At 37.3% G+C, this 57671-nt stretch carries 41 protein-coding genes and 2 pseudogenes (1 of these 43 running past the window's edge); 37 read left to right on the top strand and 6 right to left on the bottom strand.

Annotated features, from left to right (window positions below; all coding sequences use genetic code 11):
* From A8L44_RS00205 to A8L44_RS00140, 14 genes are all read left to right on the top strand, one after another.
* On the top strand, positions 1-95 hold the 3' portion of the coding sequence (locus A8L44_RS00205) for an ABC transporter ATP-binding protein (RefSeq protein WP_066099802.1). Its footprint begins 703 nt before the window's first position; the window shows 95 of its 798 coding nt (coding positions 704-798); the start codon falls outside the window, past its left edge; it ends in the stop codon at positions 93-95.
* A gap of 94 nt (positions 96-189) precedes the next feature.
* The gene (locus A8L44_RS00200) at positions 190-717 is read left to right on the top strand and encodes a hypothetical protein (protein ID WP_066099799.1); all 528 of its coding nucleotides are present in this window, start codon (positions 190-192) and stop codon (positions 715-717) included.
* Positions 718-988: 271 nt separating this feature from the next.
* Positions 989-1414 carry a hypothetical protein gene (locus A8L44_RS00195; protein ID WP_066099796.1) on the top strand — a complete coding sequence of 142 codons (426 nt, stop codon included), beginning with the start codon at positions 989-991 and terminating at the stop codon, positions 1412-1414.
* Positions 1415-1935: 521 nt separating this feature from the next.
* Positions 1936-2964 (top strand): PTS transporter subunit IIC, encoded by a 1029-nt coding sequence (locus A8L44_RS00190; RefSeq protein ID WP_066099792.1) that lies wholly within the window; start codon positions 1936-1938, stop codon positions 2962-2964.
* A gap of 752 nt (positions 2965-3716) precedes the next feature.
* Positions 3717-6284, top strand: coding sequence for a type I pullulanase (gene pulA, locus A8L44_RS00185; protein ID WP_066099790.1), 2568 nt, complete (start codon positions 3717-3719; stop codon positions 6282-6284).
* A 410-nt stretch (positions 6285-6694) separates the two neighbouring features.
* Positions 6695-8038, top strand: a complete 1344-nt coding sequence (locus A8L44_RS00180; RefSeq protein ID WP_066099787.1) for a glycoside hydrolase family 28 protein — start codon at positions 6695-6697, stop codon at positions 8036-8038.
* Positions 8039-8328: 290 nt separating this feature from the next.
* Positions 8329-9666: an ABC transporter substrate-binding protein gene (locus A8L44_RS00175; RefSeq protein WP_066099784.1), complete on the top strand. Its 1338-nt coding sequence runs from the start codon at positions 8329-8331 to the stop codon at positions 9664-9666.
* A gap of 161 nt (positions 9667-9827) precedes the next feature.
* Positions 9828-10772, top strand: coding sequence for a carbohydrate ABC transporter permease (locus tag A8L44_RS00170; protein WP_066099779.1), 945 nt, complete (start codon positions 9828-9830; stop codon positions 10770-10772).
* A gap of 8 nt (positions 10773-10780) precedes the next feature.
* Entirely contained in the window at positions 10781-11617 is an 837-nt protein-coding gene (locus tag A8L44_RS00165; RefSeq protein WP_066099776.1) for a carbohydrate ABC transporter permease, read from the top strand.
* Positions 11618-11645: 28 nt separating this feature from the next.
* Positions 11646-12965: an ABC transporter substrate-binding protein gene (locus A8L44_RS00160; RefSeq protein WP_066099773.1), complete on the top strand. Its 1320-nt coding sequence runs from the start codon at positions 11646-11648 to the stop codon at positions 12963-12965.
* A 100-nt stretch (positions 12966-13065) separates the two neighbouring features.
* Entirely contained in the window at positions 13066-14160 is a 1095-nt protein-coding gene (locus A8L44_RS00155) for a glycoside hydrolase family 88/105 protein (protein WP_375138408.1), read from the top strand.
* 512 nt (positions 14161-14672) lie between these two features.
* Positions 14673-16478, top strand: a complete 1806-nt coding sequence (locus tag A8L44_RS00150) for a cache domain-containing sensor histidine kinase (protein ID WP_254654673.1) — start codon at positions 14673-14675, stop codon at positions 16476-16478.
* Positions 16465-18027: a response regulator transcription factor gene (locus A8L44_RS00145; RefSeq protein ID WP_077247917.1), complete on the top strand. Its 1563-nt coding sequence runs from the start codon at positions 16465-16467 to the stop codon at positions 18025-18027. Before A8L44_RS00150 ends, A8L44_RS00145 begins: the two co-directional genes overlap by 14 nt.
* Before the next feature lie 487 nt (positions 18028-18514).
* Positions 18515-19360 carry a sugar phosphate isomerase/epimerase family protein gene (locus A8L44_RS00140; protein ID WP_066099764.1) on the top strand — a complete coding sequence of 282 codons (846 nt, stop codon included), beginning with the start codon at positions 18515-18517 and terminating at the stop codon, positions 19358-19360.
* Between the two features lie 152 nt (positions 19361-19512).
* Here the strand turns inward: A8L44_RS00140 and safA are convergent, their stop codons facing one another.
* Positions 19513-20115 carry a SafA/ExsA family spore coat assembly protein gene (gene safA, locus A8L44_RS00135; protein ID WP_066099761.1) on the bottom strand — a complete coding sequence of 201 codons (603 nt, stop codon included), beginning with the start codon at positions 20113-20115 and terminating at the stop codon, positions 19513-19515.
* 372 nt (positions 20116-20487) lie between these two features.
* On the opposite strand from safA, the gene A8L44_RS00130 reads away from it, so the two are divergent.
* The 3 genes from A8L44_RS00130 to A8L44_RS00120 all read left to right on the top strand — a co-directional run bounded on the left by A8L44_RS00130 (position 20488) and on the right by A8L44_RS00120 (position 23778).
* Positions 20488-20769, top strand: a complete 282-nt coding sequence (locus A8L44_RS00130) for a hypothetical protein (protein ID WP_066099758.1) — start codon at positions 20488-20490, stop codon at positions 20767-20769.
* 127 nt (positions 20770-20896) lie between these two features.
* Positions 20897-21577 (top strand): HAD family hydrolase, encoded by a 681-nt coding sequence (locus A8L44_RS00125; RefSeq protein WP_066099755.1) that lies wholly within the window; start codon positions 20897-20899, stop codon positions 21575-21577.
* Positions 21578-21753: 176 nt separating this feature from the next.
* Positions 21754-23778 (top strand): penicillin-binding transpeptidase domain-containing protein, encoded by a 2025-nt coding sequence (locus A8L44_RS00120; protein ID WP_254654672.1) that lies wholly within the window; start codon positions 21754-21756, stop codon positions 23776-23778.
* A gap of 283 nt (positions 23779-24061) precedes the next feature.
* On the opposite strand, the gene A8L44_RS00115 is transcribed toward A8L44_RS00120, so the two are convergent.
* Positions 24062-24358, bottom strand: a complete 297-nt coding sequence (locus A8L44_RS00115) for a hypothetical protein (RefSeq protein ID WP_066099752.1) — start codon at positions 24356-24358, stop codon at positions 24062-24064.
* A 211-nt stretch (positions 24359-24569) separates the two neighbouring features.
* Complete coding sequence (locus A8L44_RS00110; RefSeq protein ID WP_066099749.1) at positions 24570-26672, bottom strand: 5'-nucleotidase C-terminal domain-containing protein; 2103 nt, start codon at positions 26670-26672, stop codon at positions 24570-24572.
* A gap of 302 nt (positions 26673-26974) precedes the next feature.
* On the opposite strand from A8L44_RS00110, the pseudogene A8L44_RS00105 reads away from it, so the two are divergent.
* From A8L44_RS00105 to A8L44_RS00100, 3 genes and pseudogenes are all read left to right on the top strand, one after another.
* Positions 26975-27730, top strand: a pseudogene (locus A8L44_RS00105) (NAD-dependent epimerase/dehydratase family protein).
* 78 nt (positions 27731-27808) lie between these two features.
* A complete protein-coding gene (locus A8L44_RS19290) occupies positions 27809-27931 on the top strand; it encodes a hypothetical protein (protein ID WP_258188141.1) in 123 nt (40 codons plus the stop codon).
* A 274-nt stretch (positions 27932-28205) separates the two neighbouring features.
* Complete coding sequence (locus A8L44_RS00100) at positions 28206-30473, top strand: AraC family transcriptional regulator (protein WP_066099746.1); 2268 nt, start codon at positions 28206-28208, stop codon at positions 30471-30473.
* Between the two features lie 48 nt (positions 30474-30521).
* Here the strand turns inward: A8L44_RS00100 and A8L44_RS00095 are convergent, their stop codons facing one another.
* Positions 30522-31391, bottom strand: a complete 870-nt coding sequence (locus tag A8L44_RS00095) for a carbohydrate ABC transporter permease (protein WP_066099743.1) — start codon at positions 31389-31391, stop codon at positions 30522-30524.
* Positions 31392-31671: 280 nt separating this feature from the next.
* Between A8L44_RS00095 and A8L44_RS00090 the strand changes: the two genes are divergently transcribed.
* From A8L44_RS00090 to A8L44_RS00035, 13 genes and pseudogenes are all read left to right on the top strand, one after another.
* On the top strand, positions 31672-32658 hold the full coding sequence (locus A8L44_RS00090) for an ABC transporter permease (RefSeq protein ID WP_077247914.1): 987 nt from the start codon (positions 31672-31674) through the stop codon (positions 32656-32658).
* A gap of 36 nt (positions 32659-32694) precedes the next feature.
* Positions 32695-33321: a YesL family protein gene (locus A8L44_RS00085; protein ID WP_066099741.1), complete on the top strand. Its 627-nt coding sequence runs from the start codon at positions 32695-32697 to the stop codon at positions 33319-33321.
* Positions 33322-33392: 71 nt separating this feature from the next.
* Complete coding sequence (locus tag A8L44_RS00080; protein ID WP_066099736.1) at positions 33393-34889, top strand: extracellular solute-binding protein; 1497 nt, start codon at positions 33393-33395, stop codon at positions 34887-34889.
* Between the two features lie 81 nt (positions 34890-34970).
* Complete coding sequence (locus tag A8L44_RS00075; RefSeq protein WP_066102191.1) at positions 34971-36536, top strand: glycoside hydrolase family 43 protein; 1566 nt, start codon at positions 34971-34973, stop codon at positions 36534-36536.
* Positions 36536-37657, top strand: coding sequence for a glycoside hydrolase family 88/105 protein (locus A8L44_RS00070; protein ID WP_066099733.1), 1122 nt, complete (start codon positions 36536-36538; stop codon positions 37655-37657). The genes A8L44_RS00075 and A8L44_RS00070 overlap by 1 nt, the downstream gene beginning before the upstream one ends.
* The gene (locus tag A8L44_RS00065; RefSeq protein WP_066099730.1) at positions 37658-39016 is read left to right on the top strand and encodes a glycoside hydrolase family 28 protein; all 1359 of its coding nucleotides are present in this window, start codon (positions 37658-37660) and stop codon (positions 39014-39016) included.
* 13 nt (positions 39017-39029) lie between these two features.
* Entirely contained in the window at positions 39030-39932 is a 903-nt protein-coding gene (locus tag A8L44_RS00060; RefSeq protein ID WP_066099727.1) for a dienelactone hydrolase family protein, read from the top strand.
* 13 nt (positions 39933-39945) lie between these two features.
* Positions 39946-40860 (top strand): annotated as a pseudogene (locus tag A8L44_RS18795) (pectinesterase family protein); the annotation flags it as partial.
* A 15-nt stretch (positions 40861-40875) separates the two neighbouring features.
* Positions 40876-41598, top strand: coding sequence for a rhamnogalacturonan acetylesterase (locus A8L44_RS19085; protein WP_302621335.1), 723 nt, complete (start codon positions 40876-40878; stop codon positions 41596-41598).
* A gap of 689 nt (positions 41599-42287) precedes the next feature.
* Complete coding sequence (uxaC, locus tag A8L44_RS00050) at positions 42288-43718, top strand: glucuronate isomerase (RefSeq protein WP_066099722.1); 1431 nt, start codon at positions 42288-42290, stop codon at positions 43716-43718.
* Between the two features lie 57 nt (positions 43719-43775).
* Complete coding sequence (locus A8L44_RS00045) at positions 43776-44789, top strand: LacI family DNA-binding transcriptional regulator (protein ID WP_066099720.1); 1014 nt, start codon at positions 43776-43778, stop codon at positions 44787-44789.
* 74 nt (positions 44790-44863) lie between these two features.
* The gene (locus A8L44_RS00040; RefSeq protein ID WP_066099717.1) at positions 44864-46333 is read left to right on the top strand and encodes a tagaturonate reductase; all 1470 of its coding nucleotides are present in this window, start codon (positions 44864-44866) and stop codon (positions 46331-46333) included.
* A 12-nt stretch (positions 46334-46345) separates the two neighbouring features.
* On the top strand, positions 46346-47833 hold the full coding sequence (locus tag A8L44_RS00035) for a UxaA family hydrolase (RefSeq protein ID WP_066099714.1): 1488 nt from the start codon (positions 46346-46348) through the stop codon (positions 47831-47833).
* Between the two features lie 209 nt (positions 47834-48042).
* Here the strand turns inward: A8L44_RS00035 and A8L44_RS00030 are convergent, their stop codons facing one another.
* The gene (locus tag A8L44_RS00030) at positions 48043-48825 is read right to left on the bottom strand and encodes an alpha/beta hydrolase (RefSeq protein WP_066099711.1); all 783 of its coding nucleotides are present in this window, start codon (positions 48823-48825) and stop codon (positions 48043-48045) included.
* Between the two features lie 568 nt (positions 48826-49393).
* Positions 49394-50845 carry a catalase KatA gene (katA, locus tag A8L44_RS00025; protein WP_139063775.1) on the bottom strand — a complete coding sequence of 484 codons (1452 nt, stop codon included), beginning with the start codon at positions 50843-50845 and terminating at the stop codon, positions 49394-49396.
* Positions 50846-51348: 503 nt separating this feature from the next.
* Here katA and A8L44_RS00020 point away from each other — a divergent pair.
* The 4 genes from A8L44_RS00020 (at position 51349) to mutL (ending at position 57265) form a co-directional block, all read left to right on the top strand.
* Positions 51349-51783, top strand: a complete 435-nt coding sequence (locus A8L44_RS00020) for a DUF4395 domain-containing protein (protein WP_066099705.1) — start codon at positions 51349-51351, stop codon at positions 51781-51783.
* 216 nt (positions 51784-51999) lie between these two features.
* Positions 52000-52599, top strand: a complete 600-nt coding sequence (gene cotE, locus A8L44_RS00015; RefSeq protein ID WP_066099703.1) for an outer spore coat protein CotE — start codon at positions 52000-52002, stop codon at positions 52597-52599.
* Positions 52600-52705: 106 nt separating this feature from the next.
* Complete coding sequence (gene mutS, locus A8L44_RS00010) at positions 52706-55318, top strand: DNA mismatch repair protein MutS (protein WP_066099700.1); 2613 nt, start codon at positions 52706-52708, stop codon at positions 55316-55318.
* Positions 55319-55333: 15 nt separating this feature from the next.
* Entirely contained in the window at positions 55334-57265 is a 1932-nt protein-coding gene (gene mutL / locus A8L44_RS00005; RefSeq protein ID WP_066099697.1) for a DNA mismatch repair endonuclease MutL, read from the top strand.
* Positions 57266-57671: the final 406 nt, after the last annotated feature.

Raw genomic sequence — 57671 nt, 5'->3', positions numbered from 1 at the left:
GTATTTTTAAAACTCATACGTATACATACAATGATTCCTATTTTGGAAAAAGGCAGATGATTCCTTATGCCATAGATATAAAAGGGGAGGCATGAAGAATTCATGTGCGATGGCCTTCTATGTGAAGGCGTCGCGGAGTTACCATTATTTCATACTAAAACCTAAGTTTTAAATAAGGAGGAATGAACCTTGAAAAAAGACTGGCGCTACTCCAGTTATCCATTCATGAGAGAAAAAAGCTGTTTAGTTGATTATGAGATTCGCACTGATAGTTTAACCACAAGGCTTGGAGCTGTTTTCCCGTTATTGACTGAGAAAGAGCAAGCAGTCATTGATGACCTTCGTAAGGTTCAAGCGCTATGCTATCATGTGAACGGTTCTGTGCGCGGAAAATTGGCGATAACTGAAGCAGATTTACAGTGGTTGAGTGATAGATATGATTTTTATGTTGAGAAAACAGGGGAAAAGGTAAAACAATTCGTATTACCGCAAGGAAGCAACGCTGCATGCGCACTTCATGTCGTACGCAGTGAGGCCAAGAAATCCTATCGTGCCCTGCATAAAGTTAGTGAAGAGCGAGAAGTGCTAGACATCTTATTTGATTTCCTAGGATTGCTCGCAAATGTTTGTTTTGTGATGGCTGTTTATGTAAATCAGGTGAACGGCATACAGGAAATTCCTTTTGTCAGTAAATCATATGCTGTGAAAAAGAAATGAATGTTTAAGCCTACATCTAAAATAATAGAGTTAGATAGATCTTGTTATCCATTTTTAATGAAGAGAGAATGTATGATTTGATAAAAAGAAAAGCACGATTCTTTCATAACCAAAGAAAGAATCGTGCTTTTTTATGGATGAAAAGAGGACACATTAGTAGGGAATGTAATTCTAGCCATGTTACGATTAAGTTATATTAAAAAGAAACAAGCAGAAGTAAAATTTGAGTTTAATTAAACCGGAAACTAAATACTTTAGGAGTGTTGCCACCGTGCTGGATAAATTTAAACAGAAATTTAACGAAATAAGTAAAAATGGAGTGACCGTTCCTATTAAGCCAGTAATGTTAGAACAACTAATAAAAAGACAGTCTGGCCAAAAAGATATAAAAGTAGAAATAACAACAGGCCACTTGAATATTCGCGGTACAACAGATAAAAATATTTCATATATGATAAGTCTGAAACCTATTCATATGGAAAAAAGAATGATTATTTTTGAAATTGAGAGTTTGAATCCTACTGATATGAATAAAGATGAAATTAAAATACTTAACAGTCCGCCATTTTCAGATTCTACAAATCAGACGGTTAAAATGGATTTTAATTCCTGGGATATCGTGAAAAAGATACCTGTTGGAAAAATTAAATCGTATGAGATGAATGATGGGACAATCAAGTTAACATTATCATTATAAGAAGAGCGAGGATTTCCGTAAAAGTACGGAAATCCTTTTTTTTTGGACCAAAAAGATTATACGCAGCAGCTATTATAAACAGAGATACTCAAAATCATTCATATACTTCGCACTGGTTATGAGGTAGAACAAGTTTTGTGTATTTGCCCGTTTTTATGTTACTTTACGACTAAAATAATTAATAAGTATTCGTAAATCAAAATGTGTAATTAGATTATATTTAAAAATAGAATTATTGGCTGTGGAAAGTGGAGAGTGAAAAAAGGAAAATGCCAGAAACCAACTATTACTGTAAGTTAAAAATATAATATGAATATGGAAATTCAGTTGATAAAAACGTTATGGAATTATTTTGAAGTTCAAATTATTAATTTATATTAAATTTTCAAAATATTTTGCTATTTTTATTTTAGGTGTGTTAATATATCTAAATACTAATATCTCCAATAAAGGAAGGATGCAGAAAAAAGAAAACATAACACCTTTATTTTTCAGAATATTTAATTAACTACTAAGGGGCGATGGGGATGAAGAGAAAAGAATATATTATTGATCGAATGTATAAGGCATCTACGGGAATCGCAAATGCCGTTTTAGTAACATTAGGAATCGGTCTATTATTCGAATCAATTGGGGGTTACTTTGATTGGCAAATATTCCTTACTATTGGAGGAGCGGCAAAGGTCTTGCTTGCGCCTGCTCTTGGTGCAGGGATTGCCTATCAGCTTGGAGGTAACTCATTAGTACAATTTAGTGCAATGGCATGTGCCTCTGTTGGTGGAGCCGCTATTCAAAAAACAGCAGAAGGTGCTTTTACGATTGTCACTGGACAACCTATATCAGCTGTATTGGCTGCACTCATCGCTACATATATAGGCAAGAGGATGGTTGGTAAAACAAAATTGGACATTATGGCAATTCCGATTACAGCTATTTTTATTGGTGGGATTTCCGGAGTTGGATTAGCAGCGGTGACAACACCATTACTAACAAGGATAAGTGCACAAATTACAGCTTCTGTAGAAGGCTCACCTTTAATTGGATCGATTGTCTTATCCTTAATATTTAGTCTTTTATTAATGACCCCAGCTTCATCAGCTGCGCTTGCGATTGCTCTGCAGTTGGACCCAGTATCAAGTGCAGCAGCCTTGATTGGCTGTACGGTACAATTTGTAGCCTTTACAGCAATGAGCTATAAAGATAATGATTTAGGTGGCTTTCTTGCACAATCAATCGTGACACCAAAGGTACAGTTTCCAAATTTGATAAAAAACCCAATCTACATTATACCTGCGTTTACGGCTGCCGCAATTGCTGCGCCAATAGCTACGATGGTCTTTGATTTTAAAGTACCGTATGAACTAGGCGGGATGGGGCTAAGCTCGTTGATTGCACCGATAAATATCTTAGCTAATCAAGGGATGGGCATATTCCTCAACTATGTAGGAATAGGGATGGTGCTTCCTGTTATGATTGCTCTTGCGATTCACCGCCTCCTAAAAATGGCTGGAAAGGTTAAAGCAGGTGATCTTCATCTTGAAGTTCAATAGTTGTCTGCTTTGTCTCTTTTGAAATATTGACTCAGATAGGGGTTTAGGTAAATCATACGAAGAAGAGAATCTATTTTGATAGAATGTGTTAAAAATGAACCTAAACAATGATGAATAGAGAAAGTTAGTTCTATTTTCATTTTATTGAACATATAAAAATTTTACGTGGTGGGTAGATGGTTTCTGTATGATGCAGAGACCATCTTTCTTCGTGTACAGAATGATGGCTTAGTTGCTTGTTGATTTAAAATATAAAGTACTTCAGTTTACTTAAGTACAAAGAATGTTTCAGGTGGGCCATGAGTTTAAGAATATGGCTAGAATATTTCACGATTATTCTTTGGGGGATAATATGTCTTCGTAATCAATAATCAGATTATTGTTGGGGTGAAAAATATCTCCATTATGTAAGAGAATTCTGCAATATAGTAGCAGATACATATAATTAATGACATTTGTATGTTGATGGGCAACTTTCCTTCTGTCAAAGAGGACTTATTCAAGAATTACGGATCTTTTTGGTAAGGGAAAATGATTCAACTGCCTGAAAATCTTCTTTCGTGTATTTTATATGAAGGTATAGGTATAAAGTCCATATTTCTGAATCATATTCTTCTAAAAATAGGAAAACGTAAACTGTTCTTCAGAAAGCTAGTTTACTAGAATGGAAGGGTGTAATTATGAAAACGATTACATATATGAATTTATGCAATCGTTTGCCTACTAAGAGAAGAATGAAGGAGGAGTGGAAGATGTCTGTGAGAAAGAAGAGAATTATCGCGTGGCTAGGCACATTTTGCTTGTTATTGACAATGCTCCCTCAGCTAAGTGCAAAAGCAGAAGATGGAAACACGGAGATTGTCATCCATTATCAGGAAAATGATGATGCAAAGGATTGGAATCTATGGGTATGGCCTGAAAATGGAGAAGGTCATGTCGAACAGTTTGAGGAAGAAGATGCATTTGGAAAGGTTGCGAGATTTACACTGGAGGGACTTCATGAGCGGGTTGGCTTTATTATTCGTACTGATTCATGGGAAAAAGATGGAGGCGACCGTTGGATTGAAGGAATAAAGGATGGAAAGGCGGAGGTGTGGATTATTTCAGGAGATGATGAAGTGTACTATTCAGAACCAAACAGTGAGCCGAGCATCAAAAAGGCAGCGATGGACAGCTTTACAGAAATCACTGTCACGACAAATAATCCACTTGATATAAACAGAATAGTGATTGAGCTTGAAAATGCACCCATTCAAGCAATTATTCCTGAGGAAGGGAATAACTCAGTAACAAATAAGTTTACGATAAAAACAAACAAGAAGCTTGATGTGCGTGGAAGCTATGCCGTGAGAATTGAGGGCTATGGAGAGCGGGCTGTTGAGATAGGAGGAGTGGTGCGGACAGAGGAGTTTGATCGCCAGTATTATTATGGTGGCAATGATCTTGGGAACACCTACTCACGTTTTTCGACCAACTTCCGTTTATGGGCTCCAACAGCTCAAGAGGCAAAGCTCGTTCTTTATGAAAATTGGAATGATCCTAAGGGCAAGGAAATTACGATGAAGTCGGATAAAAAGGGGACATGGACGGCTAAATTAAAAGGAAATCAGGATGGTCTCTTTTACACATATAAAGTGAATATAGGTGGGAAATGGACAGAGGCTGTTGATCCATATGTAAGGGCAGCGTCAGTCAATGGTCAAAAAGGAGCCGTGATAGAATTAGCGAAAACAAATCCGAAGGGCTGGGATAAACATAAGAGACCAAAGTTAGCGAATCCAGAGAGTTCAATTATTTATGAATTGCATGTACGCGACTTGTCCATCCAGTCAGAAAGCGGAATTAAGCAAAAGGGGAAATATTTAGGCGTTACGGAGAAAGGTACAAAGGGACCAAATGGGCTTCCAACCGGTCTTGATCATATACAATCATTGGGAGTAACTCATGTTCAATTTTTGCCAATCTATGATTATAAAACAGTAGATGAAACAAAGCTTGACGAGCCACAGTATAACTGGGGGTATGACCCACAAAACTACAATGTACCGGAAGGGTCTTATTCTACCAATCCCTATGAACCTAAAGTGAGAATAAAAGAACTGAAGCAAATGATCCAAACGCTCCATAAGGAGGACCTACGTGTAGTAATGGATGTTGTCTACAACCATATGTATGATGCTGCAGAGTCAAACTTTCAAAAGTTGGTTCCTGGCTATTACTACCGCTACAACGAGGATGGTACATTGGCCAATGGTACCGGTGTCGGCAATGATACTGCCTCCGAGCGAAGAATGATGCGTAAATTCATCGTCGACTCCTCAAGCTATTGGGCGAAGGAATATAAACTGGACGGATTTCGATTTGATTTAATGGGAATCCATGATGTTGAGACAATGAATGATGTAAGGAAGGCTTTGAAGCGTATTGACCCATCATTTATTATCCATGGGGAAGGTTGGGATTTAAATACTCCGCTTGCGGCTGACATAAAGGCAAATCAGAAAAATGCTGAAAAAATGCCTGGCATTGCTCATTTCAATGATGACATTCGAGATGGACTGAAGGGCAGCGTATTTGAAGAGCAGGATAATGGATTCGTAAATGGAAAATTGAATATGGAAGATCGGATCAAAAAAGGCATCATGGCCGGTCTTGATTATGATAATAACCAGGCGACATACCGTGATCCGGAACAGGTCATCACTTATGTAGAAGCACATGATAATCACACCCTTTGGGACAAGTTGGAATTGACGAATCCAAATGCAAGTTATGAAGAGAAAAAACAAAGACATAAACTGGCCTCGTCTATCATTTTAACTTCACAGGGGATCCCATTTATTCACGCCGGACAGGAATTTATGCGAACTAAGTATGGAGACCATAATAGCTATAAATCCCCAGATGAAATTAATCAATTAGATTGGAAACGGAATGCAGAATTTGTGAATGAAGTGAAATATATGTCGGGGTTGATAGATCTTCGTAAAAACCATCCAGTATTCAGGATGACGGAGGCCAGCGCAATAAAGGATAGTATTCGCTTTTTGGATGCACCGGTAAATACGATTGTCTATACGATTACTGAACCATCAAGAGGAAAGCAAAATGGGAGCTATTTTGTAGCACATAATGCCAACACAAATGATGTTGAAGTTGTACTTCCAAGAAACGCTGTATGGAATGTACTCGTTAATGCGAATGAGGCTTCCTCGAAACCCATATATAAGCTGAAAGGGGATAAGGTAATTATTCCAGCATTAAGTACGGTTGTGTTTCAAGAAAGGAATAAATGGAGTAAACATAAAGAAAATAAATAGAAAATCGATATGGTAGGAACTCCTCTTTAGGATTGAAGAAGGAGTTCTTTTTTTATAAATAAAAATAACAATACTAATATTAGCATAGAAGAATAGATGTATTAGCTACGGGAATCTAGAAACTAATGAATTGATTATCGGTACATAAGTTATATCAGCGCTTTAAAAGCAAATAAAATATTATACATTTCTGAAAAAAATTTGAATTATGTTTATTTGTCATTTTTTTTAAAATAAATGTAGTACATCATCTTTAAAAAACAATATTTTAAATCTTTCCATAGCAAACATTAAAATAAAAATTTCTTGATGGAATTAGCTTTTTCTGATTTTTGAGAGCAAAGAGATGATCTCTGACGGATACATCGATTACCCATATCAATATAATAATAGATTGAGGAGGAATACTAATGACGATTTCCGTTCCCTCTTGCGTATACGATATTCAGAATTTTGGTGCAGTAAATGATGGTGAGACAATTAATACAGTAGCTATAACTCAAGCTATTGAAACATGTTCAGAAGCAGGTGGAGGCACTGTTTACATACCTGCAGGTGAATGTTTAACAGGGGCAGTGATATTAAAAAGTAATGTTCATTTATATATAGAAGCTGGAGCTATCCTTAAGTTTACGACAGATATTAATGCATATCCGATTGTGAATTCTCGGTGGGAGGGAACGGAACAAGAAGTTTATGCTTCCTGTATTTATGCAGAAAATGTTGAAAATGTCTCGATAACCGGTCACGGTACAATAGATGGTAATGGTGCATTTTGGTGGGAGGTTTTCCGTAGGAAAGAAAATCAATATCCAAGGCCAAAATTAGTCAGTTTTGATTCATGCAAGCGAGTCATAATCTCTGGATTGAAAATGATTAATTCTCCGAGTTGGACTGTCAATCCAATTTGTTGTGAGGATGTCACAGTCAATTTGGTTACGATTGTAAATCCACCGGATTCTCCAAACACAGATGGCATAAATCCAGAATCATGTAGAAATGTGAGAATTTCAGATTGTCATATTGATGTAGGAGATGATTGTATCGCGATAAAGGCTGGCACAGAAGCGACAGACAAACGTATTCCTTGTGAAAATATAACGATTACGAATTGTACAATGATACATGGTCATGGAGGCATTGTACTAGGAAGTGAAATGAGTGGGGACATCAGAAATGTAACTGTGAGTAACTGTGTGTTTGAAGGAACTGATCGCGGTATTCGGTTAAAATCAAGACGTGGCCGTGGGGGAGTAATTGAAGATATCAGGATTAACAATATCGTTATGAATAGGGTGATTTGCCCATTTATTGCTAACCTTTATTATTATTGCGGGCCACGAGGGAAAGACCAGTTTGTATCTGATAAAAAACCATATCCCATAACAGAGGAAACCCCTGTTTTCAGACGAATTCATTTTTCTAATATTACTGCTCGAGAAGTGAGCGCGGCTGCAGGCTTCTTTTTTGGATTAGCTGAGAAATATGTGGAAGATGTGACATTTAATCAAGTTTCTGTTGCAATGGCTAATGATGCTGAACCAGGGTTACCTGCAATGATGGAAGGACTGGAGCCAATGAAACAAGTTGGTTTCTATTGTTCTAATGTTAAGGATATGATATTTAATCAAGTTATCGTATCTAATCATAAGGGTCCGGCATTTTGTATTGAGAATGCTATCGGAATTGAAATTAAGGACTGCAGTTCGCGGACAGAAGAACCCAACTTATATGTTATGAAGAATGTTAAGTAAATATAATATATAAAACTTGTATTTGGATACAAATATTTTAAGAAGATGGTGTTTTACTAAACGCTCTCTCTTTTTATTGAATAAGGCATAAAAAGCTCAGGAAAACTAAATAAGAATAGAAATGACTTGCCTATTCTCTAATGTAGATATCATTTAAAAAGCCCTTTTGAAGTATGTTTCCAAAAAGCCGTTTTTAAAAGAATACAATTATATACCTATTAAATAATCATTATATCAATTACGCTAAACTTAATGTAGGTAGGAAAGACAGGGAATGAAGGGGAAATATAATGGTGTATATGAAAATAATTGCTCCAGTTTTTGTAATTGCTATAGTAGGCGTACTATTGGCAGGGTATGGGGCAATAAATCCTCAGCCAATAAAACAAATAGATGATAAGGTGGAAATTACGTTTTGGGATGATAGTGAAGATCCGGACCGCATAGCTCTATGGGAAGAGTTAATTAAAAGGTTCGAGGTAGAAAATCCAACAATCGAAGTGGAATACATCGCCCTGCATAAGGATTCAGCAAAATCGAAATTTGACTCAGCAATTGCTTCAGATGATACACCAGATGTAGCAAGTGTCTATACGAGCTGGCTTCCCGAGTTTAAGGATCGAGATGCTTTACTTCCATTGGATTCTTACTTTGAAAACTGGAGTAAGAAAGAGAAGATAAATTCAAAAGCTATTCAATTTAACCGAAAAATAATTAAAGATAATCTATTATATGGAATTCCATACACACAAAATCTTGATATATTATGGATACGTTCGGATTGGTTTGAAGAAGAAAATGTGAAAATACCGGAAACGTGGAATGAGTTTTTTCAGGCGGCTAGAAATATGACAGATAAATCAAAAGATCAGTTTGGTTATTCTATTCGTGGCGGTGTTGGAGGTTCATTCCAACTACAAAGGCTGATGTATGCTTATTCAGGTATCGGGGAGTATATCAAGGATGGGAAGAGTACAATAAATAATCAAAAGCATGTAGAATTCTTAAAGGATTATTTTGCATTATACCAGGAATATACGCCAAAAAGTGATATAGCTAATGATTATAATGCGTTAATTGCTGGCTTTGATGCTGGGCGAGTGGCGATGATTCAGCATAATCTTGGTTCATATGGGGATCATATGAAATTATTAAAAGACAATCAATTTCAAGTAATTCCGGTGCCGAAATCGATGGATGGAAGATTTGTAGTTGAAGGGGGAAACACGATTGGTTTAAGCATCTTTAAGGATACAGAGTATCCGAAAGAGTCATGGGAATTTGTTCGTTTTATCAATTCAAAGAGTGCTCAAAGCTATTGGAATCAAGTCGTTGGTCAAATTCCAACCAACTCAGATGTATTAAATGATAGCTGGGTAAAGGAATCGCTTCATATAAAGAAAGCAATTGAAATTTATAATGACCCAGAAACGATTATTTACGAACCTGCCTTTTATCTCCCTGAATATCGATCCATTCTTAATTTAATGGTAGATTCAGGTATTCAATCAGTGTTAAGCGGAAAAAAGACTGTTGAAGACTTCTTAGATGAATGGGCAATAGCGATAGAGGATGCAATGAGACGGTACGAGAATAAATATCCGGTTCAAACAAAGAAACCAGATTGAAGTCAATCTGGTTTTTCTTTGTCATTATTGCTAGGTATTGTTTGTAGAAGGATTATCTAAAGAATTAAAATACATTAATATATTTATCAAAAATCTAAAAATCTTTAATTATTTAAGAAAGCGGTTTCAACTATAATGAAAGCATGAAAGGAGGAGGAGAAATGGGTGTTCTTGAAAAAACGAATGAAACCGCTTTCGAAAGGGAGGGACCAGAGAGGAAGAAGCGAAAAATAAAAAAAGAGAAACTTATTCCTTATCTATTTTTACTCCCATCATTGCTTTTTGTTGCTGGTTTCTTATTTTATCCAATTGCAACAGTTTTTTATTACAGTGTTCAGCACTATGATATATCAGCACCCTATTATAACGGATTTGCTGGTCTTGAAAACTTTGTGAATATTTTTACAAACGATAAATATTTCTTACCAAGTCTATGGAACAGTATTAAGTGGGTTGTAACAGAAGTTGGTTTGCAATTGACCTTTGGAATGATTTTAGCCTTACTATTAAATCAAACTTTTAAGCTAAGAGGACTTATACGTGCTATCGCCTTTGTTCCCTGGGCAATCTCTGGTGTTTTAGCTTCTGTAATGTGGTCTTTAATGTATAACGAGCATATGGGGGTTATCAATGATTTGCTCATGAGGTTTGGGATTGTAGATGAACCGCAAGCATTCTTAGCAAGTACTTCCACGGCGTTTGCATCTGTTGTAATTGCAGAATTATGGCGAGGAATCCCATTCTTCGCAATTACATTATTGGCATCATTACAAAGTATTCCTGAAGAATTATATGAAGCTGCTCGGGTTGATGGAGCAAATAGATGGAAAACACTCATTTTTATTACTCTACCGCAATTAAAAAATACAATTATTTTAACAACCTTACTTAGAGTTGTTTGGGAGTTTAATAACGTAGACCTTATCTTTAACTTAACAGGTGGAGGGCCGTCTCACTCAACTACCACACTGACAATGTATATTGCTGATCTTGCCGTACACGGCAGTAATTTTGGATATGGATCAGCATTAACAGTGATATCTTTCGGAATCCTATTCATTTTTGCTGTCATTTATCTCAAATTATCACGCTATGAAAGGGAGTGATTTCTGAAATGTTGACAAATAAAAAGGTGACGGATAAGTTTCTATTCTTGTATCTGCCGCTAACTTTCATGTTGAGTTTTACAATATTCCCAATATACTGGACGATTAATACAGCATTAAAATCTGAAGGGGATATCATGAAACGCCCGTTGGAATACGTACCTTTGGCGCCAACACTAGATAACTTTGTGACAGCATGGAGCAGTGTCGGGTTTGCAACTTATTTTAAAAACAGTCTGATTGTCGGAATCAGTACTGTAATAATAGTAATCGTGTTATCTACATTATCTGGATATGCTCTAAGTCGTTACCAGTTTAAAGGGAAAAAAGGATTTCTATTAATGCTTTTATGTACGCAATTCATACCAAGGGCAATGATGATTATTCCACTTTTTATCATCTTTAAAAACCTTGGCCTAATCAGTAATCCGCTTTCACTCATTCTTACATATACAGCGGTTGAAATACCTTTTACGACGATTTTGATGACTGGCTTTATATCGAATGTCCCAAAAGAATTAGAAGAAGCTGCACAGATTGATGGTTGCAGTAAGTTGCAAGCCATTCGCTATGTGGTACTGCCGTTGCTGATTCCGGGAATTGTTGCCACAGCTGTGTTTACGTTTATCTATACTTGGAATGAATTCTTAATAGCACTCATGTTAACGAATCAACAATCAATGTTCACATTGCCAGTAGGATTAAGCTCAATGATGGGAGAGTTTAACGTGAATTATGGTGCATTAGCAGCAGGAAGTGTAATTGCTCTTATTCCGGCAGTCTTACTGTTTGCTTATGCTCAAAAACACCTTGTTAACGGTATGGGTGGAGCAGTAAAAGGTTAATATTAATTCATTTATGGGGGGATATAAAATGTTAAAATCTACAAAATCCTTACTAGCACTATTATTGGTAGTAGGTGTACTTCTTGCAGGTTGTAAGGGAGAAGAGGGAGCCACTGGAACATCAGGGGATGAAAAAGTTAAGATAACGTTTTGGGATGAGAACGCAGGACCAGAGCGTACGCCAATTTGGAAAGAATTGATTGAGCGTTTTGAAAAGGAGAACCCGAATATTGAAGTTGAATATGTAGGGATCCCAAATAAATCATCAAAATCGAAATACGATGCTGCAATCGCTGCTGATGATATGCCTGATGTAGGCTCAGTTCAAACAAGTTGGTTGCCTGAATTCTCTATACGAAATGCCTTACTGCCTCTTGATTCCTATTTTGAAAAGTCTGAGTTGAAGGATTTGATTAATAAAGGAGCAGTTGAGTTCAACAAGGACATTACACAAGATGGCAAGCTATACGGTCTTCCATATACACAAAACCTTGACATTCTTTGGATACGATCAGACTGGTTTAAAGAAGATGGCGTGAAGGAGCCTGAAACCTGGAATGATTTCTTTACAGCTATCGAAAAAATGACAGATAAAGAGAAACAACGCTATGGATACACAATCCGTGGAGGTGCGGGAGGTTCCTTCCAGTTGCAGCGTTCTATGTATGCTTATAGCGGAATTGAAAATTACTTTGATGAAAACGGAAAAGCGACTATTAATGATTCTAAACATGTAGAGTTTATTGAAAAGTACTTGGCCAATTATAAAAAATTTACACCAAAGAGTGATATCACAAACGGCTACAAAGAAATGATTGCTGGATTTGACACAGGTGTTGTAGCGATGGTGCATCATAATATCGGCTCTTATGGGGAGCACAAAAAGTCATTAAAAGACGGACAATATAAGGCAATCCCGCTTCCTAAAACTGAAGATGGAAAATACGTAGCAGAAGGCGGAAATGCAATTAACACTGCAGTTTTTAAAACAACGAAACATCCTGACGCTGCATGGAAATTTGCGGAGTTTATTAACACAGCTGAGTCCCAAAGCTATTGGAATGAGCAAGTGGGTCAAATCCCAACCAATTCAGATGTCTTAAAAGAAGAATGGGTTAAGAACAGCCATCATATTAAAGTTGCTTTCGATGTATACGATAACCCAGAAACTATTCTTTACCAGCCTCCTTTCTATTTGCCAGACTATCGTTCTATCCTTGACAATATTGTCGACCCTGGTACTCAATCGGTTATGAGTGGAGACATGACTGCACAAGAATTTTTAGATGAATGGGCAAAGGCAATTGAAGATTCACAAAAACAATATGATGGAGTATTTAAAAAATAGATGAATAAGTATGGGGTGTTGATTGCATTAACACCCCATTTATATTTATAAGAAGTAAAGAATTTATAGATTGAAAGGAGAGTACAAAAGAATGACTCATATTCAGGAAACAGTGAACCAGAAGGCGTTGATACTGGCTGAGAAAGCATGCCAAGCAATAATGAATACATACCAACCGGAGGAGCTCCCACCAGCTAATTCCTTTCACTATCATCAAGGTGTCTTTTTATACGGGATGTTACGTGTTTGGGAAGCCACAGGAAAAGATGAATATTTCGATTATATGAAAGCCTATATTGATAGTCTGATTGATGAAGAAGGGAATCTTTATTTTGCCAGGGATGAACTTGACTCTGTACAAGCTGGAATCTTGTTATTCCCTCTTTATAAAAAGACAAAGCATCGAAAATATATGATTGCTGCAAGGAAACTCCGCCAGTTATTAGAAACGATTAATCGAACGGAGGAAGGTGGATTCTGGCACAAAGATAAATATCCGTACCAAATGTGGTTAGATGGATTGTTCATGGCAGGACCGTTCATGTTGTTGTATAGCAAGAATTTCCAAGAAGATGATTTAATTCAAACGGTCCTTCGGCAAGAAAAGCTTATGAGAAAGAATATGACTGATAATGAAACTGGCTTGCTTTATCACGCTTGGGATGAGAAAATAGTTCAGCCTTGGGCGAATAGTGAGACAGGTTGTTCTCCAGAATTCTGGGGCCGTTCCATTGGATGGTATGGAACCGCTGTCATTGATTTGTTAGAGCTTTTAGGAGATAAAAAACGTGGACAGGAAGAACTTATTCCTTCGCTTCAAAAACTAATCCGATCTATTGCTGCATATCAGGATGAAAAATCAGGATTATGGTACCAAATTGTGGATAAAGGGGATCGTCAGGATAACTGGTTAGAGTCATCTTGTTCCTCACTATTTCTCTACTTCATTGCCAAGGCAATCAAACACGGGTATGTAAATGATTCCTATCATGCAATAGTCCATAAGGGATATAATGGTTTGTTAAAACTTATGGTTAAGGAAGAAGAAAGTACTTTGACACTAAGTGGTATTTGTATTGGTACTTCAGCTGGATTATATGATTACTATGTAGGTCGTCCAACTTCCGAAAATGATTTGCACGGAATGGGTGCATTTATTTTAGCTAGTATGGCTATATATGACCTTTCTAACTAGATTCGAACTTTTTACATCTAGAACTCAATATTTTCAAGTGACGTCAAGAAACCTTTTCTTATGTTGGAGTTTGTTCAACTTAGAAAAGGTTTCTATAAAATTTTGAAAGGAGGAAGGATAGAAGCATTTTGTTACGACTGGCAAAACAGGCTACATATAGTGGAAGTGGTTAGCGCAGGGAAAGGGATGAAATATGTAAATTGAAAAGAGAAAGAATTTAGATATTGTTTAAAATGATTTAGATTGAAGTGGTTGATTATAGATGGAGCGGTTTTGGTCTTAGTAAAACAATTTATTTAGTACCTGATTAAGACAGGGTTTGGTTTTTATAGTCTTAGAGAGTAATGATGTATATTTTCTTGGTAATCGTCTTTAATAACTAGAATGATTATTCAATCTTATTATTACTATATCCGACATGGCTTAATTGGTGTTTTAGGAATGCTAGCTACCCACACAAAGAATAATTTGGTAAAATTAAGAAATAAGCCCTTTAATGAGGAGTAGCTAGCATGATTACTGAAAGAATGAAAACTTTGGTAAGAAAGTATTTTTTGTTTTCTGTAAAATCGACAATTAATTCACTGTATCTTCCTATAATGATTGTTTTTATCATTATTATTGGTTGGGTATCCACTTTGCTCGCAACAAAACAAATAGAAGAAAATACATATAATAGTATGAGTGATACCGTCTATCAAACGAAAAACTACTTAGAATACATGCTTTCTGATGCATTTCAACAGTTAGTTGCCATATCTAATGATCCAAAAATTCAAATGCTTGCTATTGATGAAGAAGGCGATGTAAGTCCAGAGACATATATTGCTTTTGATAATAAACTACAAGTTATATACAGTCACTTTAACGTTATGCTTGAATCGATATTAATCGATATTAATCGTGGTGAATTTTCCGTTTACCGGAACAGTGACCAGAGCTTTCCAACTATTTCATATGAAGATTATTTTGAACCAGACCGAGGGAATAATGAATCCTATTATTGGCGTAATCTACATAGTAATCAAGCATTTGCAGAAGGAAACAAGGTAGTATCAGTTTATAAGTTAATTAATAATCAAGATACATCAACAGAAGGAATTATTTTATTTAATTTTCGAGAGGACTTCTTTAAGCAAATTCTTAATAAATCTTTAATAGAAGGAAATGGGTATTTAACTCTCATCAGTCCAGATGGGCATTTTGAATCAAAGGATGTAGAGGAAGAATATCAACTAGACGAAAGTATGATTACATATTTACAAACTGTTAATAAGGACGTTGGAAGACTAACGTTTAAAAATAAGAATAACGAGACCATGATAGCCTTATATGACACGATTGGCGTGAATAAGTGGAAGCTGGTTTCGATAATACCTCAATCAGAAATTCTTCAGCGAGTCAATTATATTAAGTATCTGACCTTCACACTCATTGCGGTAATGAGTGTTATAGCGATATTTCTCTCAAATTTCATTGGCCGATTTGTATCAGGCCCATTTGAAAAATTAGCAAGACAAATGAAAACAATTGAATCGACAAATCTTCATTTGAATTTTGAAATGTCGGGTCCAAAAGAAATGAAGATCCTTCAAAATGGTTTTAATCAACTAAATATACAAATTCATGCTTTAATGAATCAAATACGATTGGAGCAAGAGGAGAAGCGGCAATTAGAGTTTGCTGTCATGCACGCCCAGATTAATCCTCATTTTCTCTACAATACTCTCTATTCAATTAAGGGGTTGTCTGATATGGGATTAAATGAGGATGCAAGTAAAATGGTAATGGCACTCTCTAGCTTTTTTCGAATTGGCATTAGTAAAGGAAAAGAAATAATATCAATAAAGGAGGAAGTCGAACATATTGAGAACTATTTATATATACAAGAAATGCGATATGGCGATGATTTTTCCTATAAAATTAATGTTTCAGAAAAGATTCTCAATTACAACATTATTAAACTATCATTACAGCCGTTGTTAGAAAATTCTATTTATCATGGTGTTAAACAAAAACGGGGCCAAGCAAAGATAGAAATTTGTGGCTACGAAAAAGACGATCTAATTTATTTAGATGTAATCGATAACGGTAGCGGTATCAATAAAGAAAAATTGGAAGATATTCAAAAGGAACTCAATTCAGCTTATGGAGAAAAGAAAAGGTTTATTGGTGTGGGTTTACAAAGTGTTAATGAACGCGTGAAAATTCATTTTGGTAAAGAATATGGAATATTCATAGTAAGTGATCAAGGAGAAGGCACGAAAGTAACCATTATAATTCCCAAAACAAAAGGGGAAATCAATGACCATGTATAAAGTAATTATTGTTGAAGATGATCGTATTATCCGTCAAGGCTTATGTAAAACAATTCCTTGGGAGCATCATGGTTTTTGTGTTGCAGGGGAGGCAGGGGATGGAGAAATTGCAATGGAATTAATCGAACAGGAACAGCCGCAAGTTGTGGTTTCTGATATTAATATGCCTTTTATGAATGGAATTGAGATGGCCAAGCTTGTGAAAGAAAAAAGCCCAACATCGAAAATTATTTTTTTAACGGGCTATGAAGATTTTAACTATGCACAAGAAGCAATCAAATTAAGAGCGTTTGACTATTTATTAAAACCAGTAGACTCAACTCTGTTGCTCGAAAAAGCAAAAGAAGCAGCGTTTGAATGGGAAAAAGAAAGAGCGGATTATAAGAAAATTCAAGCATCTATTCCGTTACTTCAACAGAATTTCCTTCAAAAGCTTGCCAGGCAGGAGAAAGAGCGTGTGGATATCGAGGAAGAATTATTCTCACTCGGAATTCATTTAGAAGGCCCTTTTTATTCCTCTATGCTGATTCATTGTGAACAAGAGGAAGGATTAATCGATAAGTTTAGCGCTAAGATAGCAACCTTGATATCAGAATCTGTGAAACCATGCATGGGAGTGGTTTTGAATGCCGGAGAAAATGAAGTTGCTATCTTTCTTTCCTTAGAAACGAATCAGAATAACAGGATGAATTTGTTGGCAAATAATATCCTCAAGCTGATGGGTTCGACTAGACTATTAATGACCATCACATTAGGCAGAATATATAATAATTTATTCGAGTTAAGCAATTCATTTCTAGACTGTCGGTTGGCCATGGATATTAGGCATATTATGGGACATGGTCAAATTTACTCTATTGATGATGCCCCCTCTGATTGGCAGATAAGCAAAGAAAAGTTGATAGGAATTGAACGTAAACTAGAGGAACAAATAATACTAGGTTTACCTGGGTCAATAACTAAAACTCTTGATGAATTAAATGAAGTCATTTTTAATTGCAGAAACCTTACATTAAAAGAAATGAAGATACTAGCAATTAAATTTAGTTCAATGCTTTTCTATGAAATTGAAAAGTGGAAACAGGAAGAAATGAATAGTTTTGATTCATCCATATACTACGATGATATCATGGGTTTGAAATCGCTTAATGAAATGATGGAAATCCTTCAGCGCTTAGTTCAGGAATGGGCCTTGTTAATGAATAAGGGGCTAAAAAATAATCGTTACTCTCTTGTCGATCAGGCAATCAATTATATGAAGGAATCTTATCAAGAAAGTGGATTAACTTTATTAAAAGTAGCTAAACAAGTGCACGTTAGCCCACCATATTTAAGCAACTTATTTAAAGTTGAAAAAGGGTTTAACTTTGGTGACTTTTTATTGGAACTAAGGATGAATAAAGCGATTGATATATTAACCACTGAGTATGTTAAAACATATGAGGTTTCGGAGAGGGTTGGTTATAACAATCCTCAGTATTTCAGTATTTGTTTTAAGAAATATACGGGTTATACCCCAGCCGAGTTTCGTAAAAAACATCGAGCATAATGTTAATTTTTTATGAAATAAATTAAAATTTTTTTGGATTTTAGGGCATAGGTTTAACTTATTTCATTCGACCAATATAATCGAATCAATTGAAGAATTTATTTACTAATCAACCAAAAAACATCTTTTGAGTGATCGGATTAAACGGTTATAAATGATGATTCAGTTATCAAAGAATTAACCAATTTTCATAAAGATAAGTAGGATGTTGTCGTTGGTGCCGACACTGTATTAGAAGCGTTAACTGCCAGGATTGCAGTTTTAACGGGGCACGATTTATTATAAGTCCAACATTTGATAGTGAATCCCCAAAAATATGTAATCGCTATTAAATTCCGTATAGGCCTGGTTTTATGACAAATTTAGAAAGTAGCTACCACCCGTAGTTGATGGCAGAGGGGCAGCAAAATAAATTGGTCTATTTAATGACTATCATAATTTAAAATGATACGGTCATTTTTAAATATTGCTATACTGGAGGAACGAAATGAAAGCAAATATCGGAATACGAGCGCACGACATAGAACATCTTCCATTAGAACAATTAGCAAGTGTCGTTTCAAGGAAAGGATTAACATCAGTACAATTGGCTTTGGCAAAGTCGTTTGGTTCTGACTTTGAGACAGGTTTTGGCACATTGAGTCCGGGATATGCTCATCATATTGGAAATGCTTTTCGTAAAGAAAATATTCAAATAGCTGTTCTGGGTTGTTACATTAACATGATCCATCCTAATGATACAGAAAGGATAAAAGAGTTAGACCGTTTTAAGGAGCATATTCGTTTTGCGCGAGATTTTGGCTGTAGTATTGTTGGAACGGAAACAGGAAATATAAATCCTGAAAACGTCTATACAGAGGAGAATTTTACAGAGGGACCGTATCAAAAGGTAGTTAATAGTGTACGAGAACTTGTTAGTGAGGCAGAGAAACATGGAGTTATCGTAGGAATCGAAGGGGGTATTAATCACCCTATTCACACGCCTCAACGAATGAAACGATTGCTTGAAGACATCAACTCTAACAATCTTCAAGTCATTTTTGATCCGGTGAATTATCTGACAGTAGATAATTATCTCTATCAAGAAGAGGTCTTTAAAGAAGCTTTTGAATTGTTTGGCGAACGAATTGTCATTCTTCATGCGAAAGATTATATCATTGAAAATAATCGGGTCAAAATGGTGCCGGTGGGCACAGGTTTATTAAATTATAAAGCTGTATTTCGATACATAAAGAAAAATAAACCCTTTATTAATATATTGCTAGAAAACACTAGGGAACCATATATCAATGATAGTATAGCTTTTATGCAAAAAGAGTATGAACTAGTCTAATGGATAATCGTTATACAAACTGAGGAAGCTAGTTTTAGTAGGGTTACGTAAAACTCGAAACTTAATTAGTCGTCTTTATTAATCACTATATTTGTTACTTCTAGATACAAACCTTAATATTCGAAAAAGAGAAAGCCAAAAAGGCTTTCTTTTTACTTAGAGATAAATTGCTGAGTCCAGATGTGGCCAGACTTCGCATAACCTACGCCAATATGAGTAAACTTCGAGCTTAAAATATTTGCTCTGTGACCTGAGCTATTCATCCACGCCTTTACAACTTGTTCAGGTGTTGTTTGACCTTTTGCGATGTTTTCACCGGCAGATTTATAATTGATGCCAAAGTTTTTCATCATGTCGAATGGAGAACCATAAACAGGACTAGTGTGACTAAAGTAATTATTATCTCTCATATCTTCTGACTTGTATCTAGCTACTCTGGCAAGCTCCCAATCATATTTTAATTCCTGCAAACCTTGTTTTGCTCTTTCTACATTGACAAGTCTTATAACTTCTTGCTCATAGGCTTTTACATCGTCTTGAGTAGGAATATTGATCTTTTGACCAGGATAAATCAAGTTTATATTTGAAATTTGAGAATTGGCTGCAATAAGTTCGCTGATTCCTGTCTCTGTTTTTACAGCAATCTTCCATAAAGTATCACCGGAGACAACCGTATATTGATAGTCTGCAAAAGCGGTGGCTGTAGGTAGCAGTAAAGTAGTTGTGAGTATAACTGATGTGATTTTTTTCTTCATCTTTCCTCTCCTTAAAATTTTTATTACGGGTTCGATTATATAAAAGAATGGAAGAGAATTGGTTGTCAATATCAGGAATCTACTAATATTGCCATTTGAACCCCTCTAGAAAGGGATTTATACAAATTTGGTAAATGATAGAATTGCCGATATAACTATTAGAGGGAGAGCTGATTTTTTAATAACCGATTATTAATGTTAAGAGTATAAACATCCAAGCTTGGGCTTTTTTGCTGCGAAGATAGGGGTTAAGAGATGTGTTGAATTTTGATTTAGAAAATAATGAAATATGACAAATTCAAAAACAGTATATACGTTCCTTCTATAAGTCTTTTATACTAGAAGTAGGCAAATGGAAGGTGGGTCCATATAATGAAAAAGATGTTAATCACATTAGGTGTAACATTATTATTTACAGGGTGCAGTGCTAGCGAAAGTTCAATGAAGGTAAACGAAAAGGTGGAAATTGAGAGTTCTGTTGGACAAAAAGCCGTACATACATATATTAAGAAAGCAAAAGCTCATCTCAGTACAGCTCCTAATTATAATCCGGCAGTATATGATGATCGGCTTATGAGAATGGCAAGTGATTCATTTCAGATATCTGTGGAAGAAGCAACTGAGATTTACAAAGCCTATGAATATGATAAATAATTTTTTTATTTAAATTTAAAGCGCTTTCATTAGGTGGGAATAAAACTTTATTTCAGTTCTGTATTAACCTTCTTACAAAAAGGGTAATAAACTATTGATAGGGCTAATACAGAGAGGAAGTGGCACGGTGAGTCTCCAGACCGTTCTGTTTGATTTTGATGGAACTATTGCCGATACTTTACCTGTTAGTTTTGAAGCTTTTAGGTATGTGTTTAATAAATATGATCAAAGAAGTTTAACTGATGAAGAGATTATTCAATTATTTGGTCCCATTGAGGATGTTATTATAAGAAATCATTTACGTAATAAGGAAAAGGTGGAGCATGCCATAGAAGATTTTTATGATTTATATGAAAAAGGGCATAATCGTGAGTTTGAATACTTAACAGAAATTCGGGAAATGCTGGATGTTTTAAAGGACATGGATATAAATCTGGGAATTGTTACTGGAAAAAGCAGAAGATCATTAACACTCTCACTAGAATTGTTGAATCTATACGACTATTTCGATGTGACCATTTCTGGTGATGAAGTTAAAGCACCTAAACCCGATCCTGAAGGGATACAGAAATCACTATTTTTACTCCATAATGATCCATCTGAGGCCATCGTCGTTGGAGATAGCCAGGCTGATATCGCTGCAGGAGCTTCAGCGCACGTAACGACCATCGCAGCTCAATGGTTTAGCACAGTTCAAACGAGCTTGTATGGAACAAAGCCTACTCATAGTTGTAAGACTCTGTCTGATTTTATTAAATTGATAAAAAAGTATAAGCATGAAACTTCAATTAAAATACACAAAAAATAAATAGTTTATTCTAATTAATTCCTTTTAAATTAACTCTTTGTAGTTAAACTTAAAAGGTTTTTTTGTCTATTCGCTTTAGTAAAATTGTTTATAAGCTTTATTTTGAAGATGAAACATTGTGAAAATCATTGATTAGTTTAGTATAATAGTCTTGTATGTGAAAGGGGGCTCTCACGTTGAAGGTTAAAAAAACCATATGGGGAAGTATAGGAATGTTATTAATGGTTCTTATCTTGGCTGGTTGTAATGAAACTGTCAGTCCAGAAGAGCGATTGAAGGAATACATAAACCTGTGGAACGATCAGAAATTTGATAAGATGTATTCGAACTATGTAGCAGACTCAGCCAAAGACAAGTTTAAAAAAGAACAATATGTTGATCGATATCAAAAGGTCTATAAGGACCTGGAGATTTCCGATTTATCAGTTAAAAGCGCGTTCAAGGATGAGAAAGAGCTGAAGAGGGATCAAAAAAGTATAACACTTCCTATTCAAGTAAAAATGAATTCCCTTGCAGGACCGATTGAATTTGAAAAAGAAGTAACCATGAAGCTTGAAACGAAGGATAAGGAAGAGAATTGGTATGTAGACTGGGATACTACTTATATTTTCCCTGAACTGCAGCCAGATGATAAGATAGGGATTAAAACGACAACTGGTAAAAGGGGCGAAATCCTTGATCGTAATGGAAATGGGCTTGCGATAAATGGAATTGCTCAAACTGTAGGTATAACACCAGAGAAGTTTGATGAATCCAAAAAAGCAGAGTTAACAAAATTATTGAATCTTAGCAATGACTATATTGATAAACAGCTTAATCAAAGCTGGGTTCAGCCAGGTTATTTTGTGCCAATTAAAACAATCCAAAATAACCAAACAGAGCTGATTGAAAAATTAAAAGTTATTAATGGTGTCAGTTTCCAAGAAAAAGAGATTCGGGAATATCCATATGGTGAAAGTGCAGCCCATTTGACAGGATATGTAGGTACTATTACTGCTGAAGAGCTAGAGAAAAATAAAGATAAGGGCTATTCAAATGACAGTATAATTGGCAAAAGAGGGCTTGAGCAATTATTAGAGGATAAACTGCGCCCGAAAGTTGGCAATACGATTTATATTAACCGCGAAGATGACCCTATAGTCATTGCTGAAACAGAAGCAGAGGATGGGGAAAGCTTTAGGTTAGTATTGGATGGTGAATTACAAAAACAAGCATTTAAAAATATGAAGGGAGCTGCGGGGACATTTGCTGTGGTACATCCAAATACAGGAGATGTATTGGCGCTTGTAAGTTCTCCGTCGTTTAATCCAAACGACTTTGTACTGGGAATTAGCTCAGAGAAGTATAGTCAGCTGGAAAATGATAAAAAACTGCCATTGTTAAATCGATTTGCGGCCGCTTATTCACCTGGTTCAACGATCAAGCCGATTATTGCAGCAATAGGATTAAAAACGGGTAAGCTTGACCCAGAAAAACAACTTAATATCAAAGGGTTAAAATGGTCTAAAGGGAAAGAATGGGGAAATGCCTCTATTACACGGGTAAGCAATCCAGGAAAACCTGTTAATCTTCAGACTGCCTTACAAATATCAGATAATATTTATTTCGCTCAGACAGCTCTTTCGATTGGTGAGACTGATTTGATTAATGGGTTTAAGGAATTAGGGATTGGCGAAGAAAAATTCCCACTCGAATATCCAATCCGCGCATCACAATATTCAAACAGCGGCAAATTGGAGAGCAGTAAATTATTAGCTGACACTGGCTATGGTCAAGGAGAAGTGTTGATGAGTGCGGTTCATTTATCCAGTATTTACGGTACAATTGTCAATGATGGAAAATTGATGAAGCCTCGTCTTTACCTTGATACTGAAACTGCCGTTTGGCATGATTCTTTTATTACTGCTGAACAGGCTAAAACATTGAAAACTGACTTAAGAAAGGTTGTTACAAGCGGCACAGGAAAAGCTGCAAACACACCTAAACTGGAATTAGCAGGTAAGACAGGTACAGCTGAGCTGAAAAGCACACAAGGAGAAGAAGGTATTGAAAATGGGTTATTCGTAGCCTATAATCAAAAAAATCCGAAGGCTGTCATGGCACTGTTAATAGAAGATGTACAAAATAATGGCGGAGGTAAAAATGTTCAATCCATTGTTCAAAAGACATTCTTGGATTGGGATTCCTCTGAAATTGATTAATTAAAAGGTAAACAAAAAATAGAAAAGAAGCTTCCATTCAGAACATGAACGATACTTTGGACAGCGGACACTGATAAAAAAGTGCCCCTATCCGGGGTATCTTTCAAGTAAGGGTGGGAGCTTCTTTATTCAGGCTTCTTTACAGGTTTTATTTTTGCATCATCCAAAGTTAATAGTTCTTTTTATTTTTTCATCAATACTTTTAGTCATTTACTATCTCCTGCTGATTGCACCTTAAATAGATAAACTAGTAATCTGAAAAAATAAAAGTGATGTAAATCGATTAACGGGATTTAATTCTCCTCACCAGGTAGATGATGCCTGCTAAGATGATTCCTGCGATGCTCACAAATTCCATTAGCAATATAGAAAAGCCTAATCCAATGTTCGCATCTTCAGAGGGGGTAATCACTTCAGCAATAATTAAGAACGTATACAAGCCAAAGGTAGCTAGGTAGATTAATAGTGCTGCATAACGCTCGCTTTTACTCCCTTGCCTGGTTACTGCATAAACGCAAAAAAAGGAAAACGCCAGGAGAGCGTACCTCAAGATAATCTCAGTATAATTAATATAATCCATAATCACCGCATCCTATCTCGATTTATTTAATATATTGAACATCCTATCTCATTATAAAGTTAAAATGGGTATTTATGGAATAAGTAAAAAGGCATGTCCTGTCAAAAACTTATTTTATCCGTTTTGTTAGCCGATTAAGGTTAACGAAATTACTGTAACAGTCATTGGAAAAGGCATCAGTCTTAAACTGATGCCTCTTATTTTCTTTATCTTAATTAGCTACATCAATAATCCTGCCTTCAACATTAGGTGAAACAGTTTGTTCAGGGAAGGACTGGATGTAATCGGAGAAAATCTCCCAATCAACGAAGCCGGGTTCGCTTACGCGGCCATCTGCATAAATATCAGCAAAGACAGAATAACCATCCCCGCCTTTGGCAGTGAAGATGTTCGTAGCAGCGAAGTAGGTCTGTGTATCCACGAGTGATGTATATTCACCATTCTGGTTTATTTCGACTGATTGCACGCGTGTGCCTACTGGTTTAGAGCTATCATAGGTAAAGCGCATGCCTGCGACCTGCAGGTATCCACCGCTAGCGCTTGGAGCAGCACTAACGCTATGTTCAAGAGCTGTTTTCAATGCCGCTCCGCTAATTTCCATGATTGCGAGTGCATTGCTGAAGGGGAGGACTGTCATAACGTCAGCTAATGTGATTGGCCCTGCCTTTAAGGTTGTCCGGACACCGCCACCATTTTGTAGGGCGATGACAGTATTTGGATTGATGGCTTTTGCCTTATCGAGCATTCCATCAGCAATCAAGTTGCCAAGATTAGTTTCGCCTGTTCTTGCAGCAGGATTGCCGCCAATCAGATCGACGGCTGTTGTTCCGACAACTTGCTTTTTCTTTGCGTCAACAACAGGCTTATACTTCGCTAGAATTTGAGCTGCTGCCGGGTCTTCGGCAAAGATATAAGATCCTTCCGCATTCTTAGCATCAATGCTAATCAGTTCGCCATCATAGGCGATAACTTTTCCTTTTTTATCAAAGCTCACATCAAGCTCACCAAGATATTTGGAATACTCGTTTGCTTGTACGATAACAGTCGGTTCTTTGTATTTATCTACAACGACTGGCTCATTCAGTTGTGAATGAGAGTGGCCGCCAACAATAATGTCAATGCCTTCGACTTGATTAGCAAGCTCGAGGTCATTGTCTCCTCCGCCATCATTGTAGCCAATATGGGTAAGGGCGATGATTTTATCGACACCTTGTTTCTTAAATGCTTTAACGGAGGCCTTAGCTGAATTGATATATTCCTCGAATCTAACATCACCAGGACTAGAGATACTGGTAGTCTCAGCGGTCGTTAAGCCGAAAATACCAACTTTCTCCCCGTTTACATTTTTAATGATACCGTCGTAAATTTTTCCATCATGTGGCTTAGCAGTATATGTGTTTTTCTGAAATCTTTTCATGAGGGCATCATCGCTGAAGTCAACATTTGCACTCACAAATGGGAACTCAGCGCTTTGAACGAATGGCAGCAAAGTCTCAGTGCCAAGGTCAAACTCGTGGTTACCGAAAGTAAATGCATCGAATCCGGCTAGATTCATCAATTCAAGATCGGCTAGTCCCTTAAATTCGTTAAAATAAAGGGTGCCAGAGAATACATCACCAGCATGGAGAAGAAGATTATTCGTATTTCCATTGCGATGTTCATCAATCGCGGTTATTTGTCGTGGTGTATTTTCAATATTTGCGTGTGTATCGTTCACATGAAGAACACGCAATTGATAATCTGGGGCTTTTAGGGCTAGTTGCAGCATGGAAATAAGCTCAGATAAGCTAACCTTTTGGTTATAACCAAATTCAGTATCGGAAATAGACTCAGCGATACCGTATAGAAGGATAGAACCGATTCTTTCCGCGTGTTTAGCAGGTACATCAGAGAAGTCTGTTACTGTGCTTCCTTTCAACTCGAAAGCCTTCGCAATCCAAACAGCAAGCTCCCCACGAGTTAAAGGCTCATAGCTGCCAAACTTATTCTTGCTTTTCCCATCAAGAATACCGGCATAGACTAATGAGTTTACTGCTTTTTGGGACGATTTTGGCACATCTGTAAAGTTTGTCTTTGGAGCTTTCTGGTTATCGAGTTTTAATGCGCGCGCCATCAGAGCAGCTGCATCAATTCGAGATATGGATCTCTGTTTCTTCATACTTTGGGACGAAACGCCCAGTTCCTGAATAAAACGTGCTTCATTCTGGCGATCAGCTGTCTTTGCATCCACAGCCGGCGCAACCAATGTTCCAGCAAGCGCAACAACCATTGTTATAATGGCCAACATACGATAAAACTTCAATCGAAACTTCATATACCGCTCCCCTTTTGTTTGATATGGCCAAGATATAGGCCTCATATCTGATTATAATTAGTTTTGGAGGGAATCGACATAATTTTCAAATAAATGGTAAAATAGAACTATTTATTTTGTGATTATTCAAGTTAGTATACCTATTTAGCACCCTTTTATGAGCCATTTACTTGGCTTCTGTGAGGTATCGGATATCACAATTCTTAGGTATTTTTATAAATATGTTGAGTTTGTAAAAAAAAGGGAGGGGTAAAATAAGATATATAATAGCGATTTGGTATATTTAATCTAGGGAGGAAGATATGAAAAAAAAGGTAGTTATAATTGGCGGATCAGGAACCATTGGTAAAGTGCTAAATGAAGGTCTTAATGAAAAATATGAGGTAATTATTCTGGATAAACAAAAACCATCCTTTCAAGCTGAATTTATCGAAGTGGATGCCACTAATTTTGACCAATTATTAGAATGCATACCAGGTGATTCTGATGCTTTGGTCAATTTGCTAACAATCAAGACAGAACATGATTTGGAAGTTATTGAAGAATTTCATAAAATGACAGAAATTCATTTCATCGCTTCTTTCTATATTTTACGTGCCGCTGTTGAATTGGAAATTCCTAAAATTGTCTATGCGAGCAGCAATCATACAACAGATAGGTATGAAAGGGAAGGGAGGTCTACATTTGGAAGAGAGATTAATATTAGCGATTATCCTAATTCACGAGGTCTTTATGGTGTATTGAAGTTTGCTTCTGAAAGTATTGGGCACATATTTTCTAAAGAGATTGGATATCCCCATTCGGTCATTAACCTGAGGATTGGTACTGTAGTCCCCTATGAAAAAGAAGCGGTAAAAGAAAATGAACGTTTGCGTCATACATTGTTATCGCATACAGATGCTGTATAATTATTTGACTTGGCAATAGAATCTACAGTTAAGTATGGGACTTATTATGGCGTCTCAGATAATCCTGATAAGCCATGGACAACAGAAAATGCTTGGAAAGAGCTTGGATTTATATCAAAAGTGAATGCAATAGATGTGTCTAAAGAGTAGGGGCCGCCATTTAAATGAAGGTAGGCCTTTTTGTGTGCCTTAAAACCTCCTTTATATCAAGTATGTGGTGCCAAGTGTTTGGATAGAGAAATCCTATTATTAAAAAGCATGATTGCGAAGATTCCAGAAGAAATCAGCCATTCAGAAACAGGTTCTTCTTCAATGATTAGCACGAGCTTAATACCACTCAATCGACCATAATAATGATTTATGTAACTTGCTTGTATTTTTCTATAATGCTGTCGTTATATGAAATATTTCATTAATATTCGTATTTTTCATCAATTAATATATTAATCAATTAGCAATGTTGGAATTTAATTGGAAAAATACAATCAATATTATAGCGGAAGATGGCCAATGAATATCTTTCATAGAATTATTATAAATATTTCGTATTGACACTTTTTTACAGAATACTATATGGTTGTTTATGTAAGCGTTTGAATAATTTTGGCAACGAGGGGTGTTTAGGATGAAGCATAAACCCAAGTACTTTTACCGAATATTTTTCCCATTCGTATTGGTTGGAAGCCTTGTAATGATTATCTTTAACTGTTTTGCATTCCTTTTTACGAGGGATTCTCTGGAAGAGAAAATTATAGTTGAAAAACAAGAAAATGTCGTTCAGACAATGAATACTCTTGAGCAAAAACTTCAAGTAGTAGACTATATATTTAACGCTTATATTTATGATTCATCCTTTAATTCTATTGTCAGCGATTCTTTAACTGCAAAGGATTTTAGTACATACAAAGAAATTGATCAGCAATTAAATTACATATCCTCCTTTGGCCCAAGCCAAACTATAGCTGAATTGATTAGCTTAAAAGGTAATTGGGCAGTAGGAGAACACGGGTTAGAAAGGTTATCGAACGAGAAGAGAGAAATGATTATAGAAAAATATCTTTCTCTTCCCCATGTATCTACCTGGTTGAAGGAAAAAAAAGAAGCCAACATTAAGCTTGTTAAGCAGGTACCATTTTCCCAATCAGATAAAACAGGTGTATTGGTTGTTACGATTCCCTTAAAATCGTTTGGGGATCTGATATACAAACCGTCACATAGTGATCCAATCTACATCTTAAATCAGGAAGGTTCTCTACTTTATCACAGTAATGCTCCTGCCTCAAATGAGGATCCTATTGATCTGGACATTTTAAATGTAATAAGAACCAGTGATAAGCCGACAGGGCTTATGAAGGTAAAAGGAGATAAGGATGAATACAAGGTGGTCTATTCCAAGTCTAGCTATAATGGTTGGGTGTACATTACTAAAATAAATCAATCAGAAGTTGCCCAAGCGATGAAACCTACAATTATTGGAATAAGTGCGATGAGTATCTTTATGCTATTGGTGACAATCGTGATTGCTTATATAAGTTCAGACTATTTTTCAAAGCCGATTAGAGAACTTCAGAATTTTATTCCAAATATACATAAAGAAGGAGTTCGCGATGAATTTGAGCTAATCGGAAATTCTCTGAAAGATGTTATGAAAAAAAATGAATCTTTGGAAAGCATGGTGACTACTCAGCATGAGCAATTGAAGACTTTATTTATGCTTCATTTATTTCATGGCCGATTGGATGAAGAGGAGATTAATGAGGAATTACGCAGTTTTAAATTTCCGCAGGACTGGCGCTGCCTCTATGTCCTTGCAATTCAGTTTGATGGTGTGAATAATTCAGATTATACAAGAAAGGATAAGGACTTGCTTTTATTCTCAATTAATCAAATTGTATCTGAAATGATTGATGAAAACGAAAGATTAGCGCCAGCCGTCATTGATGACAATACTCAGGGTACAATCTTTTTAGGCAGTGGAGAAAAGAATGATAATGATATTACCATCCTGAATCAATATGCTGAAAGTATACAAAAAAAGGTGAAAGGCATATTTAATTTAACGATTAGTATAGGGATTAGCAGTCCTTACAAGAAGTTAAGCGACAGCAAGAAGGCGCTTAAAGAAGGAATAGATGCATTAAAATATCGGTTAAAAGTGGGAAAGGAATCTATTATTTTTTATGAAAGTGTATCTTCCATCCTATCAAACAATCAGATTAATACTTATTTCCCTAAAACACTAGAAAATCAATTATTCGATACTATTAAATTAGGTGACAGTGAAAAAGCAAAGGATACATTGTATCAGCTGCTTGCAGATTTATTTAAAAACAACCCAAATCCTCTTGGACTTGAAGTCAATTTGATGAGGTTTTTGAATGATTTATTGAATCTCATGCAAATTATGGGGATGGAACAATTGACAATGGAAGAGCATCAAACCATTTATCAAGCGATATCTGATATGAAAACATCCGAGGAAATTGAGAGATTTGTCACTGATAGAATCATGTATCCTATGATAGATACTGTATCAGAAAGAACTGATTCACAATATAAGACGATCTCCAGTAAGATTATACATATTATTCAAACGGAATTTGATCAAGATCTTTCACTTGAAGTAATTGCGTCTCGTCTCCATTATAATAAGAATTATTTAAGTAGTATATTTAAGAAGGAATTCAAGCAATCATTTAGTGAATACTTAGCTTTTTACCGTTTTGAGATGGCTAAAAATTGGCTCATTGAGACAAATATATCTGTTAAGGAAATATCAGAGAGGCTTAGATATAATAACTCGCAGAATTTTATTCGTTCATTTAGGAAGTTAGAAGGGACTACACCAGGAAAATATCGAGAACTGCATCGGAAGGATGAGATGTCAATGTAGGCGTAAAAAAGAACAGTCTGATTACAAACCAGACTGTTCTTTTATGGGTTACGCTTTCACTGAGCCGACAAAAGCACCTTTAATAAAATATTTTTGCAAGAAAGGATATAGAATCAACATTGGTAGAGTGGCGACAGAGATAACCGCCATTTTAATCGTTTGGGCAGGAGGAACAACCTCGACAACTGAGTTATCTGCCTGCATGCCGCTTGATACAATGACGATTTGGCGAAGTAAGACTTGAATGGGCCATTTAGATGAATCATTAATATAAAGAATTGCGTTGGTATATTCATTCCAATAGGCAACCGCATAGAACAAAGAAATTGTTGCGATTGAAGGTAATGAGAGAGGTAGGATAATTTTAATGAAAATCATAAAATCATTGCACCCATCCACTTTTGCTGATTCCTCCAGGCTTTCGGGAATCGCTTGGAAAAAATTCCTCATGATAATGAGATTGAAGGCACTGATTGCGATAGGCAAAATGAGTGCCCAGTAGGTATCAATTAACCCTAAATTTTTGACTACCAGGTAAGTCGGGATCATGCCTCCACTGAATAACATCGTAAAAACGACCACAAAGTTTAAGAACCGTCTGCCAACCAAATATTTTCGGGAAAGGGAGTATGCCATTAAGGATGTCAGAACCATACTAACGAGCGTCCCTACTCCAGTCACCCCAATCGAAACGGCAAAGCTTTTAAAAATGGTTGGTGTTGAAAAAATATACTCATAGGCACTTAAAGTGAAGGTTGTGGGAAACAAGATAAAATCCTTTTCAACTACCTCTTGGGTAGTAGCAAAGGAGCTGGCAATTACATTTAGAAATGGAATGAAGCATGCCAGGCCAATAATAAGTAATAATGAGTAATTGAAAAAATTAAAAATTCGATTTCCGATACTCTTCTCTTGCAAGTAAACCCCTCCTTAAATATTGCTTATCCTCACTATATCAAGCTGTCTTTTGGAACGTCTATAATCATTTTTTCAACTGATATCCATGCAATTAACTAAGAGAAAAATTGGTATGCTCAATTCTAAAAGAAAGTAATCATTACATCAGATTAGTTTTAGAAAACGCTTACAAAAAGCTGTTAATTCAGCAATCTAACAGGATGATTATAGACGTTACTTGAAATTTTCTTTAATTTTAAAATCAGGAACATTGAAGTAAGAAAAAGGAGGGATGTTTTTGATGAAGGATACAGCGGTTGTCGTCAAAGATGATCCGCAGGGAACAGCAACACTCCATAAAAGAACTGGGGTGAAGAATTTGAGCAAAAGGTTCATAACGAACCTCATTAAATATAAATTTCTTTATTTAATGTTGTTACCTGGTCTGTTGTATTTTATTATCTTCAAGTACTTTCCTATGGGAGGATTAATCATCGCTTTTCAGGATTATCAGCCTTTCCTGGGAATCAGCGAAAGTCCATGGGTGGGATTTAAACATTTTATTCGCTTATTTACAGAACCAACATTTTTTACATTATTATCAAATACATTAATACTTTTTGCATTAAACCTGTTTATTTTTTTCCCGATCCCTATCATTCTCGCGCTCATGTTAAATGAAGTAAGAATAAAAATGTTCAAGAATGCAATACAAACAGTCATTTATATTCCGCATTTTATGTCATGGGTCATTATTGTTTCTATTTCTTATGTATTTTTAACAACCGATGGGGGCATTGTTAATGAAATGCTTGCCCAGCTTGGAGGTCAGAAGGTTGATTTCTTAACGGATGGTGCCTGGACTAGAGCAATTTATATACTTCAGATTATATGGAAGGAAATGGGTTGGTCGACAATCATTTATCTTGCAGCAGTAACAGCGGTTGACCCTCAGCTTTATGAAGCGGCTAAGATGGATGGAGCGAATAGATTAAGGCAGATATGGCATGTTACTCTTCCCGCCATTCGTCCTGTAATCATCATTCTTTTAATCTTGAAAATTGGACAAACACTTGATTTAGGATTTGAACACGTTTATCTTCTATTAAACTCATTGAACCGTGAAATGGTAGAAATCTTTGACACGTATGTGTATACGGCTGGATTGAAAAATGGACAATTAAGCTATAGTACTGCTGTTGGTTTATTTAAAGGGTTGGTCGGACTTGTTCTAGTCATAGGTGCCAACAAACTCGCCAAGAAGTTTGGAGAGGATGGGTTGTATTGAAAATGATAGCGCTATCATTATGTGGAGGGGAAAGAAATGGATAGGTTTGGTGAGGGTTTAAACAATGCGTGTAATTTTGTCCTCATGTTGGTTTATCTGCAACTCTTATGGTGCCTCTTTACATTAGCAGGTGCTGTAGTTGCAGGAATAGGACCATCCACTTGCGCGATGTTTACCGTTTTACGTAAATGGATCCGTGGAGATAAGGATATTCCGATTTTTAAAACATTCCTTAAAGTCTATCGAACAGAATTTAAAGAAGCTAATCTTATCGCGATTGGCTATATGGCGGCTGGAATTATTCTGTATATAGATTTATTGTATATAGAATCACAAGCTTTAAGAGGGCTTTTGATTGTAATAGGATTTCTCTATCTGATTTCACTACTATTTATTTTTCCGATGCTGGTTCATTATGAATTGGAGAAGGTTCGAGATAAGCTGAAATATTCCTTGATTATTGGTATTTCGTATCTGCAATACTCACTGATTTTGATTATCATGCTAGGTGTTGTCTACTTTTTTCTCTTCATGATACCAGGTATTTTAACTTTTATAGGTATTAGTATTGGCGCATATCTCATTATGTGGATGACGCATCAGGTCTTTAAGAAGATAGAACTTCAAACAACTTATGTACAAAAAGAAGAAAAGGTTTCCTAGCGAGAGAGGAGGCGGAATAACAAATCTGCTTTTAACAATATAATCTAATTTTTTATATAGGAGGAATGGAAATGAAAAAAGCAAGCGGAAAATTATTGGCTTTATTGGCTGCTTCCCAGTTAGCGTTGTCTGCATGTTCAAATGATCAAGATACAAGCGGTGAGAGTTTTGCTGCTGATTCAAAAGTAGACGTTACTTGGACAGCGATTCTACATACCGCATCACCACCGACGGATGTTATACATGAAAAAATTGAGAAGTTAACCAATTCCGATATTACGTTTAACTGGGTGCCAGATGCCTCCAAAGAAGAAAGAATAACCGCAGCCCTAGCATCTGGAGAGCTCTCGGAAATTGTGTCTTTAACCATGCTTACAAATTCATCTGTCAGACAATCCTTAAAATCCGGAATGTTCTGGGATGTTGAGAAGTATCTCGATGACTATGAAAATTTAAAAATGATTTCAAAAGATATGCGAAAGGCAGCTTCCATTGATGGGAAATTATATGGTGTGCCATTTCAAAAGGATTTAGCTCGATCCGGCTTATTGCTCCGTAAAGACTGGTTAGATAAGCTCGGATTAGATGTACCAACAAATTTAGACGAATTATACGAAGTAGCTAAAGCGTTTACAGAGGATGATCCGGACGGAAATGGGAAGGATGATACGTTTGGTTTTAGTGACCGTAATGAACTGAAATACGGTAGTTTTAAAACGCTTAGTTCATATTTTGGTGCTCCAAATACTTGGGCTGTAGATGAGTCAGGAAAATTCTCCGCGGAATTTGAAACGCAAGCATATAGAGACACGATGAAATATTCCAGAGACTTATATAAAAATGGGTATATGGACAGAGATTTCGCTGTAACACCGAAAAATAATCAAATCGAAAAATTTGCACAAGGTAAGGCCGGTATCTTTACTGGATTGGTCAGCATAACTCAGTTACAAACCATGGCAGAGGGTATACAAGATGAAATGGAAATTGTCCCTGTAAACAAAATAAAGAGCCCGGATGGAGAATATCATATTTGGTCTGAGAACAGTGGTGTTGGCGGGCTAATGGCATTCCCTAAATCTGAAGTTAAATCAGAGAATCATCTGAAACGCCTATTACAATTCATTGATGATTTAATAGGTAAAGAGGCGTTTATGTTAATGACAGGCGGAATTGAAGGAACGCATTACGAATTTGGTGAAAATGAAGAGTTTAAAATTATAGATAATGATTTATGGCAAAAAGATGTCCAGCCTTTCTCAAGCTCACGTCCAAGTGAAATTACTCATACACTCATAGATGGAAATCCTGGAAAACAAAAAGTAAACGAACAAATCAAAGAGAATGCGAGCTTTGCTGTATTAGATCCAACGCTTCCACTGGAATCACAGACAGCAAATGAAAGAGGAACCGAACTTGAAAAGCTGATCATCGATGCTACTATTCAATATATTATGGGAGACATTGACGATAAAGGATTTGATGAGCAAGTTGAAAAGTGGAAAAAATCTGGCGGAGATGCCATGAAAGAAGAATTTGAAGCATCCTATAAGGAAACAAATTCCTAAAAAAACTAACAGTCCTTCTTTATTATACCGAGAAGGACTGTTTATCCATTATTACGACTGAGGGGTGAATCATTCTTGCCAATACAACCAGTTATTCATAACCCAATTCTTACTGGGTTTAATCCAGATCCATGTATCATACGGGTAGATCAAGATTATTATATTGTCACATCTACCTTTGAATGGTTTCCAGGTGTACCGGTTTATCATTCAAAGGATTTATGCAATTGGAGGCACCTAGGGAATATTCTGACCGAGGTGAATTTCTCTGGGAATCCTGATTCATGCAGTATTTGGGCGCCGGCATTAAGCTATCATGAAGGTATTTATTATTTAGTCTATACGGATGTGAGAAGAAGTAAATTTCCATTCAAGGATGCTCATAATTACCTGATAACTGCGTCCGATATTATGGGACCGTGGTCAGAACCTATTTATTTAAATAGTGGAAATTTTGATCCTTCATTGTTTCATGATGAAGACGGAAAGAAATGGCTGTTAAATGTACATTGGGATTATCGGATCGAAGGAAGAAATAAGTCTGTTGGAATTGTTATGCAAGAATTTTCCGCTGAAAAGAACAAATTAGTCGGCCCCATATTTAAAGTGTTTGACGGTACTGTTTTACGCAAGACGGAAGCTCCCCATCTTTACAGGCATAATGATTTCTATTATCTTGTGACAGCCGAGGGAGGAACAGGACGTACACATGCCGTTACTATTGTAAGATCAAAGGATATAATCGGCCCTTATGAAGTGGATCCTCAAAATCCCATGTTAACCTCGGCCAACAATCACGAATTAATGCTTCAAAAGGCTGGTCATGCAAGTCTTGTTTGCACACAAAACGAGGAATGGTATATCGCTCATTTATGCAGCCGACCTATTGATGGAAACTATTCCATTCTTGGCCGCGAAACAGCCCTGCAGCGTGTGTGCTGGAGTGATGATGGATGGCTTCGTCTGGCGTGCGGTGGAAATGAACCGGAAGTAGAAGTACAGGCTCCAGCATTAACGCCGCATCCATTTCCGTCAGATAATCAAGATTTTGATGATTTTGACAATCTGCAACTGCATAAATGTTGGAATACGCTTAGAATGGCACCAAAAGAAGAATGGTGCAGCTTATCCGAAAGGAAAAGCCATTTGCGGATTAGAGGCGGTGAGTCCCTTCACTCCTTGCACGAGCAGCATCTGATTGCAAGAAGACAAGAGGATCTAAAATGTGAAGTGGAAACATCAATTGAGTTTGAACCAGATACATTTTTACAAATGGCAGGGCTTGTGCTCTATTTCAATACGGATAATTACGTTTATTTTTATATATCCAGAGATGAAGTGGTAGGAAAATGCCTTCAGATCATGCAGTGTGTAAAAGGTGATTTTAGTGTATGCAACCAGGTCTATTCGATAGAAGGCAGCCAAGTATGCGTATTGAAAGCAACGATAGAAGGTACGATGGCCAGATTTTTTTACAAGACGAATGTGAAGGATTGGACTGCAGTTAAAGAACCTATCAGCATTTCCCATCTTTCAGATGAAGGAAATGGTTTTACAGGTAACTTTGTTGGAATATGTGTACAGGATATGCAAGGAACAAAGAAGCATGCGGATTTTGATTACTTTTCATATCGGAGGGGAAGTTGATGGAGAAAACAGCCACGAAAAGTTGGGCACAAAGAATGGTAGATTCATGTATGGTGAGAAGGCCATTATTGTCTTCGGGTGTTAATAATGATAAATGGTCTTATGATTATGGAGTGGTCCTAAAAGGAACAGAACTGGTTTGGAAGCAGACAGGAAATAGATCATATTTCAAATATATTAAGAAAAACATGGATGCTTTTGTGAACGAGGAAGGGGATATCCGCGAATATCGGCTCAGCCATTATAATATCGACCATATTAATAATGGCAAGGTATTGATAACTCTTTATAAGGAAACTGGTGAGGAAAAATATAAAAAAGCTATTGATTTACTGCGCAGCCAATTGCGCACACATCCACGCACATCACAGGGCGCCTTCTGGCATAAAAAAGTTTATCCTTATCAAATTTGGCTTGATGGATTATATATGGGATCTCCATTTTATGCAGAATATGCGATATTATACGGGGAAGAACGTGAGTATGATGATATAACCAAACAGTTTATCATATGTGCCGAGCATACGAAGGATCCCAAAACCGGGCTATTCTACCATGCATATGATGAAAAAAAGGTCCAGCCGTGGTGTGATCCGGAAACAGGGCTTTCAAAGAATTTTTGGGGACGTTCAATGGGATGGTTTGTGATGGCCATAGTAGATGTATTGGAAATACTTCCTGAAAATCAAAAAGACAGGGGTGAATTAATCTCCATTCTTCAAGGGGCGCTTCTGGCATTGAGAAATGTTCAGGATCCACAATCTAATGTATGGTATCAGGTTCTTGACCAAGGTGACAGGAAAGGTAATTATCTTGAAGCATCAGCGTCCTGCATGATTGTATATGCGATTGCAAAGGGCATAAGGCTTGGTGTACTGAACGATGACTGGAAGGCGATTGCATCTAAGGCATATCAAGGAATTCTTGATGAATTTATAACCGTAACCGCTGAAGGACTTGTGAATCTAAACAAAAATTGTCAGGTTGCAGGTCTCGGGGGGCCGGATAAACGAGATGGCACATTTGAATATTATATTAGCGAACCAATTATAACGAATGATTTAAAAGGAGTCGGAGCTTTTGTTCTTGCTGCAGCTGAAATGGAAAGGGGGGATTTATAAATGAATCATGTCACCCATAGTTTCTATAATATTAACGATTTTGGAGCTGTTGATGATGGGGAAACCTTAAATACAAAAGCAATTAATGAGGCTATATTAGCTTGCTCGACAGATGGAGGGGGAACGGTCTATATACCTTCAGGACGTTTTCTGACAGGTGCAGTGATATTAAAAAGTAACGTTCATTTATATCTCGAGGCTGGGGCCTACGTAACTTTTTCTAATGACTTAAATGAATATCCAGTTGTAACATCCAGGTGGGAAGGAGTAAAGAGGGAAGTGTATGCATCATGTCTATATGCAGAAGATGCAGAGAATATTTCTGTTACAGGACATGGAGTTTTAGATGGGAATGGCGAGTTTTGGTGGAAAATCTTCCGAAAGAATGAAAATAAGTATCCAAGACCAAAGCTGGTAAGTTTTGATTCATGTAAACATGTTTTGATTGATGGGATCAAAATGATTAATTCTCCGAGTTGGACAGTTAATCCCATTTGCTGTGAGGATGTGACAGTCCATAATATATCCATTCTTAATCCGGCAGATTCTCCTAATACAGATGGAATCAATCCAGAGTCTTGTCGGAATGTACGCATTTCTGATTGCCATATAGATGTAGGCGATGATTGTATAGCTATTAAGTCGGGAACGGAAGATACGTTAACCCGAGTGCCATGTGAGAATATTACTATTACAAATTGCACGATGATTCATGGTCACGGTGGAGTTGTGATAGGTAGCGAAATGAGCGGGGATATTCGGAACGTGACTGTAATGAACTGTATATTCGAAGGGACTGACAGGGGAATCAGGTTGAAATCAAGGAGAGGACGCGGCGGGGTGGTAGAAGATATTCGTGTCTCCAATATTGTCATGAATGGAGTGATTTGTCCGTTTATTGCTAATCTTTATTACTATTGTGGACCAAGAGGAAAAGATAAGTATGTCTACGATAAAAATCCCTATCCGGTAACTGAAGAAACACCGCAATTTAGGAGAATTCATTTTTCACATATAACAGCCCGTGAAGTGAGTGCGGCAGCTGGATTTTTATATGGTCTTGCAGAAAGATTTGTAGAAGACATTACATTTGATTATGTTACAGTTGCAATGGCTGAGGAAGCAGAGCCAGGATTGCCGGCAATGATGGATGACCTTGAGCCGATGAAGCAGAGAGGATTCTTTTGTTCAAATGTTTCAAATATCCGTTTTAACCATGTTACAGTTGAGAACCACACTGGCCCAGCGTTTTATGTGGAAAATGCTCATAATATTGAACTATCCAATTGCCGTTCGAAAAATCCAATGGATGAGACAGATCCCCTATATGAGTTTAATAATGTCACACTCATTGATTAGGAGGATTTAGCAAATGAATGAGACATTGCAGGGTGATAGAAGAGCGCTTCTATATTCCTTACTAGGAGATTTGCCTGAGCGTAGCAATACATTATCTTGTCGAAAAGTAAAAGAACTAGCCGTAGAAAATTATATGGTCGAAGTTATTTGGATAAATGAAGTAATACCGGCTTATTTTGCTCGGTCCCGTAATGTATCAGGGAAAATGCCAGTTGTAATGTTCAACCATTCTCACGGAGGTAATTATCATATTGGAAAAACAGAGTTGCTTCATAGTAGTACCTATCTTCAATCAGAATCTTATGCTAAAGCACTGACGGATCTGGGATATGGTGTTTTATGTATGGACATGATTGGATTTGGAGAAAGGAAAGGGAAAACGGAAAGTGAATTGTTTAAGGAAATGATCTGGAAGGGTGAAGTTTTGTGGGGGAGAATGGTTTATGATAGCCTTCGTGGGCTTGATTATTTGGTTGAAAGAGAGGATGTCGATTCTTCGAGAATAGCCACACTTGGCATGTCCATGGGTGGATTGATGTCATGGTGGCTTGCTGCTTTGGATACGCGAATACGAATCTGCATTGATATCGCTGCCCAGGTTGAGGCGAATACATTAATCGCTTGCAGAGGTCTTGATCATCATGGTTTTTATTCTTATGTGCCAGGTCTATTAAAGTATTTCCAGACATCGGAAATACAGAGTTTGATTGCACCTCGCCATCATCTTAGTCTGGTTGGTACGGATGATAAGCTGACCCCGCTTGCAGGTCTGGATATTATCGACGACGAATTAAAATCAGTGTATGATAAGGCAGGATTTTCCGAATGCTGGAAAATGATTCGCTACATGTGCGGCCATATTGAAACAAGCGGAATGCGAGAAGATGTCCTTATGTTTTTAAAAAATCATTTATAGGGTGTTGATTTGTATGATTGTTGCAAAGGATGGTACTGGCTCTTTTACAACCATTCAGGAAGCCATTGACAGTATTACGAGTACAAATCAGGAGAGAATCACCATCTATATTAAGGATGGTATTTATAAGGAAAAGCTTGAAATTCATAAACCAAATATCTCATTTGTTGGTACTCATCGGAACAAAGTGAAAATTGTATATGATGACTATGCCAAAAAGGAGTTTCCGAACGGTGAGAATATGGGTACATTTTGGTCATATAGTACCATTATTACTGGTGATGGATTTTATGCAAAGAATATTACGTATGAAAATAGTGCGGGAAGCGGGAGTATTGTTGGACAGGCGATTGCTGCCTATGTTGATGCCGATAGGGTAGAATTTCACCATTGCTCATTCCTTGGAAGTCAGGATACGTTATTTACGGGACCGTTGCCGCCAAAGCCAATTGAAACAAGCCGATTTGGAGGTCCAAGAGATGAAGAGGAGAAAAGAGCAGGTAGGAGCTATTTTTCTCATTGCTACATTGAAGGGGATATCGATTTTATATTTGGTTCGGCAACGTCTGTATTTAAAAGTTGTGAAATCCACAGCTTGAATCGAAACAAGGAAATAAACGGGTATATTACAGCTGCCTCTACTCCGTATGAAGAGGCTTATGGATATGTTTTTTTTGATTGTTTTTTAACCAGTGATGCCAAGCCCAGGAGCGTTTATTTAGGTCGTCCATGGAGGGATTATGCCAAGACTGTCTTTCTCCGTTGCTGGATGGATGAGCATATAAAAGAAACTGGTTGGCATGATTGGGATAAGCCATTAGCCAGAGAGAATGCCTATTACGCAGAGTATGACAACCATGGTCCTGGAGCGGACATGGACAAGAGGACGCCCTGGGTGCATATACTACCCAAGGAAGAAGCTGAAAATTATAAAATTGAAACGATTTTTGGGTCTCTTCAGAATTGGCCGACACTCGGAAAGTTAGAAAAAGCGGGGGTTCACATATTCCTGGCAGGAGATTCTACTATGGAAGAAGTCAAAGCTGACCAAGGGAATAAACGGGGGTGGGGTGAATTTTTAAGCCCGTTCTTTATCGATGGTGTTCTAATTATTAATGAAGCCCGCGGTGGACGCAGTTCAAAAAGTTTTATCAATGAAGGTCATCTAAATTTGATACTAAATAGAATCATGCCTGGTGATTATTTGTTTATCCAATTCGGCCATAACGACCAAAAGGCTGAAGAGGAAAGAGCCACCGATCCCTTCACGACTTATCAGGAGTATTTATCAGTCTTTGTAGAGGGTGCTAAAGAGAAAGGAGCGATCCCTGTACTACTAACATCGATCAATCGAAGAACCTTTGATGAAGATGGAAATTTCGTTAATTCACTTGGAAGTTACCCAGATGCTGTGCGTCAGTTGGGTGACCACTTAATGGTACCTGTTATTGATTTATATGAAAAAACAAAGTCTCTTTACGAAACCATTGGTGCTGAAGAAACGAAGAAGTTGTTTGCTTGGTACGCGTTGACTAATCCATCATATCCTACAGATGATACTCATTTCAGTTCATATGGGGCAGAAAAAATGGCAGAGCTTGTGGCAGAAGGAATAGAAGAGTTAGGCCTTCCACTTAGGGAATATCTAATAAAGAAGCATGTATAAAAATACTGAGAGGTATGGTTATTAAATGATACCCATGCCTTTTTGGGTGCGCTCGGCAGGGTGTAAGCTTTAGGTATAAAGTCCCGAGCCTCGAGGCAGAAAGTAGGGGTTAGCCAAAAAAGAAGCAGCAGATTTAATACCAAATGCCAATATGGCAACGGTTGAACAGAGTAATCATTTACCTTTTGTAGAAGAGGACGAGAAATACAAACTACTTCTAGATTAAAAAACAGTAGATTATTAGATATGTTCAGAAGTCAGGAACTCATTCACATGCTAAGAATGATGTGAAAGTGCTAAAGTTCATAATTGGTTAAAGAAAGGCTGTAAGAAATACTTCTAAGATGATTGCGGCTCCTTAATAAAATTGCTGAGATACGTATGGAGGTTGTTCTCTTACAATAATTCACAATGATAAATTGAAAGCGCTTATTTTTTCGAAATTAATGATCTATATATCTTGTAATCAGAACTAGAATAATTTAACATTAAAGGTAGAATACCAATGTTTGTTAGTTAAAAGTATAGTATGGAAAGTTAGTAATCATGCACTTTATTCTATATATTTGATAAATTGTATGTGTTTGTTTTCTAAAAATGTTAACGTGTGCAAAAATGAAAGATTGGATTAAAAGCGGTAGTTAAATCATTTTGAAATGCCCAACCTATATTAGAAAGCTGGTGCTATTATGAAGAAATTTATGGATGAAGATTTCCTGTTAAATAATGAAACAGCGATTCGCTTATACCATGATTTTGCAAAAGATATGCCAATTATCGATTACCATTGTCACCTAAGTCCAAAGGAAATATATGAAAACAAACGTTTTAGAACTATTACAGAGATTTGGTTATACGGTGATCATTACAAATGGCGTGCCATGAGAAGCAACGGAATCGAGGAAAAGTATATTACTGGAGATGCAACTGATTATGAAAAATTTCTGGCCTGGGCAAGAACTGTTCCTATGACAATAGGTAATCCATTATATAACTGGACACACCTGGAATTACAAAGATTTTTTGGAATCGGCGATTTGTTGAACGAAGATAGTGCTCCGGAAATCTGGGAAAAGGTGAATGCTCTTTTAAATAGCCCAGGTTATTGTGCAAGAGATTTCATCAAAAAATCCAATGTTCGGGTTATTTGTACGACTGATGATCCTATTGATTCTCTCGAGTATCATTTGAAATTGCAAGAAGAGGATGACTTTGATGTTCAAGTATTGCCAAGTTTTCGTCCAGATAAGGGACTCGAGATTAATCGCGAAGGGTACCTAGATTGGGTGGATAAACTTCAGGAGATATCTAATGTAAAAATCACTTCCTACGATGCCTTTTTACAAGCCATGGAGTCAAGAGTTCGCTTTTTCCATTCTATAGGCGGAAGAGTATCTGACCATGCCATTGATTCGATGGTGTTTGCTGAAACGACAAAAGAGGAAGTCATTCATATTTTTGAAGAGGCTTTGCAAGGCAAGAAAGTTTCAAGTGAAGATGAAAAGAAATATAAAACATATACGCTGAAATTTTTAGGTGGGTTATATTCTGAACTAGATTGGGCGATGCAGTTCCATATTAATGCGTTAAGAAATAATAACACGAAAATGCTCAATACCCTTGGCCCTGATACTGGATATGATTCTATCAATGATGATCAAGTTGCTAAACCTTTAGTCCGTTTATTGAATGCAATCGAGTTGGAGAGTGGTCTGCCTAAGACGATTATTTATTCGTTAAATGCGAAAGACAATGATGTTATTGCGGCGATCATAGGCAGCTTCCAAGGCGGAGGAGTTCCTGGGAAAATTCAATTTGGAACAGCATGGTGGTTTAACGATAATAAAACAGGTATGTTAGAACAAATGAAGTCACTCGCCAATTTAGGGTTATTTACGCGTTTTATCGGTATGCTGACAGATTCAAGAAGCTTTCTTTCTTATACCAGACATGAATATTTCAGAAGACTTGTTTGTTCATTGATTGCTGATTGGGTTGAAAATGGGGAAGTACCAAATGACATAGAATTCTTAGGGGATATTATTCAAGGGATTTCCTATAACAATGCGACGGAGTATTTTCAATTTGAAAAAGTGGGGATATCAGCCGGGGACTATTAAATTCTAGTTTTTTTGATATGATGGATTGAAGGACTGATATTAAGAAGGACGGAATCAATGGTTACCATTAAAGATATCGCAAAAATAGCAAATGTTTCTCATACAACTGTATCAAGGGCACTTAATGACAGCCCCTTAATTAAACCAGGTACAAAAAAGAAAATAATCGAGATTGCATCTCAGCTGAACTATACTCCAAACTATAACGCCAAAAGTCTTGTAAAGCAGAAGTCCTATACGATTGGGCTTTTCCTGACAAGTCTTACAAATGGTACTTCTTCAAGTTTTTTTGTAGAAACTGTAAAAGGAGTAAATTCTGTAATTACTCAACATTATAATCTATTTGTTAAAGGCATTGAAAATCTTGATGATTATACTACGATTCATCATAAACGGTTTGACGGTATTATACTAATGAGCCAAAGTGATCATGATGATGATTTTATTGCCTATTTAAAAGAAAAAAAGATTCCTTGTGTGGTTTTGGGACGGGATATAGGAGATTCCACTCTTTTGAACATTGTATCAAATGACCGGGAAGGTTCCTCACAAATCGTTAAGTATTTGATTCAACAGGGACACCGGGACATTGCTATAGTTGAAGGGATTAAAGGATTTAAATCATCAATGGAGCGAAGAGAAGGATATTTGAATGCACTAAGTGATCATCATATTCCAATTAAAAATGAATATATTATTCAAGGAAACTATGATATGGAAAGTGGTTATCTAGCTTTGGAAAAGTTACTCACATTGGAACGCCCTCCGACAGCCATTTTTTGTTCAAATGATGATATGGCCATTGGTGCAATGAATGCGGCTTTTGCAAAAGGATTGACGGTGCCAAAGGATATCTCGATTGTTGGCTTTGATGATATCGAATTTGCCCAGTATACGAACCCATCTCTTACAACCGTGAAACGGCCGATTGAAAAAATTAGTTCACTGGGAGCAAAAAAGATGTTAGAAATGTTGGAGATGGATGAAAATACGGAATTGCCAGGTGGGAAGATTTATGTCGAAACGGAACTTGTCATCAGACGTTCGGTTTCCCCTTTTAAATCAACCTAGCCGTTACTAGTCATTTGACTAGTAACATATTTTCATAAAATGTTAACGTGTGCATAAATGGGAGGAGTGACCCCGTGGAAAAGTTATCAAGAAGTTTAGTAAAGGAAGCCAACCTATATCCCGAAAAGGTTCTGCAATTTGGGGAGGGGAATTTCCTGAGAGCATTTGTTGATTGGCAGATCGATCTATTGAATAGGAACACTGATTTCAATGGAAGTGTAGTCGTGGTTCAACCGCGCGGCCAAGACATGGTAGAAAAAGTAAATGATCAAGATGGCTTGTACACGCTTTATTTACAAGGTGTAAAAGAAGGAAAGGCTGTGAAGGAGCATTCAATTATCAGCTCTGTCAGCAGAGGCTTAAACCTTTATACACAGTATGACGAGTATTTAAAACTAGCTGAAAACCCTGAAATGCGCTTTATCTTTTCGAATACAACCGAAGCTGGGATTGCATTTAATGAAAAAGATCGATTAGAGGACCGACCACAAAGTAGTTTCCCAGGTAAGTTAACTGCTTTCTTATATCACCGCTATCAAACGTTCAATGGGGACAAAGAAAAAGGGTTTATTATCATCCCATGTGAGCTAATTGAGCGGAACGGAGAAAAGTTAAAAGAATTGGTGCTTCAATATGCTGCACTTTGGAAGCTTGAAGAAGGCTTTGTTCAGTGGATTGATAAGGCAAATACTTTTTGCGGGAGTCTTGTGGATCGAATTGTTCCAGGATATCCACGGGATAGTATTGATGAGATTACGAAAGAGCTTGGATATCAAGATGATCTGGTTGTGGTTGGGGAGCAGTACCATTTGTGGGTGATAGAAGGTCCAGAATGGATTCGTGAGGAATTCCCAGTGCATAAGGTTGGTTTAAATACATTGTTTGTCGAGGATATGACACCTTACAGAACAAGAAAGGTACGTATATTAAATGGGGCTCATACAGCACTGACACCAGTTGCCTATCTATATGGATTAAATACGGTAGCTGAAACAGTTGAGCATGATGTGGTTGGTCAATTTGTAAAAGAACTGATTTATGATGAAATCATTCCAACATTGGATCTACCGTTAGAAGAATTGCACTCTTTTGCCGATGCTGTTCTAGAACGATTCCAAAATCCATTTATTCAGCATTTCTTATTAAGTATATCGCTTAATTCAATGTCAAAATTTAATACCAGAGACTTGCCAACTTTACTGGAATACTACAATCGTAAGCGGGATTTGCCTAGAAAACTAATATTCTCTCTTGCTGCATTGATTTCATTTTATAAAGGAAAAAGAGGAGAAGAGGAAATCAAGTTATCTGATAATCAAGATATATTAGATCTATATAAGGAGCAATGGGGCCACTTTAATGGAACATTGGAGAGTACTAACGCAATTGTTACCAATGTACTGGGGTATGAAGAGAATTGGGAGATGGATTTAAACGAGATACCAGGTTTAACAACTGCTGTTACAATGGATCTTTTTGAAATTGAAACAAAAGGTATGAAGCAGGCAATTGAGGCCGTTTTTGAACAAAAGACAGCAAAATAAGGGGGAAAGACAATGTTAGATATCATTCACCTAAATGAAAATGATAATGTGATTGTCGCGTTAAAGGATATAGAGGCTGGTTATAAGATTGTTGTTCAAGGGAAAGAAATCGAGGTAAAGGAAAGTATTAAAAGGGGACATAAGATTGCAGTCGAAGACATTGCTATTAATGCAAATATCGTGAAGTATGGTTATCCGATCGGGCATGCTATCAAGGGGGTGTCCGTTGGTGAACATGTCCATACGCACAATACGAAAACGAATCTGGAAGGGATTCAAGAGTATCAGTTCAACCAAAAACTCACAGCTAATCCCTATAAGCAGCAGTACTTAACATTCAAGGGCTTTAGAAGAAAAAATGGTGATGTCGGTATCCGTAATGAGCTCTGGATTGTACCAACGGTAGGTTGTGTCAATGGGATTGCGGAAAGAATGATTAAGCTTTTTGAAAAAGAAGTGAGAGATATAAGCCCATTCGAAAACATTCTCGTATTGAAACATAATTATGGTTGCTCTCAGTTAGGAGACGACCATGAGAATACAAGAAAAATTTTAATGGATGCTGTGTTACATCCTAATGCTGGTGGTGTTTTAGTTTTGGGATTAGGCTGCGAAAATAATAATTTATATGAATTCAAGGAAAGTCTGGGAGAGTTTGACGAAGGTCGTGTCAAGTTTCTTAATTCGCAGGAAGTCTCGGATGAAATTGAAGCAGGTGTGCAAATACTAAAAGAGATTTATGAGAAAGCCAAAGGCGACAAGCGTGAAGAGGTACCGTTATCAGAGTTGAAAATTGGATTAAAATGCGGAGGGTCTGATGGATTATCTGGTATTACTGCTAATCCTCTCTTAGGAAGATTCTCAGATTTCCTAGTAGCTCAAGGAGGGACCACGGTTCTAACAGAAGTACCTGAAATGTTCGGTGCAGAAACTATTTTAATGGAGCGAGCTCAGAATTCGGAAGTGTTTGAAAAAACGGTAGGATTAATTAATGAATTCAAAGAATATTTTATGGAAAATAAACAACCAGTCTATGAAAATCCATCTCCCGGAAATAAGGATGGAGGAATTACTACATTAGAGGATAAGTCACTTGGCTGTACGCAAAAAGCTGGTACTTCTACTATCGTTGATGTTCTGAAATACGGGGAAAGATTAGAGCATAAGGGTCTAAATCTATTAAGTGCACCCGGAAATGATCTCGTAGCCTCTTCAGCCTTGGCTTCTGCAGGTTGTCAGATGGTATTATTTACGACAGGGCGCGGTACACCATTTGGATCCTTTGTTCCTACGATGAAAATTTCCTCCAATACTGCTATTTATGAAAATAAGCCACATTGGATTGATTATAATGCCGGAGTGCTTCTGGAAGAGGAGCCAGATGTCGTTTTACAGGATTTTACGGAGTATATTATTAAAGTTGCAAGTGGAGAACTGGTCAATAACGAGAAAAATGATTTTAGAGAAATTGCGATTTTTAAAACCGGCGTCACTTTATAAATGCGATCAATCAAATCAAAGAAAAAACGATAGGACGGTTCCTATCGTTTTCTTGTGGGTGCGCCCGACAGGGGTGTCCGTGGCGAAGCGGAATCTGAAGGAAGTCGGAGGCAAATCTCCCCCAAGGAACACGAACTGCATACAAGGCTAACTAAGTACATTGGTGTGAGAGGTCGGGGTTAATCACCCTTCCTAATCAATTCTTACTTTTAAAAAGTTCCGTAACCCTGTTTTCGCAGCCAACCGGCGCACACATTTGTCCATTGAGCTACATCTTGATCCTCTTTGGAAAGACCAAGTCCGTGTCTTCCTTGCTGAAAAATATGCAATTCATAAGGAATCTGTGCCTTGCTCAGCGCCTGTGCATACATAATACTATTCTCGACTGGAACTGCTTTGTCATCCGCCGTATGCCATAGGAAGGTTGGGGGTGTTTCTTTACTGACATTTCTTTGATGGGAGAGAAGATATAGGTCCTTATCAGTAACTCCTTCACCAAGCAGGGAGGTAACAGATCCTTCGTGTGTATATTCAATCATGGATATGACCGGGTAGCAAAGAATGGAAATGTCAGGCTTAGATGATTCTTCATCAATCACATCCATATTCTCATAGGCTGGATAATCAGACAGATTCGAGAGACTTGCTGCTAGATGGCCGCCAGCCGAAAAACCAAGAATACCAATTCTCTCTTTATCTATATTCCATTCTTTTGCATAATAGCGGATAAAGCGGATGGCACGTTGAGCATCTGCAAGCGGTGCAGGGTGTTTAGCCGGAGAAACCCGGTAATCGAGCACAAAAGCGTTTATGCCAAGAGAATTGAGCCATCTTGCAACAGGTACCCCCTCATGCTCAGCTCTCCTTTGATATCCACCTCCAGGGCAGACGATGATTCCTCCACCATGCATTCCTTCTCTAACAAGGTAAGGCGTAAGGGTCGGTATCTCATCATTTATTATTCTTGTCTCCGGCCATATCATGTGTTTCATAAAATTTCCTCCCATATCTGTCTTTTCTTTATTATATAGGAACTCTGAGTAGTATTTTAAGAATGAATACTCACAGCGAGTGATACATTCAAATTTATAGAAAATAAGTATATTTTGAACCCGGCAAGGATAATGTTTATTTGTTAATTAATTGAATCGGTAACCTCGTTATATCAAGATCAGTTTGAAATGTTTTGTAAGATTATTGCAGATGGTGTTGGAGTTATAGTTGGAGGTGTAATGGTGAAGAGGTTTAGTGCATGGTCGATGTTCTTGATAATTTTAGGAATTATTACTTGGTTTCGTTGGAGTGATTTTTAGCTTTGTAGCAATTTCTAAGTCAGAAAGAAGGGGATTGAAATTTCTGTCACTCTGGTCTTTTTTTATCATGCTTTTTTTGATTAGTTTATTTGAGCCGTTTCATTTTATTCGAGTCCTTACTTGGCTAAAAAATACTACTTAAAAACTTGGAGGAGAAGGGGAAATTGTGTCTTTATTAAAAAAAGGTACTGCGTATAGCAGTACCTTAAACTTAATTGAGAACGTAAAATACGATTAAATTATTCTATTAAACTTCTTCAGTTACTGTTAAACCAAGTCCTGCAGCTACAAGTGTTCCGTATTCAGGATCAGCTTTGTAGAAATGCTGGATTTGACGTTCGATAATTTCAGGTACAGTCACACCTTGCATAGATCCAACGATGTTGTTAACCAGGTTAGCGCGTTCTTCACTGCTTAACAATCTGTAAAGATCACCAGCTTGAGTGTAGAAATCATCATTATCATAAGAAGTGCTTGCAGCATAGCCTTCCACTTCAAATGTTGCTTGTTGATCTTCAGGAGATTCTTGTGGACCTCCGAAGCTGTTTGGCTCGTAGTAGACAGAAGAACCGCCATTTATACTTGGGTTCATTTGGCCGTCACGTTGATAGTTATTTACTTCAACTTTAGGACGGTTGACTGGTAAGTGATTATGGTTTGCTCCCACACGGTAACGGTGAGCATCTGCATAAGCGAATAAACGACCTTGCAACAATTTATCCGGTGATACATCAATACCAGGAACAAAATTACCAGGAGAGAATGTAGCTTGTTCTACTTCTGCAAAATAGTTTTCTGGATTTCTGTCTAATACCATGCGGCCAACTTCGATTAAAGGATAGTCTTTTTGAGACCAAACTTTTGTTACATCGAATGGATCGAAACGATATGTGTTGGCATCTTCAAGCGGCATGATTTGTACGCATAATTTCCATGCAGGATAATCGCCAGCTTCAATTGCATTGTGTAAGTCTTCGATATGGTAGTCTGGATTTGTACCTGCAAGCTCAGCAGCCAAATCAGTAGATAGATTTTTTACCCCTTGTTCTGTTTTCCAGTGGTATTTAACCCATACGGATTTACCTTCAGCATTCGTCCATTTGAACGTGTGGCTACCAAATCCGTGCATATGACGCCAAGTAGCAGGAATACCACGATCAGACATAAGAATCGTTATTTGATGTAAAGATTCTGGTGAAAGTGACCAGAAATCCCAAACAGCATTAGGGTTTTTCAAATGTGTTTTTGGATCTCTTTTTTGTGTATGTATGAAATCAGGGAATTTGATTGCATCACGGATAAAGAAGACAGGAGTATTGTTACCAACGATATCGTAGTTACCTTCTTCAGTATAAAGTTTTACTGCAAATCCACGAGGATCACGTAATGTATCAGCAGAACCAAGTTCACCTGCAACTGTAGAGAAACGAATGAACAAAGGAGTTTTTTTGCCAACTTCAGATAAGAAAGCAGCTTTTGTATATTCAGTTAAATTCTTTGTAACCTCGAAATAACCATGTGCTCCGCCGCCTTTTGCATGTACTACACGCTCAGGTACACGTTCTCTGTTAAAATGAGCTAATTTTTCTAATAAATGTACGTCTTGAATTAAAGTTGGTCCGCGTCTTCCAGCTGTGATGGAATTCTGGTTATCTCCTACAGGAGCTCCCCAACTAGTTGTTAATTTTTTGGACATTATTTATACCACCTTTTTCGTATGATAAACCTATTATATTTATTTTTTATAATATTATCAATTAAAAACTACTATTTATTTAAAATAATTATAAATAAAAGGAGATTTAGTGAAAGGATGCTTATTTAATTCATTGTGAGAGAGCTCTTACAGGTAGGGGTTTTACCTTTAGAAATAAAGCAAGCAAGAGAGGCAGCAAGGAGATTCTCAATTAAGAAGCAGGTATTCTTATTTATGTTCTTTTAATTAGAGTATAAAATTATCAAGTTTATAAAAAATCTACTATCGAACTAGTTCGTTTACAAAATGAATGGGAAAGTTATTATCCTTTATCAACTTCCTTGCTGTCAATTAGAATGGTTCATGATTCTTCCTCTAAATACAATTAATGACTAAAAGTATTGATGAGAAATATAATTTAATTAAATTCTTATACTTTCCCATTTATGGTTAAACAGAGTAAGATGAAAAATAACATATAAAACATATTGGAGAGGTGTGAAATAATGGGAGAAACGGTCCGCACAGTTCCGAGACCATTGGTACGTTTAAACCAATGGGTGATTTTTCTTAGCGTGGTCGCTACTTGGGTAACAGGTGTTGAATGGATTTTAGCACTGCCTTTATTTGCAGGAATTATGGGTTTAGTCTTTGGATTCAATCCAATCATGCAAGCAGGTAAATTATTTTTAAGAAAAAAAACTTCTGATTATATCCCGGAAGAGTGGGCTCAGCAACAATTTAATCAAGTGATCGCTGTTATTTGTCTTGCAGGCGGCCTGATCAGTTATATGCTTGATTGGATGATTGCTGGATATGTATTTACGGCCATGGTTGCTATTGCATCATTCGTTGCTATCCTGGGATTTTGTATAGGCTGCTTTATTCGTTTTCAATGGCAGCAATATATGTATAAAAGATCGACAAACAAAACAGTTTAAAGAAAGTATTAGGATCCTGTAAATAGCAGGATCCTTCTTCATACTATTATAGAAGAATTCCGCATAACTTGCTCCTATTTTTAAATCAAGGTCACCTTTCTTCAGCATGGGCATAAACTGTAGCATGCAATCCTTGTTGAACTGATAATTAATTTGCACGCTAGACATTTATCATGCATAGGATGAAATGAAAATGGTTGAGGAGGGTAACCTTGTATGTCGCAATATAGAGAAATTATCACGAAGGCAGTAGTGGCAAAGGGGCGTAAGTTTACCAAGGCAAATCATACGGTTTGTCCAGACAACGATCCTACCAGTATACTGGGCTGCTGGATTATTAATCATACGTACGAAGCTAAGAAACATGGTAAAAAGGTAGAAATTGCAGGATATTATGATATCAATATTTGGTATTCATATTGCAATAATACAAAGACAGAAGTCAGAACAGAAAAGGTTCCGTATAAAGATACCATCAAATTAAAGTATCGGGACCAAACAGTCTATGATGATAATGAAGTCATAGCCAAAGTGGTTCAACAACCGAATTGTATTGAATGTCTAATTACTCCAGATGGTGAAAAAATTTCTGTTCATGTTGAACGTGAATTTTTAGTGGAGATTATTGGTGAAACAAAAGTAACTGTTTCAATCAGGGAAAATGCAGACACCGATGAGGAAAGCTGGGAGCTTGAGGTAGATGATGACGAACTGGAGGAAATTAATCCTGATTTCCTTGATCATAGTGAGTCATCCAGTGAAGAGTCCAGCTCCTATGAATCAGACAGGAAAAAAAGCAAAAGCAAGCGGGATTAAGTAACTAGAGAGAAAAACTCTCTAGTTTTTTTGTTGTTAGATGAGCTTGGCTCCTATGATATAATACTTCTATTATATATTTGATTGAAAGAAAGGTTTTGGGAAAATGGCAGTAGCAACCTATACTCCTATGATTCAACAGTACTTGAGTATAAAGGCAGATTATCAAGATGCATTCTTGTTTTTCCGTCTCGGTGATTTTTATGAAATGTTCTTTGAGGATGCCATTAAGGCATCAAAAGAATTGGAGATAACCTTAACAGCGAAGAATGGTGGAGGAGAACAAAAGATTCCCATGTGCGGGGTTCCTTATCATTCAGCGCAGTCTTATATTGAAACACTGGTAGATCGTGGCTTTAAAGTGGCCATTTGCGAACAAACAGAGGACCCAAAAGCGGCAAAAGGAGTCGTTAAACGTGAAGTTGTCCAATTAATTACTCCAGGTACGGTGATGGAAGGAAAGAGTCTCGCCGAAAAGGAGAATAACTATCTTGCGACTATTTCTTCCATAGATGGCTTGGGATTTGGAGTGGCTCATATTGATTTAACGACTGGCGAAAATCGAGTAACCCATTTTTCCAATTTTAAAGATGTGTTAAATGAAGTTTCCGTTATAGGATCTAAAGAAGTTGTGGTTCAGCCAGATTTCGGTGAAGAAAAAGAAGTGTTATTAAAAGACAGAGGGATTGTCACGATTTCTTATGAAGCCGACTCGGAACCGAAGGAAGAGTTTAACCATTTGGTAAGTGAGCTTCCGAAAAAAGACCTAAAGCATACGGTAGCCCGTTTGCTCAATTATATACAGCGTACTCAAAAGAGGACGATTGAACATATTCAACCAGTTGAATTATATGAAACGGAACAATATTTAAAAATTGATTACTATTCAAAAAGAAATTTAGAGCTCACGGAAACTATTCGTTCAAAAGGTAAAAAAGGCTCTCTTTTATGGCTTCTTGATGAAACCAAGACGGCCATGGGCGGCAGAAGACTAAAGCAATGGATTGAACGCCCATTAGTCAGCGAATCTGAAATAGAAGCTCGGTTATCGATGGTTGAAACATTTATGAATCAATTTTTTGAACGGGAAGAGCTGCGTGAGCTATTACATGAAGTGTATGATTTGGAACGTTTAACAGGCCGTGTTTCCTATGGCAATGTAAATGCACGGGATTTATTGCAGCTGAAGCGTTCCCTGCAGCAAGTACCGGCTATTATTGATGTGATTGGAAGGCTGCCTATTGATACGGCTAAAGAAATCGCATCCCGGATGGATCCGTGTGAAGAAGTGACGGATTTACTCGAGCAGGCGCTGCATGAGAACCCGCCGATTTCCATTAAAGAGGGAGGCATTATTCGCGAAGGGTATAACGAAGATTTAGATCGTTATCGCGATGCTTCCAAGAACGGGAAAACCTGGATCGCTCAGTTGGAACAAAAGGAAAGAGAAAGAACAGGTATCCGTTCTCTAAAAATTGGTTATAATCGTGTATTTGGTTATTACTTGGAAGTAACAAAGGCAAATCTCCACCTTCTGAATGATGATCGATATGACAGAAAACAAACTCTTGCAAATGCAGAACGTTATATCACTCCAGAATTAAAAGAAAAAGAAACAATCATCCTCGAAGCAGAGGAAAAAAGTACAGGTCTGGAATACGATTTGTTCTGTGATTTACGTGATCAAATTAAAGATTATATACCTCGTCTGCAAAAATTAGCGATGGAAATCAGTGAATTGGATGTTTTACAATGTTTCTCTACTATTAGTGAACGTTACCACTATGTAAAACCACAATTCTCTCATACACGTCAAATGAGTATAAAAAATGGCCGACATCCAGTCGTAGAAAAGGTTTTAAAAGCACAGGAATATGTACCGAATGATTGCTTCTTGGATAAAAAGAAGGAAATCTTATTAATTACTGGACCAAATATGTCCGGTAAGAGTACGTATATGCGCCAGGTTGCCTTGACAGCGATTATGGCCCAAATCGGCTGCTTTGTACCTGCAGACGAAGCAATCCTGCCAATATTCGATCAGGTATTTACGAGAATCGGTGCAGCAGATGATTTGATATCAGGACAAAGTACCTTTATGGTCGAAATGCTTGAAGCGAACCATGCGATTACGAATGCAACAGAAAACAGTTTGCTTCTATTCGATGAAATCGGAAGAGGAACGTCAACCTATGATGGAATGGCATTGGCCCAATCAATCATAGAATATATTCATCATCATATTGGTGCAGCTACCCTCTTCTCCACGCATTATCATGAGTTAACAGCTCTAGCTGATCAACTCAGCAAGCTGAGTAACGTACATGTTCGTGCAATTGAGCAAAATGGCACAGTCATTTTCCTTCATAAAGTAGTCGATGGACCTGCTGATCGCAGTTATGGTATTCATGTTGCCAAGCTTGCGGAAATGCCGGAGACGGTGATTAAGCGAGCGCAAGAGATATTAAACGTCCTTGAACAAGGGGACAAGCAACCAAAACCTACGCCACCTGTAAAAACTGAAACTGATGCTGAAATTGTCAGTGAACAGGCGCAATTATCCTTTTTCACAGAAGATAAAAAGGAAAAAACGACTTCATCATCCCGACACTCAAAAGAGTGGAAGGTAGCGGAAGAGCTTAAATCCTTATCTATATTAGAGATGAATCCTTTAGAAGCTTTAAACGCCTTATATGCATTACAGAAAAAATTAAAGTAGGAAGGAGAGAACGATATGGGGAAAATTGTACTGTTAGATGATCTATTATCCAATAAAATCGCTGCCGGAGAAGTAGTAGAGAGACCTGCATCTGTTGTAAAAGAGTTAGTGGAAAACTCAATAGATGCTAACAGTACGGTAATTGAGATTTATGCTACGGAAGCCGGTCTTGAATCCATTCGCATTATTGATAATGGGGAAGGGATGGAAGAGGACGATGCCCTCAATGCTTTTCACAGGCACGCGACCAGTAAAATAAAGGACGAAAACGATTTATTCAGAATTCGTACGCTAGGTTTCCGGGGTGAGGCATTGCCTTCAATCGCTTCTGTTTCCAAATTCGAATTAAAGACCTCAACAGGTGATGGACCTGGAACCCGTCTTTTACTCGAGGGCGGCAAGGTCCTTACTCATGAGTCCTATTCAAGCCGTAAAGGAACCGATATAACGGTGAGTGAACTGTTCTTTAATACACCGGCTCGTCTGAAATATGTTAAAAGCGTTCATACAGAGCTTGGGAATATAACCGATGTCGTAAATAGGCTGGCACTGTCGCATCCGGATGTATCGTTTAAGCTGGTTCACAACGACCGTACCTTATTACAAACATCAGGCAACGGCAATCCACTTCAGGTGCTTGCCGGGATATATGGGATACAAACTGCTCAAAAAATGCTGCCGTTTGAAGCATCAACACTTGATTTTTCAATAAAAGGCTATGCCGGACATCCGGAAATGACGAGGGCTTCGCGTAACTATATGACCATTTTGGTAAATGGAAGATTTATTAAGAATTATTTGATCGCCAAAGCAGTCATGGAAGGGTACCATACTTTATTGCCTATTGGACGTTATCCAATTGCGATGCTCAATATTGAAATGGATCCTTTATTGGTTGATGTGAATGTGCATCCTTCCAAAATGGAGGTTCGTTTCAGTAAAGAGCAAGAGCTGATGACATTAATTAGCGAGGCCATCCGGAATACGTTTAAAAAAGAGACATTAATTCCGACAGGCGCTCCTGTTAAACGTGAGGAAAAAGCAAAAACGGAACAAGCTCAATTTACGTTTACGGAGGAAAGAGCCAAGCGGCCTGAGCCGCCAAAGCAGACTCCTCCAATGGTAAAGGCAACTGAAGGATTTTCAGTGATTTATGATCCGCCTGAGATTGAACAGCCGAAGCGGGAATTCGAGGCTCCTAGTCCTATCGAGTTGAACGAGCCTGGAAGGGAATCAGTAGAAGAACAGGTAGAAACTGAACCGTTTATCAGTTCAGAAGCGGGTTCCGAACGTGTCGGAACGATCGTAGAGCAAAAAGAAGAGGAATTAGAGCCGATTCAAGACAATCAGGACATGCAAGAAAGCCGAATTCCGCCTTTATATCCGATTGGACAGCTGCATGGAACGTATATTTTGGCCCAAAATGAACAAGGGCTCTATATGATTGACCAGCATGCTGCCCAAGAGCGGATTAAGTATGAGTTCTTCAAGCATAAGGTGGGAGAGGTCAACAAAGAACTGCAAGAAATGTTGGTACCGATGACACTGGAGTATTCAACAGATGAGTTTGTGAAGCTGGAAGAACATAAAGAAGAGCTGGAAGCGGTCGGAGTATTTTTAGAACCATTTGGATTAAATAGTTATATTGTCCGCGCCCATCCAACCTGGTTCCCAGCAGGCATGGAAGAAACGATCATCGATGAAATGGTCCACCAAGTATTAACGATGAAAAAGGTGGATATCAAGAAATTGCGTGAGGAAGCGGCAATTATGATGAGCTGTAAGGGGTCAATTAAAGCCAACCGGCATTTGCGTAATGATGAAATCAGTGCATTACTGGATGAATTGCGTCATACAAATGATCCATTCACATGCCCGCATGGCCGTCCAATTATCGTTCATTATTCGATTTATGAGCTGGAGAAAATGTTTAAACGGGTTATGTAATGTAGTAAGTAAATAAAAATGTATTAAACTTTAATTAAGCGGGGGAACGAGTCGTTTTCCTCCGCTTTTTTTGTGTTTATAATATAAGTTTGGATACAAAAAAGCTCCTAAGCTGCGCTTTTTTGGGGCCTATCCTCCAGCTATGAGGCACCTATGACCGACCTATACCGGGGTAAAGGTGTCTGAAAGGTAGGTGAAGTATGAAGGAAAGCAGCTATATCCCAGCTATGAGGCACCTATGACCGGCCTATACCCGGGTATAGGTGGTTGAAAGGTAGGTGAAGTATGTAGGAAAGGAGCTATGCTCCACCTACGAGGCATCTATGACCGACCTATACCGGGGTAAAGGTGTCTGAAAGGTGGGTGAAGTATGGAGGAAAGCGCTATGCCTCAGCTATGAGGCACC

Origin of the sequence: Bacillus sp. FJAT-27986 (assembly GCF_001685035.1) — a bacterium.
Lineage (GTDB): Bacteria > Bacillota > Bacilli > Bacillales > Pradoshiaceae > Pradoshia.
This window is presented reverse-complemented; position numbering and strand designations above follow the sequence as displayed.

Coding starts and splice junctions, on each gene's coding strand:
- cotE (WP_066099703.1), top strand. CDS start 52,000: ATGTCGCAATATAGAGAAATTATCACGAAGGCAGTAGTGGCAAAGGGG.
- A8L44_RS00060 (WP_066099727.1), top strand. CDS start 39,030: ATGAATGAGACATTGCAGGGTGATAGAAGAGCGCTTCTATATTCCTTA.
- A8L44_RS00065 (WP_066099730.1), top strand. CDS start 37,658: ATGAATCATGTCACCCATAGTTTCTATAATATTAACGATTTTGGAGCT.
- A8L44_RS00130 (WP_066099758.1), top strand. CDS start 20,488: ATGAAAAAGATGTTAATCACATTAGGTGTAACATTATTATTTACAGGG.
- A8L44_RS00030 (WP_066099711.1), bottom strand. CDS start 48,825: ATGAAACACATGATATGGCCGGAGACAAGAATAATAAATGATGAGATA.
- A8L44_RS00100 (WP_066099746.1), top strand. CDS start 28,206: ATGAAGCATAAACCCAAGTACTTTTACCGAATATTTTTCCCATTCGTA.
- A8L44_RS00190 (WP_066099792.1), top strand. CDS start 1,936: ATGGGGATGAAGAGAAAAGAATATATTATTGATCGAATGTATAAGGCA.
- A8L44_RS00080 (WP_066099736.1), top strand. CDS start 33,393: ATGAAAAAAGCAAGCGGAAAATTATTGGCTTTATTGGCTGCTTCCCAG.
- A8L44_RS00115 (WP_066099752.1), bottom strand. CDS start 24,358: ATGGATTATATTAATTATACTGAGATTATCTTGAGGTACGCTCTCCTG.
- A8L44_RS00150 (WP_254654673.1), top strand. CDS start 14,673: ATGATTACTGAAAGAATGAAAACTTTGGTAAGAAAGTATTTTTTGTTT.
- A8L44_RS00110 (WP_066099749.1), bottom strand. CDS start 26,672: ATGAAGTTTCGATTGAAGTTTTATCGTATGTTGGCCATTATAACAATG.
- pulA (WP_066099790.1), top strand. CDS start 3,717: ATGTCTGTGAGAAAGAAGAGAATTATCGCGTGGCTAGGCACATTTTGC.
- A8L44_RS00170 (WP_066099779.1), top strand. CDS start 9,828: ATGGGTGTTCTTGAAAAAACGAATGAAACCGCTTTCGAAAGGGAGGGA.
- mutS (WP_066099700.1), top strand. CDS start 52,706: ATGGCAGTAGCAACCTATACTCCTATGATTCAACAGTACTTGAGTATA.
- A8L44_RS00165 (WP_066099776.1), top strand. CDS start 10,781: ATGTTGACAAATAAAAAGGTGACGGATAAGTTTCTATTCTTGTATCTG.
- A8L44_RS00175 (WP_066099784.1), top strand. CDS start 8,329: ATGGTGTATATGAAAATAATTGCTCCAGTTTTTGTAATTGCTATAGTA.
- A8L44_RS00090 (WP_077247914.1), top strand. CDS start 31,672: ATGAAGGATACAGCGGTTGTCGTCAAAGATGATCCGCAGGGAACAGCA.
- A8L44_RS00020 (WP_066099705.1), top strand. CDS start 51,349: ATGGGAGAAACGGTCCGCACAGTTCCGAGACCATTGGTACGTTTAAAC.
- A8L44_RS00160 (WP_066099773.1), top strand. CDS start 11,646: ATGTTAAAATCTACAAAATCCTTACTAGCACTATTATTGGTAGTAGGT.
- A8L44_RS00085 (WP_066099741.1), top strand. CDS start 32,695: ATGGATAGGTTTGGTGAGGGTTTAAACAATGCGTGTAATTTTGTCCTC.
- A8L44_RS00045 (WP_066099720.1), top strand. CDS start 43,776: ATGGTTACCATTAAAGATATCGCAAAAATAGCAAATGTTTCTCATACA.
- A8L44_RS00145 (WP_077247917.1), top strand. CDS start 16,465: ATGACCATGTATAAAGTAATTATTGTTGAAGATGATCGTATTATCCGT.
- mutL (WP_066099697.1), top strand. CDS start 55,334: ATGGGGAAAATTGTACTGTTAGATGATCTATTATCCAATAAAATCGCT.
- A8L44_RS00070 (WP_066099733.1), top strand. CDS start 36,536: ATGGAGAAAACAGCCACGAAAAGTTGGGCACAAAGAATGGTAGATTCA.
- A8L44_RS00140 (WP_066099764.1), top strand. CDS start 18,515: ATGAAAGCAAATATCGGAATACGAGCGCACGACATAGAACATCTTCCA.
- uxaC (WP_066099722.1), top strand. CDS start 42,288: ATGAAGAAATTTATGGATGAAGATTTCCTGTTAAATAATGAAACAGCG.
- safA (WP_066099761.1), bottom strand. CDS start 20,115: ATGAAGAAAAAAATCACATCAGTTATACTCACAACTACTTTACTGCTA.
- A8L44_RS00180 (WP_066099787.1), top strand. CDS start 6,695: ATGACGATTTCCGTTCCCTCTTGCGTATACGATATTCAGAATTTTGGT.
- A8L44_RS00035 (WP_066099714.1), top strand. CDS start 46,346: ATGTTAGATATCATTCACCTAAATGAAAATGATAATGTGATTGTCGCG.